The 57,671-nt window shown below is 67.7% G+C and carries 45 protein-coding genes and 5 pseudogenes (2 of these 50 only partly in view); 18 read left to right on the top strand and 32 right to left on the bottom strand.

The window, feature by feature from the left end; genetic code table 11:
- Positions 1-32, bottom strand: partial view of a hypothetical protein gene (locus CP981_RS37370; protein ID WP_244329981.1) — the beginning only. It extends 352 nt beyond the left edge of the window; only the first 32 of its 384 coding nucleotides appear in the window; its start codon is at positions 30-32; the stop codon falls past the left edge of the window.
- 555 nt (positions 33-587) lie between these two features.
- Between CP981_RS37370 and CP981_RS37365 the strand changes: the two genes are divergently transcribed.
- On the top strand, positions 588-1,010 hold the full coding sequence (locus tag CP981_RS37365; protein WP_085927657.1) for a hypothetical protein: 423 nt from the start codon (positions 588-590) through the stop codon (positions 1,008-1,010).
- Between the two features lie 22 nt (positions 1,011-1,032).
- Here CP981_RS37365 and CP981_RS37360 read toward each other — a convergent pair whose 3' ends face one another.
- Complete coding sequence (locus CP981_RS37360) at positions 1,033-1,257, bottom strand: hypothetical protein (protein WP_085927658.1); 225 nt, start codon at positions 1,255-1,257, stop codon at positions 1,033-1,035.
- A gap of 526 nt (positions 1,258-1,783) precedes the next feature.
- On the opposite strand from CP981_RS37360, the gene CP981_RS37350 reads away from it, so the two are divergent.
- Entirely contained in the window at positions 1,784-3,775 is a 1,992-nt protein-coding gene (locus CP981_RS37350) for a pentapeptide repeat-containing protein (RefSeq protein ID WP_085927659.1), read from the top strand.
- A 295-nt stretch (positions 3,776-4,070) separates the two neighbouring features.
- On the opposite strand, the gene CP981_RS37345 is transcribed toward CP981_RS37350, so the two are convergent.
- The 6 genes from CP981_RS37345 to CP981_RS37320 form a co-directional block, all read right to left on the bottom strand.
- A complete protein-coding gene (locus tag CP981_RS37345) occupies positions 4,071-4,589 on the bottom strand; it encodes a hypothetical protein (RefSeq protein WP_085927660.1) in 519 nt (172 codons plus the stop codon).
- Between the two features lie 13 nt (positions 4,590-4,602).
- Positions 4,603-5,619: a NucA/NucB deoxyribonuclease domain-containing protein gene (locus CP981_RS37340; protein ID WP_107429590.1), complete on the bottom strand. Its 1,017-nt coding sequence runs from the start codon at positions 5,617-5,619 to the stop codon at positions 4,603-4,605.
- A gap of 472 nt (positions 5,620-6,091) precedes the next feature.
- The gene (locus tag CP981_RS37335; protein WP_085927661.1) at positions 6,092-6,913 is read right to left on the bottom strand and encodes a hypothetical protein; all 822 of its coding nucleotides are present in this window, start codon (positions 6,911-6,913) and stop codon (positions 6,092-6,094) included.
- Positions 6,910-7,815, bottom strand: coding sequence for a sigma-70 family RNA polymerase sigma factor (locus CP981_RS37330; RefSeq protein ID WP_150522389.1), 906 nt, complete (start codon positions 7,813-7,815; stop codon positions 6,910-6,912). The genes CP981_RS37335 and CP981_RS37330 overlap by 4 nt, the downstream gene beginning before the upstream one ends.
- On the bottom strand, positions 7,812-8,036 hold the full coding sequence (locus CP981_RS37325; RefSeq protein WP_085927663.1) for a hypothetical protein: 225 nt from the start codon (positions 8,034-8,036) through the stop codon (positions 7,812-7,814). The genes CP981_RS37330 and CP981_RS37325 overlap by 4 nt, the downstream gene beginning before the upstream one ends.
- A 537-nt stretch (positions 8,037-8,573) precedes the next feature.
- On the bottom strand, positions 8,574-9,284 hold the full coding sequence (locus CP981_RS37320; RefSeq protein ID WP_085927664.1) for an HNH endonuclease family protein: 711 nt from the start codon (positions 9,282-9,284) through the stop codon (positions 8,574-8,576).
- Positions 9,285-9,777: 493 nt separating this feature from the next.
- Between CP981_RS37320 and CP981_RS37310 the strand changes: the two genes are divergently transcribed.
- Positions 9,778-10,011 carry a DUF6207 family protein gene (locus CP981_RS37310; protein WP_244329979.1) on the top strand — a complete coding sequence of 78 codons (234 nt, stop codon included), beginning with the start codon at positions 9,778-9,780 and terminating at the stop codon, positions 10,009-10,011.
- A 22-nt stretch (positions 10,012-10,033) separates the two neighbouring features.
- Here CP981_RS37310 and CP981_RS37305 read toward each other — a convergent pair whose 3' ends face one another.
- The gene (locus CP981_RS37305; RefSeq protein ID WP_085927666.1) at positions 10,034-10,453 is read right to left on the bottom strand and encodes a hypothetical protein; all 420 of its coding nucleotides are present in this window, start codon (positions 10,451-10,453) and stop codon (positions 10,034-10,036) included.
- A gap of 152 nt (positions 10,454-10,605) precedes the next feature.
- Here CP981_RS37305 and CP981_RS37300 point away from each other — a divergent pair, with 152 nt between their 5' ends.
- The 4 genes from CP981_RS37300 to CP981_RS37285 all read left to right on the top strand — a co-directional run bounded on the left by CP981_RS37300 (position 10,606) and on the right by CP981_RS37285 (position 23,373).
- On the top strand, positions 10,606-11,256 hold the full coding sequence (locus CP981_RS37300) for an HNH endonuclease family protein (protein ID WP_085927667.1): 651 nt from the start codon (positions 10,606-10,608) through the stop codon (positions 11,254-11,256).
- Between the two features lie 548 nt (positions 11,257-11,804).
- Positions 11,805-15,968: a LamG-like jellyroll fold domain-containing protein gene (locus CP981_RS37295; RefSeq protein ID WP_085927668.1), complete on the top strand. Its 4,164-nt coding sequence runs from the start codon at positions 11,805-11,807 to the stop codon at positions 15,966-15,968.
- A 509-nt stretch (positions 15,969-16,477) separates the two neighbouring features.
- A complete protein-coding gene (locus CP981_RS37290; RefSeq protein WP_143659035.1) occupies positions 16,478-22,972 on the top strand; it encodes a polymorphic toxin-type HINT domain-containing protein in 6,495 nt (2,164 codons plus the stop codon).
- The gene (locus tag CP981_RS37285; RefSeq protein ID WP_085927669.1) at positions 22,969-23,373 is read left to right on the top strand and encodes a hypothetical protein; all 405 of its coding nucleotides are present in this window, start codon (positions 22,969-22,971) and stop codon (positions 23,371-23,373) included. The genes CP981_RS37290 and CP981_RS37285 overlap by 4 nt, the downstream gene beginning before the upstream one ends.
- Before the next feature lie 91 nt (positions 23,374-23,464).
- On the opposite strand, the pseudogene CP981_RS39665 reads toward CP981_RS37285, so the two are convergent.
- The 6 genes and pseudogenes from CP981_RS39665 to CP981_RS37255 form a co-directional block, all read right to left on the bottom strand.
- Positions 23,465-23,774: pseudogene (locus CP981_RS39665) on the bottom strand (tyrosine-type recombinase/integrase); the annotation flags it as partial.
- A 92-nt stretch (positions 23,775-23,866) separates the two neighbouring features.
- Positions 23,867-24,097, bottom strand: a pseudogene (locus CP981_RS39090) (DNA helicase); the annotation flags it as partial.
- A 733-nt stretch (positions 24,098-24,830) separates the two neighbouring features.
- A complete protein-coding gene (locus tag CP981_RS37270) occupies positions 24,831-25,388 on the bottom strand; it encodes a WD40 repeat domain-containing protein (RefSeq protein WP_244329978.1) in 558 nt (185 codons plus the stop codon).
- Between the two features lie 325 nt (positions 25,389-25,713).
- A complete protein-coding gene (locus tag CP981_RS37265; protein WP_085927683.1) occupies positions 25,714-27,183 on the bottom strand; it encodes a UvrD-helicase domain-containing protein in 1,470 nt (489 codons plus the stop codon).
- Between the two features lie 162 nt (positions 27,184-27,345).
- Positions 27,346-28,212: a DUF6083 domain-containing protein gene (locus CP981_RS37260; protein WP_085927670.1), complete on the bottom strand. Its 867-nt coding sequence runs from the start codon at positions 28,210-28,212 to the stop codon at positions 27,346-27,348.
- Between the two features lie 158 nt (positions 28,213-28,370).
- Positions 28,371-28,634: a helix-turn-helix transcriptional regulator gene (locus tag CP981_RS37255; RefSeq protein ID WP_085927671.1), complete on the bottom strand. Its 264-nt coding sequence runs from the start codon at positions 28,632-28,634 to the stop codon at positions 28,371-28,373.
- Positions 28,635-29,273: 639 nt separating this feature from the next.
- On the opposite strand from CP981_RS37255, the gene CP981_RS37250 reads away from it, so the two are divergent.
- The 4 genes from CP981_RS37250 (at position 29,274) to CP981_RS37235 (ending at position 34,451) form a co-directional block, all read left to right on the top strand.
- Positions 29,274-29,867: a hypothetical protein gene (locus tag CP981_RS37250; protein WP_143659037.1), complete on the top strand. Its 594-nt coding sequence runs from the start codon at positions 29,274-29,276 to the stop codon at positions 29,865-29,867.
- Between the two features lie 303 nt (positions 29,868-30,170).
- Positions 30,171-30,929: a TnsA-like heteromeric transposase endonuclease subunit gene (locus tag CP981_RS37245; RefSeq protein WP_085927672.1), complete on the top strand. Its 759-nt coding sequence runs from the start codon at positions 30,171-30,173 to the stop codon at positions 30,927-30,929.
- On the top strand, positions 30,926-33,352 hold the full coding sequence (locus CP981_RS37240; RefSeq protein ID WP_085927673.1) for a DDE-type integrase/transposase/recombinase: 2,427 nt from the start codon (positions 30,926-30,928) through the stop codon (positions 33,350-33,352). The genes CP981_RS37245 and CP981_RS37240 overlap by 4 nt, the downstream gene beginning before the upstream one ends.
- 55 nt (positions 33,353-33,407) lie before the next feature.
- The gene (locus tag CP981_RS37235; RefSeq protein ID WP_085927674.1) at positions 33,408-34,451 is read left to right on the top strand and encodes an ATP-binding protein; all 1,044 of its coding nucleotides are present in this window, start codon (positions 33,408-33,410) and stop codon (positions 34,449-34,451) included.
- Here the strand turns inward: CP981_RS37235 and CP981_RS37230 are convergent.
- Complete coding sequence (locus CP981_RS37230; RefSeq protein WP_085927675.1) at positions 34,383-36,890, bottom strand: DEAD/DEAH box helicase; 2,508 nt, start codon at positions 36,888-36,890, stop codon at positions 34,383-34,385. The genes CP981_RS37235 and CP981_RS37230 overlap by 69 nt on opposite strands.
- A gap of 387 nt (positions 36,891-37,277) precedes the next feature.
- On the opposite strand from CP981_RS37230, the gene CP981_RS37225 reads away from it, so the two are divergent.
- Entirely contained in the window at positions 37,278-38,315 is a 1,038-nt protein-coding gene (locus CP981_RS37225; protein ID WP_143659041.1) for a hypothetical protein, read from the top strand.
- A gap of 13 nt (positions 38,316-38,328) precedes the next feature.
- On the opposite strand, the gene CP981_RS37220 is transcribed toward CP981_RS37225, so the two are convergent.
- A complete protein-coding gene (locus tag CP981_RS37220) occupies positions 38,329-41,079 on the bottom strand; it encodes a DEAD/DEAH box helicase (protein ID WP_085927677.1) in 2,751 nt (916 codons plus the stop codon).
- 2,131 nt (positions 41,080-43,210) lie between these two features.
- Between CP981_RS37220 and CP981_RS37215 the strand changes: the two genes are divergently transcribed.
- Positions 43,211-43,498 (top strand): hypothetical protein, encoded by a 288-nt coding sequence (locus CP981_RS37215; protein WP_143659043.1) that lies wholly within the window; start codon positions 43,211-43,213, stop codon positions 43,496-43,498.
- Between the two features lie 799 nt (positions 43,499-44,297).
- Here the strand turns inward: CP981_RS37215 and CP981_RS37210 are convergent.
- The 5 genes from CP981_RS37210 to CP981_RS37190 form a co-directional block, all read right to left on the bottom strand.
- Positions 44,298-45,149 (bottom strand): immunity 49 family protein, encoded by an 852-nt coding sequence (locus tag CP981_RS37210; protein WP_150522388.1) that lies wholly within the window; start codon positions 45,147-45,149, stop codon positions 44,298-44,300.
- Between the two features lie 254 nt (positions 45,150-45,403).
- Positions 45,404-46,357, bottom strand: a complete 954-nt coding sequence (locus tag CP981_RS37205) for a helix-turn-helix domain-containing protein (protein ID WP_158092667.1) — start codon at positions 46,355-46,357, stop codon at positions 45,404-45,406.
- A 2-nt stretch (positions 46,358-46,359) separates the two neighbouring features.
- On the bottom strand, positions 46,360-46,590 hold the full coding sequence (locus CP981_RS37200; RefSeq protein WP_143658963.1) for a hypothetical protein: 231 nt from the start codon (positions 46,588-46,590) through the stop codon (positions 46,360-46,362).
- A 644-nt stretch (positions 46,591-47,234) separates the two neighbouring features.
- Positions 47,235-47,450 carry a hypothetical protein gene (locus CP981_RS37195; protein ID WP_143658965.1) on the bottom strand — a complete coding sequence of 72 codons (216 nt, stop codon included), beginning with the start codon at positions 47,448-47,450 and terminating at the stop codon, positions 47,235-47,237.
- Between the two features lie 142 nt (positions 47,451-47,592).
- Positions 47,593-47,916 (bottom strand): HNH endonuclease family protein, encoded by a 324-nt coding sequence (locus tag CP981_RS37190; RefSeq protein ID WP_085926419.1) that lies wholly within the window; start codon positions 47,914-47,916, stop codon positions 47,593-47,595.
- Here CP981_RS37190 and CP981_RS37185 point away from each other — a divergent pair.
- On the top strand, positions 47,908-48,288 hold the full coding sequence (locus CP981_RS37185) for a class I SAM-dependent methyltransferase (protein WP_244329977.1): 381 nt from the start codon (positions 47,908-47,910) through the stop codon (positions 48,286-48,288). The genes CP981_RS37190 and CP981_RS37185 overlap by 9 nt on opposite strands.
- A 225-nt stretch (positions 48,289-48,513) precedes the next feature.
- On the opposite strand, the gene CP981_RS37180 is transcribed toward CP981_RS37185, so the two are convergent.
- Both CP981_RS37180 and CP981_RS37175 read right to left on the bottom strand, forming a co-directional pair.
- Positions 48,514-49,290 carry an esterase/lipase family protein gene (locus tag CP981_RS37180; protein ID WP_085926372.1) on the bottom strand — a complete coding sequence of 259 codons (777 nt, stop codon included), beginning with the start codon at positions 49,288-49,290 and terminating at the stop codon, positions 48,514-48,516.
- Between the two features lie 290 nt (positions 49,291-49,580).
- Positions 49,581-50,447 (bottom strand): esterase/lipase family protein, encoded by an 867-nt coding sequence (locus tag CP981_RS37175; RefSeq protein WP_244329976.1) that lies wholly within the window; start codon positions 50,445-50,447, stop codon positions 49,581-49,583.
- Positions 50,448-50,771: 324 nt separating this feature from the next.
- On the opposite strand from CP981_RS37175, the pseudogene CP981_RS39085 reads away from it, so the two are divergent.
- The 3 genes and pseudogenes from CP981_RS39085 to CP981_RS39075 form a co-directional block, all read left to right on the top strand.
- Positions 50,772-51,002, top strand: a pseudogene (locus CP981_RS39085) (hypothetical protein); the annotation flags it as partial.
- A 72-nt stretch (positions 51,003-51,074) separates the two neighbouring features.
- Positions 51,075-51,299: a hypothetical protein gene (locus tag CP981_RS39080; protein WP_244330118.1), complete on the top strand. Its 225-nt coding sequence runs from the start codon at positions 51,075-51,077 to the stop codon at positions 51,297-51,299.
- Positions 51,296-51,733: an RICIN domain-containing protein gene (locus CP981_RS39075; RefSeq protein ID WP_244329975.1), complete on the top strand. Its 438-nt coding sequence runs from the start codon at positions 51,296-51,298 to the stop codon at positions 51,731-51,733. Before CP981_RS39080 ends, CP981_RS39075 begins: the two co-directional genes overlap by 4 nt.
- 662 nt (positions 51,734-52,395) lie before the next feature.
- Here the strand turns inward: CP981_RS39075 and CP981_RS39660 are convergent.
- Both CP981_RS39660 and CP981_RS37160 read right to left on the bottom strand, forming a co-directional pair.
- Positions 52,396-52,608, bottom strand: a pseudogene (locus CP981_RS39660) (transposase); the annotation flags it as partial.
- Positions 52,609-52,644: 36 nt separating this feature from the next.
- A complete protein-coding gene (locus CP981_RS37160) occupies positions 52,645-52,839 on the bottom strand; it encodes a hypothetical protein (RefSeq protein WP_085926421.1) in 195 nt (64 codons plus the stop codon).
- Between the two features lie 231 nt (positions 52,840-53,070).
- On the opposite strand from CP981_RS37160, the gene CP981_RS37155 reads away from it, so the two are divergent.
- On the top strand, positions 53,071-53,598 hold the full coding sequence (locus tag CP981_RS37155) for a M43 family zinc metalloprotease (RefSeq protein ID WP_085926373.1): 528 nt from the start codon (positions 53,071-53,073) through the stop codon (positions 53,596-53,598).
- A gap of 309 nt (positions 53,599-53,907) precedes the next feature.
- Here the strand turns inward: CP981_RS37155 and CP981_RS39430 are convergent.
- The 6 genes and pseudogenes from CP981_RS39430 to paaA all read right to left on the bottom strand — a co-directional run.
- Positions 53,908-54,000 (bottom strand): annotated as a pseudogene (locus CP981_RS39430) (hypothetical protein); the annotation flags it as partial.
- Positions 54,001-54,210: 210 nt separating this feature from the next.
- On the bottom strand, positions 54,211-55,293 hold the full coding sequence (locus tag CP981_RS37145; RefSeq protein ID WP_085926374.1) for a 2Fe-2S iron-sulfur cluster-binding protein: 1,083 nt from the start codon (positions 55,291-55,293) through the stop codon (positions 54,211-54,213).
- Positions 55,294-55,300: 7 nt separating this feature from the next.
- Positions 55,301-55,801 carry a 1,2-phenylacetyl-CoA epoxidase subunit PaaD gene (paaD, locus tag CP981_RS37140; RefSeq protein ID WP_085926422.1) on the bottom strand — a complete coding sequence of 167 codons (501 nt, stop codon included), beginning with the start codon at positions 55,799-55,801 and terminating at the stop codon, positions 55,301-55,303.
- Positions 55,795-56,559 (bottom strand): 1,2-phenylacetyl-CoA epoxidase subunit PaaC, encoded by a 765-nt coding sequence (paaC, locus tag CP981_RS37135; protein WP_085926375.1) that lies wholly within the window; start codon positions 56,557-56,559, stop codon positions 55,795-55,797. Before paaC ends, paaD begins: the two co-directional genes overlap by 7 nt.
- Entirely contained in the window at positions 56,549-56,851 is a 303-nt protein-coding gene (paaB, locus tag CP981_RS37130) for a 1,2-phenylacetyl-CoA epoxidase subunit PaaB (protein ID WP_085926376.1), read from the bottom strand. Before paaB ends, paaC begins: the two co-directional genes overlap by 11 nt.
- A protein-coding gene (gene paaA / locus CP981_RS37125; protein ID WP_085926377.1) for a 1,2-phenylacetyl-CoA epoxidase subunit PaaA crosses the window boundary here: on the bottom strand, positions 56,848-57,671 show its 3' portion. 175 nt of this gene lie beyond the right edge of the window; 824 of the gene's 999 nt are visible here — the last part of the coding sequence; its start codon lies off the right edge, out of view; the stop codon is at positions 56,848-56,850. Before paaA ends, paaB begins: the two co-directional genes overlap by 4 nt.

Below are 57,671 nucleotides of genomic sequence, written 5' to 3'. Positions count from 1 at the left end.
GGAGGGTACTCGAAGCTCAGATGAGATTGCACCCCGCGAGACTACGTGGACCGCATCCAACGGCTACCTGCCGCGGGCCCGTCCGGCACGACGGGGCGAACGTTGCTTGATGCGGCACTAGCTCATCGCCCTTCACCTCGCGCGCTGTGAGACCTCACGCCACGCATTACTCGGGCCAGATCGAGCAAATGATCAGGCCATCCCACGGGCTTCGCGCCCTCGGAAGATCAGGCGTCGATATGGTTATGTCCGTTGTCGATAACGGGGGTTGGCCAGTGCAAACTAAGCAGCGTCGAATCAGTGGGGCGGCGGCAGCGGCTGCCTGCGGGGTCCTGGCGCTGGCGACCGGATGCAGCAGTACGCCTGCCACTGGCAAGCACGACACCGAGCCAACAGCCTCCCGGGCTGCAGATCCCGGTTCTGCGGCCTCCCCGGGGCTCTCCCCCACCGACCTCAAGCCTGTCCAGGGCCAACGGCTGCGTCGCTACCTGCTGACCACCGATGACCTAGGGCCGGGGTACACGCAGACCGAGACTCCCGACGACGATAAGAAGGCCGCCGACCCTCACCGGTACGACGACGTAGGAATGAGCGGCTGCCCCGCGCTGGAAGAGCTGAGCAAACACAGCGACGAAGTGCAGTTCGCGACGAAGACCTCCGCCGGCTTCACGTTCGGCGCGGACTCCGAGCTGGGCGAGGAGCTCCACAGCGATACGCCGTCCAAGCTGTCCGCAGGGCTACGCAGGCTCATGCACGCCCAGACGTCCTGTCCCACATACACCATGACCTCCGGCAGTACCCCACTCACTGTCACGGTGCACAAAGATTCCGCCCCCAGGCCAGGTCCCGACGCCTACGCGTACACGACCACGCTCAACGGGCCAGGAGGAACCTCCGTGCTCAAGACGGCCGCCGTCCGCCGCGGCAACGTGCTGGTGATGCTCGTGGGCGCACCCGCCCTGGTCGACGGGCACATCAAAGCCGCAGTCGCCAAACTCCCGGCCAGCTGAGTCGCCCCTCAGCCAATACGGTTCATGAGGCGCGAATCATGGCTCCGTCGGCGTCGGTGAGTTTGTGCACCGTTTCCGACGCGGGCGGGGCTGGCCAGACAAGGATGAGGTGTTCCTCGACGGGGTCGTCCTCGACCATCAGCAGATCCTGGCCTTGGTCGCGGCCGCGGGCATAGACCCTGACCCGGTAGGGGCCGGGCCCGGGAAAGTCGGGCAGGTCGAAATCATCGACATTGAACGTCGTCACACCGCGTCTGCGGCCGGGCAGGGAAAGGCTGACCTCGACGACCTCGTCCCAGGCATCGAGGTCGACCTCCTGGGGGCGGTGGCGCGGATGTCGACGCTGACGCGGACGTCGCCGGTCTCGGTGCCGGTCATCACAACGGCGAAGTGCCCAGGTGCGTCCACTACTCCTCTACACCGCCACCCAGAACTTGTCCTTGTTCATCACACGCTGGGCAACATAGAAGGAGCTGAGATAGCCGCCCTGTGCGTGCTGCTCCCCCGCCGGCGAACTTCTCGGCGCTGTGTAGCCCCCGGATTCGGCAGTGCGGCCCCGATCCGGTCATCCGGATTCGTGGGTACTTGAACACCCTTTCAACAACGGAGCATTGCTCAGGGCGACGGGCAACGCGAGCGCTTGGCCGAACTCCGGGGTGCTGCCGGGAACGGCGCCGGACCGGCGGCGGCTTCAGCGACGGGTACAGCACGGCTCGCAACCGGACCGCGTCGCGGCGGCAACTGTGCGGCCTCTGCCCTGCGTCCCTTCTCGCATGACCAGCACCGCACCCGATGGGTCTACCGCCAGCACACCTGAATGGCCCCTTTGTGGTCACAGCGCCGACCCGATCGGCTGCCGCGGCCGACGCGTCGAGCCGTATGCCGAGTGTCTCGCCCACCTCAGCGATGCCGACCGCTCCTCCTACCTCACTGGTTTGCAGCCCGGTTCCGACGTGGACCACTGTGGCACCCCATTTACGGACGAACTGCTGAGCGAACTGCTCGATGCTGTCACGGATTCCGCCACAGAAGGGCCCTGCATGGGTTCTGCTCGGTTCAGGCAAGCGCGGTTCGACGGCGATGCCCGGTTCGACAGGGTGGAGTTCCGCGGCGATGCCCGGTTCGACGGTGCGGTGGTCCACGGCAGTGCCGGGTTCTGCAGGGCAAAGATCGGCGGCACCACCATGTTCTGTGGCGCGCAGATCAGCGGCCACGCTCTGTTCGGCGGGGCGCAAATCGTCGGCAGCGCCTTGTTCCGCGAGGCGAAGATCAGCGGTGACGCAAGGTTCGAGAGGGCGAAGATCGGTGGTACCGCCCTTTTCTACCGAGCGGAGATCGGCGGCCATGCTCTGTTCGACTGGGCACTGATCAGCTACGACGCCATGTTCAGCAAGGTGAAGATCGGCGGTGACGCAGGGTTCGAGAGGGCGAAGATCGGTGGTACCGCCAGGTTCTTCCGAACGGAGATCGGCGGCAACTCCGGTTTCGGCTGGGCACAGATCGGCGGCAACGCCTTGTTTGACGAGGCGAAGATCAACGGTGACGCCGCGTTCAAGGGGGTGAAGATCGGCAGCGACGCAAGGTTCAACCGGGTGGAGATCGGCGGTGACACCGGCTTCAGCGGTGTGGAGATCGGCGGCAACGCCGAGTTCGTAGGGGTGCTGTTCGAGCGTGCTACAGCGCTGGGGCCGCTGGTCTGTGTAAAGGCGCTGGATCTGTCGGAAGCGGTGTTCGCAAATGCTGTGACCATCGAGGCAGCGGCAAAGGTCTTGCGCTGCCGCCGGACACGGTGGGCCTCGACTGCGGCACTGCGGGTGCGACACGCCTCCGTGGACTTGAGTGACGCGGTTTTGGAGTATCCGGTGAGCGTCGCTGCACATCCCCAGCCCTTCGCCTTTTACGGCAAAGAGTTGGCCGAGCCTGGCCTGAACGACTCCCGCGTGCGTGCTGTATCGGTGCGGGGTGTCGACGCAGTACATCTGGTGCTCACTGACATAGACCTCACCGCGTGCCTGTTCACCGGGGCCATCCATCTCGACCAGCTGCGTCTGGAGGGGAGGTGCACTTTGGCCGTCGCGCCGTTGGGGCTTCGTAGGCGCGGGCTGCGGCTGGTGCGCTGGACACCGCGCCGGACGCTGGCCGAAGAGCAGCACTGGCGCGCCGGTCAGAGCATCGACGCGGACCGTTGGATGCCCGCGCCGGAGCAGGTGGAGGTACTGGAACCGGCCGCGCTGTCGCCGGTATACAGGCATCTGCGCAAGGCCTTTGAGGACGGAAAGAACGAGCCTGGTGCGGCTGATTTCTACTACGGCGAGATGGAAATGCGCCGCCACGACCCTGCAATCCCTCACGGCGAGCGGGTCCTGCTTACCGCGTACTGGGCACTCTCCGGCTACGGTCTACGGGCCTCCCGTGCCCTGGGCTGGCTGCTTGCGGCCATGACCGCCACCGTGCTGGCGATGATGCTGTGGGGCCTTCCGCAGGACGAGCCAAAGCCGAAGAGCACAGGCACCCTCACCAGCAGCAGCATCACGCTGACGACCGACACCCCCGAGCCGGCCAACCCCGAGGGCCCGTATGGAGACCGCATAACGGTCAAGCGGTTCGACAAAGCCCTGCGGGTGGTCATCGACTCGGTGGTCTTCCGTTCCTCCGGCCAAGACCTGACCATCATCGGCACTTACACCGAAATGGTCTCCCGCATCGCTGAGCCAGTCCTGCTCGGCTTCGCCGGCCTCGCCATCCGCGGCCGCGTCAAGCGGTAGTTCCCAGCATGTGCTGTCCCATCGTTTGAGAGCACAAACACAGAGAGCGCACAGCGTCTTCGGTTCGCTGATGTCCAGACAGTGGGCGGCGAGCGCAGCGTTCACGATCTGCTGGTCCAGGCCGGGCTCGCGGGTCTGGCCGCGCAGGACGCAGGCGATGTGGCGGGCTTCGGCGAGCAGGTGCCGGTGGAACCATCCGCCGCCGTTCCGGCGCGGCTGCGGATGCGGCAGATGCGGGTCGGTCGTCGGTGGCGGCCGGGCAATCGGGCTCTGCACTGGACGTGGGTGTACCGATTTATGAGGCGCGAATCATGGCTCCGTAGGCGTCGGTGACTTTGTGCACCGTTTCCGACGCGGGCGGGGCTGGCCAGACAAGGATGAGGTGTTCCTCGACGGGGTCGTCCTCGACCATCAGCAGTTCCTGGCCCTGGTCGCGGCCGCGGGCATGGACTCTGACCCGGTAGGGGCCGGGCCCGGGAAAGTCGGGCAGGTCGAAATCATCGACATTGAACGTCGTCACACCTCGCCTGCGGCCGGGCAGGGAAAGGCTGACCTCGACGACCTCGTCCCAGGCGTCGAGGTCGGTCTCCTGGGGGGCAGTGGCGCGGATGTCGATGCTGACGCGGACGTCGCCGGTCTCGGTGCCGGTCATCACGACGGCGAACTGCCCCGGCACCGCGAAGTGCCCAGGTGCGTCCAAGGCGGCGACCAAGCCGTTGAAGCCGGTGTAGTCCCATGCTTCAACGTTAAAGATCTCCCCGCCGATGTAGTACTGGTTGTACGACACCGGCACGATGGCCGTCGCCTTGGACATGTCGCCTACTCCTCTACACCGCCACCCAGAACTTGTCCTTGTTCATTACACGCTGGGAAGCATAGAAGGAGCTGAGATAGCCGCCCTGTGCGTGCTGCTCTCGCGCGGGCACCCAGGCCCAGCCCCAGTCCGGCTTGCGGGTGCGCGAGGCGCCCTGGAAGGTCTTGGCGAAGGGGTACTCGTCGCAGCTGTGGCCTGCGGGCCGGCCGGGTCGGTTGCGGGGGCATGCAACGCGTCGGTTGGCTCGCTCGACCGCTGTGCTGGTCGCCCGGGTGAGGGGTGAGTTGCCTCGCTTGCCGTAGTGGTGCGGGCCGGCCTGCTGGATGCGCTTGATGTTGGTCCGGATGTGCGGCAGGTTCGCCATCGTCGTCAGGACTGGTGCGTAGCGGGGGAAGACGCATCCCGCGCCGATGCCGCTGCCGCGGATGATGTCGTCGCATCGGAAGGTCAGCGATTCCCAGCGCGAGAGTCCGGTGGTGTAGCCGGGCTTGAGGAACGTCAGGCTGTACTTGGCCCGGTCCCGGTGCTGGGTGGTGGTGGAGTCGTGGTAGTTGACCGGACCGGAGATCACGGTGCCCGCCCGCACGGCCCGCGGGCCCCTGACGTGATTCGTTGCCTGGCAGGACCCGCCACAAGAGACGTTGAATGCCGCGGTAACTGCGCTGGTGTTCCCTGCGATGCCGGTGACCTTGAACGTGTACTTCTCTGAGAAGTTGCGCGAGTTGTGCAGCTGCATGGCCTGGGTGACCGTGAACCGGATCGTGCCTTCCAGGCGTCCGTTGCGGGTGATGTTGAGCTTCCCGGGCGCCTTGATGCACGACTGGGTGCGGTTGTAGCGGTTCTCCCCCGGTGAGCACCCAGCAGCAGCCCGTGTGCTCGCCGAGCCCGCAACCGCCTGCGGCGCCTGGACAGACACCTTCAACTCACCGGGTGCCGCGCCGGCCTGTACCGCCGGAGCGGCCGAAACTAAGGTGCCCAGCGCAGCGGCACATCCCACCGCGGTGAGGACCTTCTTGTATGCGGTACGCATGTTCCCCTCCTGCGAACCGGCCGCCCAGCAGCAGGTGCGAGGAGTCTCAACGGACAGTGGTCTTTGCCGCTGTTCCTCGGTGCCGACCCCCGACGCACCGCACCGGACGGCGGACCTGCTGCTCCGCACCCGGAGGGCGGAGCAGAGTCAGAGGCCGCCCCCCAACGATGCGTGATCGTATTAAGCCTCTCCGTTACCACACAAGGGCGCTCATCGCTGGACTACACGCCCCACTACGCGCCTCCGCGCGCCCGATTCCGCTGCGGCACCGCGCCCGCCGCAGGGGCCCGCCCCAGCTCCCCGGCCCCCGCGATGCGTGCACCCGCCGGGCGTTGCCGGCATGGGGGCGCCGTCCGGGGGTTGCCGGCAGGCTGCGGCGGAGCCTGGCATTTCGGCTCCAAGGGCGTGGAGTCCGCAGCGGCTGCTGCGGACTCCACGCCCGGGACACCTTGTTCGTCGCGCGCGATGGAGATCAGCGCGTCGCTGTCTCGCCCATCTGCCAGTTGCATCCTTCCGTGCATCGGGCACGAGCGGCTTCGCGCCGCGCGCGGGTCGACGATTTCGCACGAGCGGGTAGGCGGCTTGGGACGTCGGGTCGGTTGGCAGCCGCAGTGAGCAACGTGCGGATTTTGCGGGCGAAGTTGGGCCCCGGCATGGGCATCTCCATGTCGGGCTCGCGGAGGTAGCCGACCGCCACGGCGGTGGGCATGTAATCCATGAGTTCGTTGACCGCGGCGGAGCGGGGGCGGCTGGTGTGCTTGGAGAGGTGGCGCAGGACGCGCAGGATCGTGGTGGTGGAGGCGCTGATGATAGGTGCGCTGGCGATGCGGTCGCCGGTGTCGGTGTCGGTCTGCGGTGGGGGTTGGACGTCGTCGGTCTGGTGATGCCACCACCGGGCTGTGTCGTCCTCACCGAGGGAGAGGTGGTGGAGGTAGAGGCAGTAGGCCGCTGCGGCCTGGCCGGCGCCGGCAGCGTACTGCCACCAGAAGCGGGCGCCACCGTCGGTGTTGGTCAGCTGAAGGACGCAGGCGAGGATCAGGGCGCTGCGGGGTTCGGGCACCTGGTCGGTGACGAAGCCGATGATGGCGGTGGCCGGGGTGTGCCTGACAAGGGTTTCGCAGAGTGCACGCAGGTCTTCGGCCGCAGCGTTTGGGATGGCGTCTGTCGTGGCCGATGCGACGTCGAAGCGAGTGTCCGGGTCGTTGCCGGGGTCGGAGCGCGGGACGATGTCGCGTGGGACGACGCGGTCAGGTACCAGCAGCGCCCGGGAAAGGATCTCTTGTAGAGGTGTCACGGGGTGGGTCCTCCGGTCTCGGGCGGTAGGTAGATGGCGCGCTCCAGGTAGCGGACGGCGTGACGTTCGTCGGAGAGTACGGCGGCCAGCGGGACGCCGAGGAGGGCAGAGACGCGAGCGGGCGGGAGTCCGCACAGGTGACGCAGCACCATGACGTCGAGCTGGGCGTCGGGCAGTTTGCTGATTGCCTTGAACAGCTCCAGGCTCTCTGCCACTTGGGCCATGCGGTCGGTATCGGAGGTGCGGCTTCGCAGGGCGACGGTGTCGAACGCCGCGGGCCCGAGCTCGGGTCGGCCGTCCATGTGCGGTGTCTTGGACATGACGGTGGCGCGCAGGATGTTCCAGGCGTAGCGGCGGATGTCGGGGCTGGCGAGTGCTTCGTTCCAGTACAGCCAGAGGATGTCGAAGGTGTCGGCCACCGCGGCGTCGCGCGGGTCGTCGAAGAGGAAGACCTGGGCGTAGCGGAGGTAGTCCATCTCCACCATCTGTCGAAGGGCGCCGTGCTCCAGGGGCGGCTTGAGGTTGGCGGTGGCCAGGGTGGCTTTCTCGGTGGAGCGGTCGATCCACTCGCGGGTCTTTTGGGCGTCGAGTGCTGCCTGGCGCCAGAGGCGGTACAGGGGCCATGTGGGCATGTTCAGCTCGGTGGACAGTCGGTGGATGACTTCCCACCGGGGGTACAGTGCCACGCCGCGCAGTAGCTCAGAGAGTTTGGACTTGGCCAGCAGGACCCTGCCGCTGAGGTGGCTGAGGGTCCGTCCGCTGGCGAAATAGCTCTCACGCATCGGCTCCAGCCAGGCTCGATGCGAGCTGCCCACGCAGTCCGCGATCGGGCCGAGCTTGCGGCCAGGGCGGGCCTGTGCCGGGCCGGGAGCCGGCACAGGTGACTCGAAGGGCGTCGTCACGGGGCGGCGTCCTCCTTGCCGGATACCCCCACCGTGCCCTGCTCTGAAGTTGACGCGTTCCGCGAGCGGGTTGCGCGAACGATCTGCTGGACCGTCAGCGCCAGGGCCGGGGCGAGCCAGGCGACGACGGACGCGTGGCCCATTGCCGTCATCACCACGCTCCACGCGAACACCACCATGGTGACCAGCACCACCGTGGTCAGTATCTTTTTGCGGTCCATCCCACTCCTTGAGGTCGGCCGCGGCCATCCGGAGAGCCGCGCGTCGATGCGCTCTCAACAGGCGGGTGCCGAACCGCCGTTGAAAGGGACCTCAGCATTCACGACACCCGCCAGTAACACCACGTGATCAAGGAATCACGGAACATTGCGGGGCGTGGAGTGTTCAGCGAGCGCCCTCAGATGACCGTTCCGACGCATGAATTCGGCAGCCTGACAGCGCTCCGGGTGGAAGTTCCCGATTTTCCTTGCAATCCCCCCGGCTACCCCCGTCAATGGATGCAGGACACCTTGGTGTCGGCCTTCCATCCGGAAGAGGCACGCCCCGTGCCGAGTACAAAGGGGCGAGTCTGGCCGTTCCCGCCTGGCCGCTGTTGGAGGCCAGGCGGGAACGGGCGCGTCCCGCAGGACGCGATGACCGTAGCTCAGGGCACTGACAACGCCCTGGGGACGCCCGATCGCGGCGGGCGGCCTAGCCTTTCCCGCACGGCCTGAGGGATAGAGATGTCCTCGCTTGGGGTGCCGGGGAGTCGCAGCGCTCTACGGTGCCGGCGTGAACGTCACCGTCGCGTCTTTGCACCCTGCGGCGACTGTGCGCAGGGCTTTGAGCTCGGCGTGGTCGGCGGTCAGCTTCCAGCGGAGCTTTGCGGAGATCCAGTCGGTCGCGTAGGTACAGGTGGCATCCTTCGCCGGCGGCATCCACTCGGCCGGATCCTTGTCGCCCTTGGTCCGGTTAGGTCCCAGGCTGACTGCGACGAGACTGCGCTCGGCGCCCAGGTCGTTGGCGTACTGCTCCCGGCGCTTCGTGCTCCACTTCGAGGCGCCGGAGTCCCACGCTTCAGCGAGGGGGACGACGTGGTCGATGTCGAGCTTGCGGGCGTCGGTGACGGTCTTGTCGTCGTAGTAGGAGCGCCACGTGCCGCCGGTAAGGCGGCAGTTCTTGCCCTCGCGGGGCTTCTTGACCGCCTCGGCGAGGAGGACTTCCTTACGGGTGTCGCAGCCGTCGTGGTCCGCGTCAATCCAGAGGTGGAACTTCTCGCGCTCATAGCCAGTGCGAGACTCGGCTGCCACCTTCAGCTGTCCCACGGCCTGGGCCAGCGGCAGGCCGCCGCCGTTCTTGCCCTGGGACGAGCTCGACGCCGGTGTCGACGGCGCCTTCGATTCCTGATGCGAGGTGCCAGGGGTACAAGCTGCCGTGGCGAAGAGCAGCACGGGGCAAGCCAAGACGGCCAGTCGGCGCGCGGAATACATGCAGCCCCCAGGTCGGGTGAGTGGTGTCAGCCCTGAGGATCTACCCACCATGGCAGGGCACGTCAACCATCGAACCCGCGTCGCGGAGCGCGCCTGCACGGCTGGCCGCGCTCCTGCGGCCTTGCGCAGCGCGGATCCACATCCGGGTGAAGTGCGCGGTGGCATCGAACCCTTTGGCCGGCGGCAGGCGTCTGACAGACCACGAAGATCCCTCAAGAGCACCTGCGCGAGTCGGGCCTGGGCTCAGCGGCGTCACCGCTGCCGACGAGGAAACCGCTCACCGGGTGGCGGCTGCGCTCGGCGGGCTGTGGCTCTCCAGTGGCCCGCCCGCCCCGTGGCACGCCCCCGGCCAGCCTCTACCCATCGCGCCGAGCAACCGAGGAACCGAAGTCTTCGCACCGCGGAGCGCGGCCACATAGGATCGTCTGTCCACGTCCGGGTGACTTCCACGGTCGCGCCGAACCCCCGGGTAGTCGGGGGCGTCTGTCTGGCCATGGAGATCTCTGAAGAGCACCTGCGTGAGCCGGGCCTGGTCGTCATCGACATCACCGCGGCCGATGAAGCAACCGCCACCCAGGCCGCGACGGCGCTCGGCGGGCTGTGGCTCTCCAGTGGGCCCTCCGCCCCCTGGCGCACCCCTGGCCAGGCCGGCGTCACCGTCCGCGCCTTCGCCGACCTGCGTCGCGAACCCCTGACCGGCGGCAGTTTCGACCCCGGCACCTGCTGAACCCCCTGCCGACAACGGCCCGTCAGGGGCGGGCAGCTACCGCTTCGACTCCGGCTTCCCGCAGCTTGCGGGCGAGGGCTTCCACTTCGGGCAGCGTTCCTGAGTAGGCCCCTGCCAGCACCTGGCCTGCGACAGCTTTGGCCTCGGTCAGGCCAAGGCTGAGTTCAGCGCGCAGCACCCGCATGACGGTGACGCGCTCCACGGGCGGATTCGGCAGGCGCAACGTGGCCGGCCCGTGGTCGGCGAGTAGCCGGTCCCGCAGCCGGGCGGGGAGGTCCTGGCCGCAGTCGGCCGTTGCCTGCCCGCAGGCCGAGCACACGGACTCCACGTCCCACCGCAGCGATCCACCGATCAGGCCGTGCACGCCCCAGCACTCCAGCTGTGCCCCGCAGTCCACGCACGGAGCGCTGTACCTGACGGACTCGACGACCAGCTCTTCCATACCCACCCCTCGACCACCCTGAGGTTATGTGATCAGTGGGAGCGCGCGGCGGCATGGGTTGTGCTGGTGCTGCGGTATGACTTGCCACTCCCCCGAGTGAGCCCCACCGCGATACCGGGCGACGGCTTGCGCCGCGGCGCTATCAACGGATCATGGACAAGACGACTGCTCGCGCCTTCGCGGCCGCGGCCCTCGCCCTGCTGCCCCTCACCACAGCCACCCCCGCACAGGCTGCCGAGACGCTCAGCCTCCACGCCGGCATCGAAGCACTCCCCCAGGCCGCCGAAGTGCGCGACGGATATGAGCGCACCAAGTTCAAGCACTGGATCGACGAGGACAAGGACGGCTGCCACACCCGGGCCGAAGTCCTCCTGGCCGAGGCCGTCACCGAGCCCACGGTCGGCGCGGGCTGCAAGATCACCGGCGGCACCTGGCGCTCCTACTACGACGAGACCACCGTGGCCGGGCCGTCGGGCCTGGACATCGACCACATGGTGCCGCTGGCCGAAGCCTGGGACAGCGGTGCCTCGCAGTGGACCGCCGCGCGGCGCCAGGCCTACGCCAACGACCTCGGCGCCGAACGCTCCCTGGTCGCCGTCACTGCGAAGACCAACCGGTCCAAGGCCGACCAGGACCCGGCCGAATGGATGCCGCCAGCGGCCACGGCCCGGTGTACGTATCTGGCCGACTGGGTGGGCACCAAGCTCCGGTGGGCCCTGACCGTCGACCGGCGCGAACGCGACACACTGCGCCAACTCGCAGCCGGCTGCGAGAGCACCGACGTCGAGTACGAGCAGGCATAGCACCAACCGCGGCCCGCAGCTTCCGCCGGGACGCAGCGGTGCGCCGCAGGCACGGGCCTGCGGCGCACCGCCACAGGCCGTTGCTGTCGCCCTGACCACGACCGCCTGTACGTCGCCAGCCGGGCACGACGCATCAGCCGCTCGGCTCGCGGAATTGAACCGCCCGCTGTACACCTTTGTGACGTTGGGTTGCTGGCGCGTTCCCACTCCGATTGCGGCTTGAATCCGCACAACCCCACAGCATGGTGATAGGCATCACTTAGCTCCTTAAGGCGGAATGTCGGTTCCACTCCATAGATCACGATTCATGAAGGTATCCAGGCGAACACTCTTGCCTATACGTTCCCGCCCACAACTTCTTCATGAAATCTTCATTTTTTGGGCGGGGGATGACGGGGATGCCTGTCACGGTGCGTCGAAGACGCTTTCAACGGGTGTTATCGGCGGGGATGAGCGGGCTGCTGACAGCAGGCCTGCTGCCCGCGATGCTTGGCTCATCCGCCTGGGCTGCGCCTCGTCCGTCTAAAGGCGCCGCGACCACCGCCAACGTGCACGAGCCGGACGATCAAGCCCCCACCGAAGACGCCGCCCTGGAGCAGGCCAAGCGCAGTGGGCACGAGGTCGAAGTTGCCTCTCTGCGCGGCGAGTCGGCCGATGTCGTGGCCACTGCGGAGGGCAAGCTCCAGGCCCGGCAGTACCTGCGTCCGATCCGCACCAGGGTCTCGGGGCAGTGGAAGGACATCGACACTGACCTGGCCGAGCAGAGCAACGGGACGGTAACGCCGAAGGCCACAGCCGTGGGTCTGGCATTCTCGGGCGGCGGTGACAAGCCGCTGGTGACGATGCGCAAGGCAGGGCGCGCACTGGCACTGTCCTGGCCGGGGACGCTGCCCACTCCGGTGCTCGACGGCGCGGAGGCCACGTATCGCGACGTACTGCCCGGTGTGGACCTGCGGATGGGAGCACAAGCAGACGGTTTCACTCAGCTGCTGATCGTCAAGACCGCCCAGGCCGCGCACAGTTCGGAGCTGGGGCAGCTTCGACTGAAGCTGGCGGCGGACGGCATCGACGTCAAAGAGACCGCTGCCGGCGGTCTGAATGCGGCTGACCAAGGTGCCGGCTCGCCGGTGTTCGAGGCGCCGACGCCGCTGATGTGGGATTCCAGCACGGGCCCCGGTTCCGACGCTTCCCAGAAGGGACTCAAGTTCCGGAAGGCTGCGGGGAGGACGTCCCGTGGCGCCGGGGCCTCGGATGGCGCCCAAGGCGATGAACCGTCGGCCGGTGAGTCGGGCAAGCTCGCGCCAGTGGGGGTGGACGTCCCGGCCGGCCAGGACCAGGTCGTCCTCAAGCCCGACGCCGACGTCCTGAAGGGCAAGGACACCGTCTACCCGGTCTTCATCGACCCGCAGTGGTCCACCCCTCGAGCAACCTCATGGACGATGGCATCGAAGTACTGGGCGTCCTCCCCGCAGTGGAAGTTCAACGGCGACCATGACGCGGGGATGGGGTACTGCGACTGGAACCACTGTCAGCCCGATGACACCAAGCGGCTCTTCTACCAGATTCCGACATCGGCGTTTGCTGGAAAGTCGGTGCTGTCGGCCGAGTTCGTCGTCCGCAACACCTGGTCCGCCTCCTGCAAGAAGAGAGAGGTGGAACTGTGGCGGACCCGACCGATCTCGTCCTCGACGACCTGGAACTCCCAGAACGAGTCGGGGTTCTGGCAGAAGCAGCTGGCCTCGGAAACCTTCGCCTACGGCTACCAGGGCTGCTCGGCCAAGGACGCTGAGTTCGGTGTCAGATCCGCCGTGCAGGAGGCGGCGGACAACAAGTGGCCGACGCTGACGTTCGGATTGAAGGCCGCCAGCGAGATCGACGGTGAGGCCTGGAAGCGGTTCTCGGACAAGGCCTATCTGCGGGTGACCTACAACCGGCCACCGCCGCAGGTCAAGCCGTCGCAGCTGACGATGAAGTACGGCGGCACCTGCAAGAAGTCCGGCGCTGCCGCTCGGATCCGCACCCGGGGAGACATCTACGCCAACGATGTCACCGATCCCGACCGGGACAAGGTCCAGGTCCAGTTCCAGGCGAGCTGGGATGCCGGGGACGGCAAGGGCAGCATCGCGCGATGGAAGCCGGGTCTGACGACGGCGAAGCGCTCCGGCTCCTCCTTCTCCATCAGCCTGCCCGCCTCGATTCCGGCGAAGAAGACGGTGAGCTGGGCGGTGCGGACCTACGACGGCGCGCAGTACTCCCCGTGGTCGTTCACCGGTTCCGCCGAGGCGTGCTACTTCGTCCTCGACACCCAGGTGCCCGCGGCCCCCACGATCAGCTCAGGGGAGTTTCCCCCCTCCGACCCCGAGAATCCGGAGGATCCCTGGTACGACGGGGTGGGCCAGTACGGCACCTTCACTGTCGCTGACACCCACCGTGACGTGAACCGCTACCAGTACGGCGTCAACGGCGACCCGTCCGACAAGAACACGGTCACGACCAGTGCTGGCGCGGCGCGGAACATCCCGGTCCAACCGGAGAAGCCCGGACTGAACTTCGTGACCGTCCAGGCCTTGGACGTAGCAGGCAACAACAGTGAGATCCGCACCTACCGGTTCCGGGTCAAGGCCGGCCAGCCCGAGCGCGCCACCTGGCAGTTCGACGAGCCGACCGGCGCCACCGAGGCGAAGGGTTCCACCCCGGCACGGACCGCCGACCTGCACGGAGGCGCCATACCCGGTGCACAAGGAGTGGCTGGCACCACCGCCTTGTCCTTCAATGGCACCGACGGGTACGCGGCCACTGACATCCCCGTCGTCGACACCTCCCGCGGCTTCTCCATCTCGGCCTGGGTGCGCCCCAGTCAGATCCCCGACCATCCGGCGATCGTCGCCACCCAGCCGGGCAACAACCGGCCGGGCTTCGAGCTGTACTACTCCTCCGACCTCAAGCGGTGGGTGTTCAACCAGTACACGTCCGACAGCCCCGACGCCGGGATCGCCCGCGCGATGGCCGCCCAGCCCGGCGGTGTCACCGCCAACGAGTGGACCCACCTGGTGGGCGTCTACGACAGCACCGCCAAGGTGCTCCAGCTGTACGTCAACGGCAAGCTGGCTGGTCAGACGCCGTACACCACCGCGTGGAACGCCCGCCGCGGGCTTCAGCTGGGGGCCGGTTCCTACGACGGTAAGCCCGGCTCCTTCTTCCCCGGATCCCTCGACGAGGTGCAAATCTTCGACAAGCCCGTCTCGGCCGGCGAGGTCACCCAGCTGTACAACAAGGAGCGCATCCACGGCCCCGGGCGGCCTGCCCGCGCACTCTTCCCGCTCGATGAACCGGCCGACGCCAAGCAGGTCACCGGCCACGGCGACGTCATGCCCGCCGCCCTCCATGGCGGCGCCGAGCCCGGCAAGGCAGGGGTCGCGGGCAACGCCCTGACGCTGGACGGCAAGGACGACCACGCCTCGGTGGACGCGGCGCACTTCAACACCGAACGGTCCTACGCGGTCACCGCCTGGGCCCGGGTCACCGACGCCACCCGCAACCAGACCATCGTCGCGCAGGACGGCGGCTTCCTCAGCTCCTTCTACCTCTCGTACGAGGCCTCCGGCGGCCTGTGGAGCGCCCGGCTGGCCACCAAGGACGCCACCGACGGCAACGTCACCCAACAGCGCATCGCCTCGAAGCGGAAGGCGGCCATCGACAAGTGGGCGCACCTGGCCGCCGTGCACGACACGATCGACAACACCGTGAGCCTGTACGTCAACGGCATCCTGCAGGGCAGCACCTCCGCGCCACAGGCCTGGTACGGCGACGGTGCCCTGCAGATCGGCCGGGCCCTGTACCGCGGTTCGTACACGGACTACCTCACTGGTCAGATCGATGACGTCCGTGTCTTCGACCGCCCGGTCTCCGAGGGCGAGATCCACCAGCTCGTACAGCGCCGTCCGGTCCTGACCGGCCGGTGGCAGTTCGACCAGGCGGCCACGCCCGGGGCCAACTCCGTCGCGCAGGGGCCGACCATGACGCTGGGCGGCGGGGCGAAGCAGGTGCCCGGAGCCGGTTTCCTGGGAGACGGAGGGCTGGTGCTGGATGGCGCCCAGAACTATGCCTCCAGCTCGATTCCCCTCGACACGAGTGAGAGTTTCACCGTGACCGCATGGGCACAGGCGGCATCGGCCCCCACCCGTCCGGCGTCGCTAGTGAGCGCTGAGGCAACGAATGCCAGCAGCTTTGCCATGGGGTTCGTACCGAACCCTAAGAAGACAGGTGATGGAGTGTGGCAGGCGGTCACCGCCCGGACTGACACGAGCGATACCGACTACGACTGGGCAGGCAGCGCGCGCCCCATGAGCAGCGTGGCGGACTGGAACCACATCGCGATCGTGTACGACGGCTTCGCCAGGCTCCTGCGTATTTACGTCAACGGTGAACTCGGTGAGGCGGCCTGCCTGGACGCGGACGGCGACGGCCGGGCCGACGATGAGCAGTGCACCGAGGTGGTGCCGTGGGCCGAAGACGTGATCTCCATCGGGGCCCTGACGTCTCTGCAGATCGGCCGGGCGAAGGGGCGCGGCGCCTTCCGGGACTACTGGCCTGGCGCGATCGACGACGTCTGGGCCTTCCAGGGCGCGCTCACCGATGAACAGATCGGCCGCCTGGCTGGTGAGTGGTACGAGCTGCCCAGCGAGGTACCGAACGTGCCCGACGCGGGCTGATCACCTGGCGGGCGGTTCGGACCGCCCGCCACACACCAGTGCACTTTCTTCCGGAGTCAAACACCACGGTGCCGAGGGCTCCGATCGGTGAGCAACAAGGGGTGGGGACAGAAGTGAACGGCATACGTGGTCTCATCAGACGTGCTCGGCTCCGGCGCAGAGTCGCTATGGGCGTCTCTGTGGTGCTGGTTGGATCCCTGTTGCAGGCTCTCCCGGTGGCTCAAGCGGTAGCGGCACCTGGAGCATCGAGCCGCCCCGACGTCGGAAAACCCGTTCCGGGAATCGATGGCATGCGGGTCAAACCGCGGAAGCTGGCCAAGGGGCCACGCGTCCCCCAAGCACACCCCAAGAGCGATTGGCCCGCGGCCGGTTCCGCAATCCTCCATCCTGCCGAAGGAAGCGCGGCTTCGTCGGCTTCTGGTGCGGGCGGGGATCTGCCTCTCACACTGGCGCCCGCCCAGAGTGTCAAGGCATCGTCCGCTGCGAGGCGCTCCGCGACCCCCCGCGCGGTGACCGCTCGAGTCCTCGGCCAAAAGCAGACCCGCCGGGCCGGCGTCGACGGCATGCTGTTCACGCTCCAGCCGGAAACCGCAGCCACGCCGAAGGGCGCTGTGTCGCCGGCGCCCGTGCGAGTGACCGTCGACTACGCGGCGTTCGCCGGGACCTACGGCGGCGGCTACGCCTCCCGTCTGCGTCTGGTCGAACTCCCCGCGTGTGCGGCGACCACTCCGGAGAAGGACGGTTGCCGCACCGATCGGCCTCTTCCCGCCAGGAACAACGCCGAAAAGCACACCCTGACAGCGGCCTCTGTGCCGCTGCGGGCGAGCGGTCCCACCGTGCTGGCGGTCGTCGGTGACGACAAGAGCGTGAAGGGTGACTACAAGGCGACCAGCCTCTCCCCCTCCGCCACGTGGAACACCAACCTCAACACCGGTGACTTCACGTGGTCCTACGACATGCCGGTCCCGGAGGTCCCCGGAGGTCTCAAGCCGAGCGTGGGTCTGTCGTACTCCTCCGGCTCCATCGACGGCCGCACCGGCAACAGCAACAACCAGGGGTCCTGGGCCGGTGACGGCTTCGAGCTGTGGCCGGGCTACATCGAGCGCCGCTACAAGCCCTGCTCCGACGACGGGGAGAAGCACGCCGACGGCAGCAAGCCCGCTGACCTGTGCTGGGGCTACGACAACGCCTTCATCTCCTTCAACGGCAAGGCCGGCGAACTGGTCCCGGCCGGCAAGGACGAGTGGAAGCTCCAGAACGACGACGGCACCAGGATCAAGCGACTGACCTCGTCGGCTCGCGACAACGATGACAACGACAACGAGTACTGGGAGCTGACCGAACCCTCCGGTACCCGCTTCTACTTCGGCTACCACAAGCTACCCGGCTGGGCAGCCGGCAAGAACACCACGAACTCGGCCTGGACCGTGCCCGTCTTCGGCAACGACAGCGGCGAGGACTGCCACAAGGACGCCTTCAAGGACTCCTGGTGCCAGCAGGCGTGGCGCTGGAACCTCGACTACGTCGTCGACCCGCACGGCAACGCGATCTCGTACTACTACGACAAGGAGACCAACTCCTACGGCCGCGACCTGGACAAGGACGACGACACCCCCTACACCCGGGGCGGCTACCTCAAGCGCATCGAATACGGCCGGTCCTCCGGTGACCTGTACGCGGGCAAGCCGCTGGCGCAGGTGTCCTTCGCCAACTCCGAGCGCTGCCTGCCGCAGAGCGGGGTCACCTGCGCGGCCGACACCATCGACGCCAAGAGCTTCTACTGGTACGACACCCCCTGGGACTTGAACTGCAAGGCCGGCACCGCCTGTGACCAGGGGCGTCTCTCCCCCACCTTCTGGACGCGCAAGCGGCTGACGGGGGTGACCACCGAAATCCTCAAGGACGGTGTCCTCACCCCGGTCGACTCCTGGGCGCTGGCTCACCGCTGGGGCAAGGCCGACGTCGACTACCAGCTGGAACTGGAGTCCGTCCAGCACACCGGCCGGACCGATGCCACCCCGATCACCCTGCCGAAGACCACCTTCGCCTACACCCAGCTCGCCAACCGCCTCGACAAAACCGGCGACGGCTACGCCCCCTACGTCAAGGACCGCCTGTCGACCATCGACGACGAATACGGCGGCCAGACCGACGTCAACTACTCCAAGCCCGCCTGCGCGTTCAACGACCTGCCCACCCCGGAGTCCAACACCAGCCGCTGTTTCCCCCAGTTCATCGGCGGCAGCTCCAGCGACGACATGGACAGGGAGTGGTTCAACAAGTACGTCGTCGAGTCCGTGACGACCACCGACCGCACCGGGGGCGCGCCGGACCAGGTCACCCGCTACGACTACCTCGATGATGCGGCCTGGCACTATGACGACGATGACGGGCTGACCAAGGAGAAGTTCAAGACCTGGTCGCAGTGGCGCGGCTACGGCCACGTCCGTGTCCGGACCGGCGGCCAGGGCACGGGTGCGGACGCCATGAAGACGCAGGAGGACAGCTACTTCCTGCGCGGCATGGACGGCGACCGCAAGACCGCGAGCGGCGGCAGCAAGGACGTCAGCGTCTCGCTGGGCGCTGGGGAGGGCGAGCCTCTCACCGACGACGCCTCCGCTGCCGGATTCGCCTACAAGACGGCTACCTTCTCGCGGCCGGACGGGAAGGTCCTGGCCAAGACCGTCAGCCGGCCCTGGCACCACCAGACGGCCAAGAAGACCCGCGACTGGGGGACGGTCACCGCCAACTTCTCCGGCACGGCCAGCACCCGCGCCTGGACCTCCCTCGACGACGGCGCCGGTGCGAAGTGGCGAACGACCACCACCGCCTCTGCCTTCGACACTGTTGCCGGCCGCGTCAAAGAGGTCAGCGACCGCGGCGACGACTCCACCGCCGACGACGACCGGTGCACCCGCACCACCTACGCCACCAACACCGACAAGAACATCCTCACCCTGCCCGCCCGGGTCGAGACCGTCTCCACCGAATGCGGCACCAGCCCGGACCGGTCCAAGGACGTCATCTCCGACGTCCGTACCGCCTACGACGGCGGCAACTACGGCGCCGCGCCCACCAAGGGCGATGCCACCGCCGCCGCCACACTGAAGAAGCACGACGGCACCACGGCCACCTACCTGGAGACCGGTACCACCTACGACAACTACGGACGCCCGGAGAAGGCCACCGATCTCACGGCGAACGTGGTCGCCATCGGTGACAGCGCGCCGACCCGCACCGCCCGCGCCGACGGCCGCACCACCACCACGGTCTACTCCCCGGCCACCGGCTTCCCGGCCAAGACCGTCGTCACCACACCGCCCGCCGTCGCCAAGGACAGCACCACCGCGCAGACCACCACGACCGAACTCGACCCGCTGCGCGGCCAGCCCCTCGCCACCGTCGACACCAACAGCAAACGCACCACGCTGAAGTACGACGCGCTGGGCCGCTCGGTGAAGGTATGGCTGCCCGACCGCGGCTCCATGCCCACCTACCAGTTCGCCTACTTTGTCGAAGAGGGCAAGCCGACTGCCGTCGCCCAGTACACCCTCAACCCCACCGCCCAGTCGCAGACGGTCTCCTACACCCTGTACGACGGCTACCTGCGCGCACGCCAGACCCAGGCTCCCGGCCCTGACGGCGGGCGGCTGATCAACGACACGTTCTACGACGAACGCGGCCTGGCCGCGAAGGCCTTCGCCCCGTACTACGTGTCCGGGAAGCCTGAACGTGCGCTCTTCAAGCCCGCCGATGCCCTGAGCGTCGAGACCCAGACCTGGAAGACCTACGACGGGCTGGGCCGGGAAACCGAGAGCCGGGACGTCGCCGGAAACGGCGAGGGCGGCAAGGTCCTGGCGGTCACCAAGACACGCCACGGCGGCGACCGAACCACCATCGTCCCGCCAGAAGGCGGCACCGCCACCACCACGGTTACCGACGCCCGCGGCCAGACCACCCAGCTCCTGCAGCACCACACCCGATCCGCCGACGCCCCAGCTGACACCACCCGCTACTCCTACACCCCGGCAGGCAAACTCGAAGGCGTCACCGACCCCGCCGGAAACAAGTGGGCCTACCAGTACGACCAGTTCGGCAACCAGGTCTTGTCCAAAGACCCCGACAAGGGCACAACCAAGGCGGCGTTCGACGACCGCAGCCAGCAGATCTCCAGCGAGGACGCCAACGGAGCCGTGCTGGCCACCGTCTACGACGGCCTCGGACGCAAGACCGAGCTGCACGACAAGACACCCGACGGCCCGCTGCGCGCCAAGTGGGTCTACGACACCGTCACCGAGGCCAAGGGACAGCTCGCCGAATCCACCCGCTACCTCGACGGCAAGCCCTACACCACCAAGGTCACCCAGTACGACACCCTCTACCGGCCGCAGCGCACCGAGACCGTCATCCCCGACTCCGAGGGCGCACTGGCCGGCACCTACCACGCCGGCACCTCGTACTACGAAAACGGCCTGCCGAAAGCGCGCAGCTTCTCCCGCATGGGGAACCTTGCCGGCAAGGGGTGGAACTACAGCTACGCCAACGACACCCTGCGGATGACCACCGTCTACGGCGCAGACATCCGCTCCGACGCCACATACACACTCGCGGGCCAGCCCCTCACCTACAAGATCGTCGGAAGCGGCGGCAAGCCCACCCAGGTGACCAACAGCTACGAATTCGGCACCCGGCGCCTGTCGAATTCCCGTGTCGACCGTCAGGACGTCCCCGGCGTCGACCAGTCCGCCACCTACGGCTACGACCCGGCTGGCAACGTCACCTCACTGTCCGACGTCTCCCGCACCGGCACCGACACCCAGTGCTTCACCCACGACTACCTGCGCCGGCTCACCGAAGCCTGGACCCAGGACGAGAAGACCTGCGCCGACAAGCCCGCCGGCAGCCTGATCGCCGGCCCGACCCCCTACTGGCAGTCATACGGCTACGACACCGCCGGCAACCGCACCAACCTCACCCAGCACGACCCCACCAGCGACGTGGCCAAGGACACCAAGACCGCCTACCGCTACCCCAAGCCCGGCACACCCCAGCCCCACACCCTCACCTCCATCGACACCACCGGCCCCACCGGCACCAGCACCTCCACCTACGGCTACGACAACACCGGCAACACCACCACCCGCACCCTGGCCGGCGACAAACAAACCCTCACCTGGGACATCGAAGGTCACCTCACCAAGGTCACCGAACCAGCCGGCGACAAGGGCACCAAAACCACCGGCTACGTCTACGACGCCAACGGCAACCGCCTGATCACCCACACCGATGACCGGACCACGCTCACCCTCGGTGACCACACCGAACTCACCCTCGACAAAGGCACCGACAAACCCAAAGCCACCCGCTACATCCCCCTCGGCAGCGGCAACCAGGCCGTCCTGGCCGACGACGGCACCTACACCCTCACCCTCGCCGACCGCCTCGGCACCGGCCAACTCGCCATCAACGCCGCCGACCAGACCCTCACCCAACGCCGCCAACTCCCCTTCGGCAGCCCCCGCGGCACCAAACCCACCAACTGGCCCGGCACCAAGGGCTACGTCGGCGGCACCGACGACACGGCGGACACCGGCCTCACCCACCTCGGCGCCCGCGAATACGACCCGGAAACCGGACGCTTCCTCTCCGTCGACCCGGTCATGAACCTGACGGACTCACAGTCCCTCAACGGCTACGCCTACGCCGGCAGCACACCGATGACGGATTCCGACCCCACGGGCCTCATGAGACCCGCCGAATCAGGCGCGAAGGGCTGCGACCCCGTCCTGTGCCCATGGATGAACTGGGGCTCGAAGCAGGACCGACAGCGCTTCCTGAACGGACTGGCGGCCATCAACCCGGCGAGATGGGGCGGCTACCGCAGCCATCCCAAAGCAGCGGTCCTCCCCGGACTCTGGGTCGATTCCACCTGGGAGCGCTCCGACGAGTTCACCAACGCCATCTACGCCGAGGCAACCAGCCGCCAACTGTTCTACCAGGGCATGTTCGACATCGACCCCAGGGAAGGAAGCACACAGGTCACCCTCACCAACCTCAAATTCGGGGTGTGCTCCGAGCTGGAAGGACACTGCCAGGAAAGCTTCGCCCAGCTCCTGTTCTCCTCCATGGCCAACGGCGCCATGACCTTCCTTGGCAGCCGCGACGGCGGGGGCGTACGAGCCGGCGGTGGCAGGCGAGGTGACACCTCCCCCTGCCCCCACAGCTTCCTGCCCGGCACCGAAGTAGCCCTCGCCGACGGCAAAAAGAAAAACATCGAAGACATCACCACCGGCGACACGGTCGTAGCCACCGATCCCGAAACCGGCAAGACAACGACCCGCCCCGTCGTCAGCACCATCGTCACCAAGGACGACAAGCACTTCACCGACCTCACCATCACAACGCCCGCCGGCGAAGCAAGCATCATCGCCACCGACACACACCCCTTCTGGTCCGTCGACAAGAAAAAGTGGATCAACGCCGGCGACCTCCGCCCCGGCACCCAACTCCGCACCCCGCAGGGCACCACCGCCAAGATCACCGCGGTCCGCCACTTCCACAAGCAGCAGCAGACACACGACCTGACCATCGCTGGCACCCACACGTACTATGTGCTGGCGGGTGACACCCCGGTACTTGTTCACAATTCAGGTGGCCCCTGTTCGCTCTACCGAAGCGACACACGTGGCCCGGACGAGATATTCGGGTCGGGATTTGATCCGCGAGGTGACAACATGGACCTCTTGGAGCATGCATCCGGATACTCAACAGACTCTGGGTATGTCTCCACCACCACTTCGGAGTCTGTGGCAATCAAGCGAGGCGGGAACGTCTATGAGATTCGCGGCGTTAATGGAGTCGACGTGAACAAGGAATTTCCAGGAAATCCATTTGCACATGAACGAGAGATTGCAATACCAGGGCGGGTCGACACGAGTTGCATCGTTGCATGCAGGCTCCGAGATGGGACTAGGGTTCGGAACCCCAACTATGGAGGGGGATGATTGTGGAGGAGTTGACCCGGACGGCAAAAAGGGTAGATGGGGAGAAGGTGGATGTGTTGCTCCGAATTTCCACACCGCCTTCGACTCTTCGGATTAGGTTAATCGATGAAGAGTTTGAGCACGTCTACGAAGAGGTCGATCTGCTGGAATGCCTCAAGTCGGCCCGCCGCGACCTTGAAGGTATGGGTCTGCTTCTGTGTTGCCAGGGTGCAAGATTGAATGTCTTCCCGTCGGGGATGACTAGGCAGATGTCGGAAGGTCGACTGGCCTACTCATTGCAAGCGGGAAGAGTGCCCTCCGACGACGACCTCGTGGACATCTTCGCGCCAGCAGACTGCTCCGAGGTCGCGACACTAGAAGACCAACTAGCGGCGGTGCGAGAACTGTTTCGCATGAAATGAAGTCGGCTTCGCCTCGGGCGAATCTGATGGCCCCACCGGATTATTCCGGTGGGGCCATCAGGGTGGTTTGACGGCAGCGCTGACGGCAGCTTCAGGGGACGACGGCTGCGGCGGATGGGTCTTCAAGGACGTCCGCCGGCGAGGGTGTCGATGGCCTGGCGTTGGAAGCGGAGTCGGATGTGGGCGTAGCGGTCACGGTGATGCCGATGTGGGCTTGGCCGAGGAGTTCTGATCACGACCAGTTCGACGCCCTGTTCCAGCAGGAGGGAGGTGGTTGAGTGCCGAAGCCGTGGAAGCGAATGTGGCGGAGGCTGGCCTTGCGTGGTGAAGGCGCGGGTGAGGTTGGGCCGGTCGATCGGTCTGCCCTGCGCAGTGGTGAACACGTGCCCGTTGTTATGCCATTCGGTGGCTGCGCCATCTCGAAAGCGAACCCAAAATAAAGGGTGTCACAATCGCGTCTGTGTAGCAGGTCAAAGGTCCTTCAGGGATCGAGTTAGGGTGGGTTGGCCGGAGGCGTGCCGTCAGGGTGATGGTCGATCCAGGAGAGGCCGCCGAGGTCGAGGCGAATCCTGGTTCAGGTGACGGCGACGTTGGCGAGACAGGCTTCTGCGTCATCGATCGGGGCGGGAATAGGTCGTCCGGAGTTGTCCTGCTGACTGCTATCACGGGGCGGTAGGAAGTCACCTGCGATCCTCACCCTGAGCCATTCATGCCCCTTGGCCTTCATCACGAGTCACCGGAGCCTCCTGTCGACGTACTTAACCCGCAGCCTCCTACGGCCGCACCACTGACTTCCCACCCCAGACGATCGATTTCGTGGAGCTGATGCTGCGGCCCTGCTGCCTCCAGCCGCCCGAAAAGCCCGAGCCAGCCACGGCACAACCCCTTGGAAGGTTCCGAGGCGTGTGAAGCACAGGCGATGCACGTACGCTGGTCTGTCATTCCCGGAGCCAGACCAGCAGACAGCGACAGAGCAATGGTCTTCCGGCTGCGGCATCCCGGGCGGTCGGTTTACTCTTCCTCGCTTCCTGAGCAAGTCGGAATTCGTTGGCCTTGCGGAGGAGTTCCTGATGGCGGAACGGGGGGGTCTGAGCGTGCATGTCGCTGATGCTGCGGCCTTCCCCAAGGTGAAGGTCAAACAGCGAGCTTGCGCACTCTCACATGCTCGGGCTGCGCCGCTTCCCGTGATTCTGCATCGGCTGGACGTGAGGGCCAGGAGGCTTGTTGTGCTTCGCATTCTCGCTACGTTCTGAGGTACGGCAGCGGGAGTTCTGGTGGCTCACGCACTGCATTCCGGCGAGCCAGCGTTGTTCTGGTCGTTTGCGCAGGGCGGGCTGCCAGCGAGCCTCGTTGGTCCATGCTCTCGGGGCATCTGAACGCCGTCGATGCACCAGCGGCTGAGCCGCGCCACTCTGGCACTTACACCATGGCTCGCGGTGGCTGCAGCCATCACTGCTTCAGTGGGCTGGTGTGGCGGGGCACACTGGGGCGGTTGCTTGGCCTCGTAGGTAAGCAGACCGTTCTTCATCGGTGAAATCCCGGTGGAGTACCCGGCAGATATGCTTAATGGCTTCGACCTCGTTAGGAACGGCCGGGTTCCACAGCCGCATAGTTCCGTCGCCGCTTCCGGTGGCGAGGATCTTGCCGTCAGGGCTGAACGCTATGGAGTCCGCCACGCTGGAGATTGCGAGGCGGCTTCGGAGTGGGAGTGCGGCGGCTCTGTAGAGGCTGGCAGCGGCTTCAGCGGTAGGACTGGTGTGGTGTGCATGAACCGCGAGGAGTGAGGCCAGGTCGGGGTCGGACTTCAGCAGGGCGTCCGATTGGGCGGCCAGTTGTCGGGACTGGGCTCGGTGCTGCGCGGTGATGGCAGTGTGTTGTGCAGTGACGGCGGTCTGCCGTTGCCAGAAGGCCACTCCTGTCGCGATCAGAGCGAGAACAAGCATGCTGGCCAGGACTGTATTGATACGTCGGGTGCGGCGGGCCTCGGCCTGATGATGCTGCTGGCTGGCGGTCAAAAAGTTGGCATTGTCGGCGGGCAGGGAGCGTTGGTGGGCCCAGTCCAGGCCTTCGGCGAGGACGGTACCGGCCAGGAGGTCCCCGGCGTGGCCGGTACCGGCGTGACGCTCCTGTTGCTGTTCAGCGCGGTGCAGCCAGGCTTGGAAGCGGTGGTTCTGAGCGACCCAGTCGCGCAGATCGCTCCAGTCGCGAGGGCGTCATGGATGAGCTCCGCAATCGGCTCGCCAGGGCCGGCATCGGGCTGCGGCGCAGTACCGGTGGTGATGATGCGGTGGCCTGTCACAGGTGCCCCTTGGGGTTACCGAGGGTGCGGGCCGGCTTGCCTCAGTGGCCCGGGAGGCTTCCGTCGGGGTGCTGTTCGACCCAAGCGAGGCCTCCGATGTCGAGTCGGGTCCGGGTTCGGGTCACAGCGACGTAGGCGAGACGGGCTTCGCCGTCATCGATCGGGCCGGGAATGGGGCGGCCGGAGTCGTCCTGCTCGTCGCTGTCGCGTGGTGGGGGGAAGTCGCCGGCGATCCGCACGTTGGGCCATTCGCGACCTTTGGCTTTGTGCGCGGTCGAGACGGTCACGTGCGCCTGGCCTTCATGGGTGAGCTGGTTGACGGCGGCGAGGATGGCGTCCGTGCCGTGCTTGTCAACGAGGTCGACTAACGGCTGCAGGTCGCGCCCTGCCGGGTCGTACGAGGCGTAGTCCTGCAAGTCGCCCCATGAGGTGAACAGCACGAGTTCGGGGTGGCTGGTTCGGCGGCCTTCCTTCAGGTCGCGAGCAGCCAGGGCCAGGGCGCGCAGGCTCTCGCCTCCTCCGACGAGGGCTACGCGGCGTCCCGTAGCGAGGAGTTGGACGACTTCGGTGATGGCACCGACGTTCGTGCGGCACAAGACGGCGTCCGGGCAGGAGACCAAGCCGAGTTCGGTGGGGATCGCTTCGCTGCCTTGCAGGCGGATAGGTGCGCTGGCGATGGCGAGCCAGCGGTTGGCTTCGCGTGCGAGGAGGGGCCCGAAGCGAAAGGACTTCGACAGGGCCAGGGAGGTGCCGTCGAAGGCGGTCATGACGTCTTTGGCTCCGCGCCACTGGTAGATGGCCTGGGCGGAGTCGCCGACCATGACCAGTTGGGCGTGGCTGCGCTGGTTGTTGAACATCTGCTCGACGACGGGGTTGGTGTCCTGGGCCTCGTCCAGGAGCAGGAAGTCGGCGTCGATCTTCGGGTTCGTGAGTGACCAGATCTTGAGGTAGTGGTCGTGGTCGAAGCGGACCTTGCCCTCGTCCGGGTGTTGGAGGTCGGCCCAGGCTTTGCGGGCGAAGGGCGCGATCAGTTGGGCGAGTTGTTGGTGCAGCGGTGCTTCTTCGAGTCCTCTGAGGCGGGGGACGTGATGGTAGGTGATGGCAGGGTCGGCGGAGTGGCAGAAGCGGGTGACGGTGCGCAGGGTGGCGTAGGAGAGGGTTTTGGGTGAGAGGTCACGTTCGCCGATGCGGACGGGCTTCGTGATGCCCAGATCATGTCCGGTTTGCCAGGCTGGGCGACGTGGGGCGTTGAGGCGTCGGGTGTAACGGTGTCCGATGGCGGCGAAAGCCAGGGCGTGGGCAGTCTTGCAGGTGACGGTGTTGGGGAAGCGGGTGGCGGCGTCGCGGGCGATGGCCCGGTTGTAGGCGATGTAGCGGCCGCGGCGTTTGGTGCCATGGGCGAGCAGGGCGAGGGTGGTGGTTTTGCCGGTGCCTGCGCCGGCTTGGAGGGCGAGGTGGTCGCCGGCGTGGAAGTGGTCGGCGGCGGCGGTTTGTTCGTCGGTGGGGTTCAGCACCTGGGTTCCATCTGGACAGTCGGGGTGGGTGTCAGCTTGGGGCGCTGTTGATCCGGTGAAGCATCGAGTCACGGACGCGCATGACGGGCGTGCCGGGAGACTGCGTGGTCCGGTTGCAGGGGGTGGGACTGGAGTGTGGCGGGGCTGAGCTGGCGAGTATCACTTGGTGCGTCCGTGGTGCCGGATGGCGGTGGGTAGGCGGGGGTGCATGTGCGAGTGGTGAATCAGCGGGTCGAAGACCTCCCACTCGGCGAGTGCGAGGTCGGCGACCTGTGAGGCGGCCGCGTGGAGGGGGCAGCGTTGAGCGCGCCAGCGCAGCTGCTCTGTGTAGGGCAGTTGGCCCAGGTCGTAGACGGCCATTTTGGGTGCGGGAAGGGTGAGTTGGCCGTGGCGTGGCGTGGTGGACATGAGTGTCCAGGTTCCCGTTGGTGCATCCGGGGTGAGGACGGGGTGGGTGCAGCGGTGGCGTAGGCGGGTCTGTGCGACGCAGCGGATGTCGTCGAGGGGGCGCGGGGCGAGGTAGCGGCAGTACAGGAGTTGCACCACGGGTCGGGCGGGCTGGCACTGTGTGGGGAGTGGGGCTGGTGCGGGTTCGGTGGGGTGTGGGGTGAAGGCGCCGGTGTCGAGCAGGCGTCGGGTGCGCAGTGCGAGGTGGCGGCGCAGTTCGGCGAGCTGTTCGGTGAGTGGCGCGGTGGCGGGGTGTGCGGGGCAGAGGGTGGTGTGGGGGACGCGGCACCAGGGTGTGCCGTCGTGGGCGGGGTGGGCGATTCCGGAGCTGACGTGCCAGCGGTATCGGGCGGGAACGGCGGCCGCGGTCATCTCGTGCGGGTGGAGGCTGATGGGGTGCTGGTTGGTGCGGGTGTACCAGTCGATGCGGTTGCCGCAGTCGCGGCAGCGTGCCGGTTGAGCCGCGCACAGCAGACGGCTGGGGCTGTCCGTAGCGACGCGTAGGGCACGTGGACGGTGGTGCGGGCGGGTGGGGCTGCCGTCCCATCGGCGGGCCGGCAAGGCTGTGGTGGAGCGCATGGCCGTGAAAGTGACAGTCGGCGCGCCGGGCTCGCGGTGCCCATGCCGTCCGCATCCCACGGATGGCTCACTCGTGGCGTGAGTTCATTCGATTCGCGTCTGTGCGTTCGTGGTCGGGGCCCGGATCGGGTGGTCTGCCCAGGGGTGGAGCGAGGAAGCTATTCGGTGGCTTCGGCTGGCGGTGTGTGGCCGTCGCAGAGGGTGCCGAAGAGGTGCTCGATGGAGATGTCGAGGGCGTGTGCGAGGGCGTGCCAGGTCTTGAGGGTGCCGATGGTGCGGCCTTGTTCGATCTCGATGAGGGTGCGTCTGGCCAGGCCACTGCGGTGCGCGAGTTCGTCGTAGGTCCATCCGCGCTCGCCCCGCAGCCGTCCCAGCTCCAGACGCAGGGCGGTGAGGTTGGGGTCGGGCGGGAAGATCGTCACCTTCTTATCCGAAGGTGCAGACCCCTGCCCTGTCAGTGCAGACCTCTGCCCTATTTCTGCTGGTGGCGGCCGTGCGGGTCAGGGCAGAGGTCTGCACTACCGTTCCGCCCGCCCCCCCCATCACAACCCTCGAGGGCCACCTTCCCCGACGCGGACGAGACAGAAAGGCTTGCGGTCATGAGGCTGTGCGCGACCGGACGAACAGTGCGGCGCACCTGGACAGTCGAGCTGCGCCCGCAGCGCGGCGGCCCTGTGATGGCCTGTCCGGACTGTCCTATGGCGAGCAGGCGCTTGCCGCTGGGAACGGCGGCAGTACGGCCCGCCGTGGTGGGGCATCTGGCCGCCCACGCCCGAAGCGACGCACTGCCGGCACATCTGCGCACCTGCCAGTGCCACGCACGGGGCTGCCATTGGCATCCGCGCCACCGCGGCTGCTCAGGCCCCATCCTGCTGGTGCTCACCTGCGAACGCGGCGGGCGCCTGTGGCGGCTGACGGACGCCTGCACCGCCTGCGCACGCGCCACCGCACACAGCGCCATCGTCCCCGAAGCCGCATTCACGGCAACCGTCCTTCCCCCTCCCCCGCGACGCCGCAGGAAACGGGGGAGGGGGCCAGGGACGGCAGTCAGGATCCGGGAGATGCTCAGCTACCTCGCGGCCGCACTTCCTGCCGAGGCCGACGCCGCCGCCCGGCTGCTTGCCCTGCAAGGCGCGCTGCGGGCAACGGCCTCAGGACGGCTCCACCTGCCAGCAGGCCTCCTGCGAAGCCTGCGCTTGAACCAACGGCCATCTCCGTGGCAGGGATTGGAGCAAGTTGGCTGGCTCATCCGCCTGCCTGCAGGGATCACAGGTGTGCCCCGCGGGGTCACAGCACAGCTGCTTGACGCCGCTGTCCTGACACAGGCGCCAGGGCGGCAAGACCGTGCCCACGCCGCAGACAAGGCTCTTCGCCTGACCTCCTGCCGGGCACTTCGCAACCTGCCGACCTCAGATCGGCTGACCGCACTCGCTCTGGTCACTCACCTCTCCCCCGGCAGCGTGCAGGGCGCCATCGAAGCGGACAGGATCGGGCGTGTGTGTGCTGTGCCTCCTGACATCCTTGCCGCCACGCTCGACCGCCTGGTCACCGCCCGGGTAACGGACTGGTGGTCGTACGACCAAGGGGCGGAAGACATCACCTGGGCTCTCGGACCGGCGTTGGTCGAGCAGCATGCGAACGTGTTCGCCGAATAAGGCCCTCGGCTGTGCTCGTCGATCCAACGCGACTTGGCCTGGATGCGTGCCGAGCACCCAACCCGATCACCTGCGCCGTTTACACCACCAAAACGGACAGAGCACTCGCTTTTCAAGGCAAGGGCGTTTGCCTGCCCGTCCGCTGGGCTGACCTCGCACCGGGGACAGCCGCGGCGGCCCGCAACAGTCTGTCTGGATCGCACTGTTCGCCGCTCCGGCGGCGGCGGGCGTTGTGCTATTGGTCTGGCAGTCCATTGTCGGCGGCTCGCCGCGGCAGTACGACCGTGATGCCAGGGAGACGTCATGGCAAGGGAGTTGCAGGTCCTCCACTTCGACGCCAACGAGGTGCGCCGTACCCTGCCACCGGACCGGTTGGCAGGGGTGGCGCTGTCGGAGCGGGGCGAGGTGTGGAAGCCGTCGCGGCATCCCTCCCGGCGCAGCATCGTTACCTGGTGGTGGTCGGAGACCAACAGGCGGCTGGTGGGCTGCCGTTCGCTGGAGCGGCTGTCGACGGCGATGCTGCTGGATTTCCATCCCGGGGTGGTCGATTTCGGCGCTTGGTCCGCGCAGTTGGTCTGGCGGGAGCGGGGCCGCGAGCGGCGGCTGGTGCCGGACTTCTTCGTGCGCACCGTTTCCGGGGCGACGGTGGTGGTGGTCGCCCGACCCTCGAAGGGGCCGGGCGAGCGGTTCGAGCGGGAGATGTCCGTGTGGCGCGAGGCGTGTGGGCAGGCGGGCTGGCAGCTGGCGTCACCGCAGCTGCCGGACAGGACGGCGCTGGCGAATCTGCGGTGGGTGTCGCGGCGGCGACATCCGCGTTTCGGTGACGCGGAGGTGGAGGCTGCGCTGGCTCGCGCGTTCGCCGAGCCGCGGCCGCTGGCGGAGGGCGTCGAGGACTGCGGGGTGTCGCGCCTGCTGGCCCTTCCCCGCCTTTACCACATGATGTGGAAGCGGCGCCTGGGCTTGGACTGGGCCGTGCCCCTGGGGCCCGAATCGTTGGTGGGGCCGATGAGCGCGGGCGAGCCGGAGGCGATGCGCCGCCCGTTCGCGGCGGAGCAGCCGTGAGCGGGCCGGAGCCAGCCGCTGCGGCGGACCGGGCGTCACTGCAGGTGCGCGGCGCACCGCGCGGGGTGCTGGCGCGCGGGGACGAGGTGCGGTGGCGGGGCGGCCGGTACCTAGTGGCCGGGCTGGACGGGATGATGGTGCTGCTGGACCCGTTGGAGAGCGGCGGGGTGCCGGCCGCAGTGCTCCTGTCGGTGCTGGCAGCGTCGGACGACTTCGCTGTCCTCGACGCGGCCGGGCATCCCCTGATCCAGTCGGAAATGCCCGACTTCGCAGAGCTGGAGGGTATCCCGGTCGCTGCGGCGGAGGCGGCGCGGCAGTGGCAGCGGGCGGTGGTCGAGGTCGACACCGGGCTGCCTCTCGGGGCACCGTCGGGGGCGCGGCCGCGGCCGGCTTTCGACCCTGCGTCGACGACGTTCATCGAGCGGTACCAGGCCAAGGCTGCCGAGATGAACGCGGTCCTGGGCAGGCGGGTGTCCTGGCAAACGGTCCAGGCTAAGCGGCTGGCCTACTGCAGGCGGCGCAGCGTGGTCGATCTTGTGGATGGGCGCAGCACCAAGCGACGGCGGCTGTACGGGGCGACCGACCCGCTCGTAGTGGAGCAGCTTCTGGTGCTGGTGGAGCGCCAGCGCCGGCGGGCGGACGCGCCGTCGGATGCGCGGAAGCTGTTCAAGTCGCTGCGGCGGGTGGTGCGTGCCGCGCACGGGGAGGGAGTGAAGGTTCCGGAGGAGCCGACGCTGTACAAGCTGTTGGGGCGGCTGGGCATCAACCCCAAGGACTGGGACTCTCCCCCGGGTGCGCGTGCGGCGGGGGCACGGATGGGGCTGCCGTTCTCGGTGACGAAGGCGACGATGCCGGGTGAGCTGATCCAGATCGACTCGACCGACCTAGATGTGTGGGTGCTGGGCGACGATGGCCAGCCTGCCCGGGTTGAGCTGACAGCCGCGATCTGTGTGGCGACCCGCAGCATCATCGCTGCCGTGGTACGGCCCAAGCAGCCGAGCCGGCGAGGCAAGCGGCGGAAGGCCGGCCGAGGCGGCCTGGTGTCGGCGCCGCGCGCCAAGGGGCGGGCGACGAAGGCAGTGGACGCCTGCGAACTGCTGGCACAGGCCCTGGTCCCGGCGCCGATGCGGCCCGGGTACGACGCGGCCGTCCACGCCAGCGTCTCCGACCTGCCGTATGAGGAACTGGTCGCTGTCGAACCCCGGTTCGCGCACGCCGCGGCCCGGCCAGTGATCATCCCCGACTTGGTCGTCATCGATCACGGCACAGTGTTCGCCGGACGGACGTTCTTCGACGCCTGCGAGTACCTGGGCATTTCGGTGCGGCCGGCCCGCAAGCGCACCGGCCAGGACAAAGGGATCGTGGAGCGCAGCTTCAGGACGGTCAAGTCGAAGTTCAGCCAGCGCGTAAACAGCTACACGGGCCGTGACCCGGTGCGGGTGCGACGGACCGTGAACGGCGAGCGGTTGTGGACGCTGGCCGAGCTCGACGCTCTGCTCCAGCAGTGGATCGCCCTGGAGTGGCAGAACACGCCTCACCAGGAGCTCGCCGATCCCTACGACGCCTATCTGCCCCATCTGACGCCGAACCAGATGTACGCGGCGTGCGTGGCGGTCGAAGGCTACCTGCCGATCCCGCTGACCCGCGAGGATTATCTTCGGCTACTGCCGACGGCGTGGGTCGGGGTGAGCGAGCAGGGCATCCGTCTGCACAACCGCACTTACGACCACCCCTCCCGCGATCCTCAGGAAGGGCTGAACCCCTTCCGGCTCACACGCTCGGATCTGCGAGGCAAGAGGAAAGGCCGGTGGGAGGTCCGGTACACCCCCAACGACCTGTCCCGGGTGTGGCTGCGCGATCACAACACCAACGGGTGGGTGGATGCCACATGGGTCCATAGTCATGTGGTCGGGGCGCCGTTCACGCAGTTCCTGTGGGACATTGCGGTCTCCCAGCATCTGGAGCGCGGCGGGCGCACCGAGGACGAGGAGGCGATCGCCCATGCTCTTGCCGAGTTGTTGGAGCGGGCCGAACGGGGGCCTGACGAGGCACGGCGGGTACTGGTGCCGGACGGGTATACGCCTCTGCCCGAGCCGGCCCCGCAGCGGGAGTTCGATCCGTACGCGGAGCGCGACCCCATCGACTGGTCGAAAGTCCCCCCGTCCGTCCCAGACCTGGATGTCGATCCCCTCAGCTTGGGCGATACCGGCCTGTACGGCGCACCGGAAGGCGACGAGGGGCCGGGTATCGACTGGGAGCAGGGTGCGATGGCGCCAGATCCCGCGCTAGATGCCTGGGCACATGCCGGCAGGGCGCGGGCGGAAGACGGCGTCGACGAGAGCCTCAAAGAGCGCTACCGGCAGATCTTCGCCCAGTTCGATCAGGCGCAGGCGGACGCTGGCACCGACGGCGACGTCTTGTGAGGGAGCGCGGTGCGGATGAGGCACCGGCACATTTGGAGAGGGGAACACCGTGGAAATGGAGCTGACGGTCGAGGAGGAACGGCTGCTGCGCGACACGCGTGCGCCTGAGCCGTTGCTGCTGGCCCCGCCTGCGCCGTCGTGGCCGGAGAACTGCCATGCGTGGAGGGCGCTCGCTCAGTCGTCTTTGCATGCTCCGAAGCTGGAGGACAGTGCCCCGGAGGGGACGAAGGTCGGCAGTCTGGACCCGCGGTTGTTGTTCCACGGACATCTGCGCACGGTCAACACTCCCGCGATCGCTAAGGCGAAGCTGCTGGTGGCCGAGCAGATCCTGGCCAACCAGCAGCGCCGGCACGGCAAGGCCGGGATCATCCTGGACGGGCCGCGCGGAACGGGGAAGAGTACGGTGCTGCAGGCGATCGGGGTGCACTGGGAGCGGCGGCTGTCGGATCTGTACGGGCCGGACGAGAACCGCATCCCGGTCATCACCCTGAACGTGCCCCCGCCGACGCGCGGCAGCATGCGCAACTGGGCTGGCGCGTTCGCTCGGTTCCTGGGCCAGGAGCGGGAGAGCGGAGACCTCACCGAGTCGGTAATTCGGACCATGCGCAATGCGAGGACGCGGCTGGTCCTCATAGACGGAATCGAGCGGCTGCGTACGGCCGCGGACGCGGAGTTGGCCTTCCAGTACCTGGATGTGATCAGCGAGGAGACCGGGGCAACGTTCGTCTACTGCGGACGCGGCGCCCAGTTCATTGTCGACCCCCTCACCCGGGACAACGACACCAAGCTGGATCCCACAGAGCAGTTGCGGGGCGACCACATGGTGCTGCGGACCAGTCGGATGGGATTCAGTGGCGAGGAGTCGATCGCCTTCGCGCGGGTCATCGACCTGTTCGATGCGGAGCTGGTGCTGTACCGGCACCAGCCGCACGACCTAAGGAAGGTGGCCGAGTACCTGCATACGCGTAGCCGCGGCTACATGCGGTCGCTGTCCCAGTTGATCTGCCAGGCGGCGCAGATCGCGATCCGCTCAGGCGAGGAGCAAATCACGCTGGAGGTGCTGGAGAAAGTGTCGCTCGGCCGTGTGGTGCATCTGTGATCCGCAAGCCCGGTCCGGGACGGGAGCCAGGGGCTGTTCGGCGTTTTCAAGCGCGGCCGGGCGTCTCGCGCATGGCCTGGTGTCGTCATGCGGGCGCGGCGGGTCGGGGTGTTTGCGGGTATTGAGGGTGGGGTCCCAGATCATGCGCAGCGCTTCGAGGGCGCGGCGCTGTTTCGGGGTGAGGAGTTCGGGGTGCCTGCGGCGCTTGTGGATCCACTCCCCCAGTGCGAAGGCGGGGGCGTCCTCGCGGGCGGCTGGGGTGGGTTCCATGTGGCGGCGGGGTACGTCGAGGTGGCCTTCGCGGTTGAGGAACGTGGCGGCGTGTCCGAGGGCCGCGTAGAAGGCGTGGCGTTGGGGGTCGTAGGCGCGGTCGGAGTGCATGCGGCCAGGCAGGGGCGGGATGCCCAGGTCGATCAGCAGTTCCTGCTGGCGTGGCTGGAGCTGGAAGAAGGTCAGCCGCTGGGTGAGGACCCAGTTCACGATGGCGCGGTGCTCGCCGGTGGGGCTGGTGGATGGCACGGCGGGGTTCCAGCCGGTGGTGGCGACGAGGGTGCGGGCGCGGATGTAGCGGCGATGCCAGTTCGTCCGGGGCGGGTTCCAGTCGGGGTCGATCGCGTCGAGCGCCTGGCGGTGCTCGTGGGGAAGGCTGCCGGTCTTGGCTTTGTGGCGCTGGGCGGCCAGCCAGGAGCCGAGCGGATGGCCGCCGATCTTTTCCTTGACGGGAACGTAGAGGTGTCCGTGAACGGCCGCCCAGGCGCGGGCGTGTTCGAGCATGGACTGGAATGTGCGGGCTGGCGTCGCCCACAGCATGCCCAGGGCGTCCAGGGCCTGTTTGTGCTCGGTGGGCAGGCGGCTCAGGAGGTGTCGCAGGCGGAGGTTGGTCAGGCACTCGCCCAGGGCGAAGCCGTCGGGGTCGGTGTAGTCGGCGGGAACGTTGAGGTGTCCGAAGGCGGTTCGGTAGCGGTGGGCGGAGGCGTGGGATTCCTCCCAGGTGCCGATGGCCGGCACGGTGATCTCCAGGCCGAGGGCATGCGCGAGTTGCGCGGCCCGTTCGGGGCGGGCGTAGTAGGTGGCCCGGGCGGGGGCGCTGCCGCTGCTACTGCGGGCGGGCAGGGCGATGCGGTCCATGAAGGAGTTGTCGTGGGCGCGCAGGGCCTGCAGGAGGGTGAGCAGGTTCTCGAAAGCGGAGCCCTTCAGCAGGGTGGTGGTGCTCAGGCCGTGTCGGAGGTAGACCGGGATGACCAGGGTGGTCTTTTTGCCCGCCCCGGGTGGCTGGCGCAGGCCGCGGCCGATGGCCTGGATGGCATCGATGATGCTGGAGCGGGGGGCGGCGAAGACGACGGAGTCGACGTCGGGCATGTCGACTCCCTCATTGAGGACCCGCACGTTGGACAGCACCGCGCACGCGCGGTCGGGGTCGGGGTCGGCGAAATCCTCCAGCAGGTCTCTGCGCCAGTCACCGGGATGTTCGCCGTGGATGACCTGAGACCACAGGCCGTCGATGCGCAGTTGCTCACCGGCTTCCTGCGCGGTGGTCGGCAGAGATTCGGCGAACGCTTCCGCGAGGGCGATGCGGTTGTGGAAGACCAGGACGCGGCGCAGCCCGTGTTCGGCGATCGCACGCAGGACGGCGACCTGGACCGCGGCGTTGCGCAGGCCGTCGTGGTGGGCGGTGTTGGCGGGCCGGCGGGCGGCGAGGATGTGGTGCAGGTCGGCGTCGTCGACGATGGGCATGACGACTTGGTAGTCGGCGAGGATGCCCCGTTCGATGGCTTCGGCCATGCCCAGTTCGAACACGGTCGGGCCGAAGATCTCGCGGTGGTCCATGGTGGCGAGAGGGACGCGCTCCATGAGCGGGAGAAGTTCGTCTCGGGCCGGGGCGCCCCAGACCCGGGGCGTGGCAGTCATGTAGAGGCGGATCTTGGCGGGGACGGCGGCGTCGTCGTGGATGGTGCCCCAGCCATCGCCGAACGCGGAGCAGGTGCGGTGGGCCTCGTCGATGATCACGAGGTCCCAGGGCGGCAGCCCGTACAGGTCGTGGGCGTCGCGGGTGTGGTGGAGGGAGTCGTAGGTGGAGAACACGGTGACCGGGCCAGTCGTGCGGGCGGCCTGGGCGATGGCCCGCGGGCCGCGCGGGCCGCGACACAACACCGCCTCCGCGGGGGCCAGGCCGCTCTCGGTCTGGCTGAGGGAGCAGACGGCGAGCGCCAGCCCCTTTCTGCCTGCCTCACGCCAGCGCCGAACGGTCTGGGTCACCAGGGCCTTGGTCGGCATCAGCACCAGCACGGTGCCCTGCGGTGCCAGGCGCTGCGCGGCCTGCTGGGCGACCAGCGTCTTGCCGGTGCCGCACGCCGAGACGACCGTCATGCGTTTCTCATTGGCTGCCGCTGCAGCCTGAATCGCGGCCAGAGCCGCGACTTGGTGCTCCCGCAGTTCCATGGCGCCTCCGTTCCCTTCTCGGGGCGGCGCCCCTGCCTCGGATCGCGCGGGAATGTACTGGCCGGGCCCGCTCGGCCGGACGGGCCACCGAGGAATTTCGGCCAAAGACACCGCCCGCGCCGACGGGAGCGGGCCAGCCTCGCGCAGATGAGCGAGCACCGGACGTATATGGGTTTGCTCGTCTCCCGGCGTGAGAAGCGGATGTCCGGCCAGGGGAAGGCATCGCCCCGCTGCGGGACGATTGGTGAGAGGGGCGCGTGGATGGTTCGTAGGGGAAGCGCGGCGGCCGGCCGGCCGCCGCGGAAAAAGCCATGGAGGCCGGCTCAGCGGCTGGGGTTGTCGGTGCGGTTGATCGGTGGGGAGTCGACCGGCTCCTACACCCGGCGCTTGGCGGACGCCAACGGCATCCCCGAGCAGGAGTTTTGGCCCATGTTGGGCACGCCGTTACGCAAGGCCGGTGTCCCGGGCGATCCACGCTACGGCGACGGCTATCTCAATGCGGCTGCGCTGGACCGGCTCGCTGTGATGACGGGCCGCTCGGTCGGCGAGCTGCAGGCCGCGCTGCCGAATCTGCGCGCGAACCGGCTGCTGACCGCGGCGGACGGACCGGCGTGGGACTGGCCTTGGGACACTCCCGGTTGCTTCCTGGTGCGGGTGTGCGAGCTGTGCGCCCGCATCAAGAGTACGGGGTTGAATTCCTATCTGGCCGCCGATGCCACCTGGCAGGTCTGCGCCAGGCACGGGCGTTGGCTGGACAACCGGCGCGAGCCCGGAACCGCGGCCATCCGGCTCTCGGCCGTGCCCGAGGTTGCCAATGCTCACCGTCTGAGGGTGTTGCTGGAGCGTCGGCTGGGCGCGGGCGGGCGGGCAATGTTCGCTGACGCCTACGCCATCGCCTCGTGCTGGTGGAACATCCCCGTGCTCAACGCGCCTGTGTGGCACACCCGCAGGCGGGCGTTGGGGCGCGCGGGGCGGGACGAACTGCGGGTCGCACCGCTGGTGTTCTACCCGGAGGCGGTGCGCCTCGCGTACCGGCTGGCTGCGCGGGAGCGGCGGCGGCTACGTCGCACCCTCACCGAGGGCGCGGACCGGGCCTGGCTGGAGAAGGTGGCGGCGCTGCTGAAGGAGTGGGGCATCCCCGTGACGGACGGCCTGGCCGCGGTCGAGGAGTGGATGGTGCGGCATGCCCCGGTGCGTCCAGCGCCTCCGGGCCGGACCGGGCTTGAGAAGACGATGACCGAGACGAAGCGGCCAGCCCGCGGCCGCTACCGGCGTCTGTCCTTGCACGCCCCGCACACCGACCCGGCGATGGATGCGGACTCGACGTTCCCGGAACGCTCGTGTCTGCCCTGGCGGCTGGGCGACCTGATGACTACTCAGTTGCAGCCAGCGCCACGCGGCTGGTACCTCGGCGGCCGCGCCTGACGCCCCGGGTCGTTCACTGCAATTTTTCGGCGAAGCCGTAGTAGCTGATCACGTTGCGCAAGTGCTCGTGGGTCACGCCGTAGAGTTGGACGGCCCAGCTGCGGGCGGTCTCCTCGTCGGGGACTCCGCCGATCGAGAAGTGGACGGGCCCGGTGCTCCCCCAAGCCGCCTTGCCCGCGCGGACTGCCCGCTCGATCAAGACCTGCATGCTAAGGGCCGCTTCGGGCTGCACGACGACCAGTTTGGTGGTGGAGGTGTCGACCCGGGCGCTCCACCCATCGGCACGCTGCAGGACAAAGGCGGTCGGCGTGTTGCCCCGGCGGGCCTTCCTGTAGGCGGCGGCCATCGCGTGCGGGCGGCCGGTGAGGTCTGCGACGGTGTCCTGCTGGCCGGCTCCTGCTCGCGTCCGACTCCGACGTGCTTGTGGGGGACGGGATTCACCGGGGGCCTGGCCGAACTCGGCTGCGCGGCGGGCAAGTTCCCGAATCGCGTTCAGAGCGCGGCGTTCGCCGGAGGCCAAAGACGCGAGGTGCTCATGGAACCAGGCTCCCAGCGGGAAAGAGCTGGCGGGACCACTCGCACTTCTCTTCCACACGGCCTGGTGGCCCGCGGGGATGTCCAGGTGACCTTGCTCGGCCAGGAAACGGGCTGCGTGCGACAGCCCCAAGCCGAAATCACCCCCGGTGCCGGTGCCCCTGGCAGACGGCGGCAGCAGGATCCCGGTGTGGGGTTGCGCTCCGATCTGCAGTAGCAGGTCCTGCTGCTCGGGCGTCAGGCGGAAGAACGTGGCTTCCTGCGTCCTCATCCAGCCGACGACAGCACGGTCGTGTTGGGAAGGTTCGTCCCCGGCCAGGCTCCATGTCTGGCCCCGGCCGCGGTAGCAGGCCTTGGCCAAGGCGTAGTAGGACTGCCACGCGGGCGGCCAGGGCGGATTCCACCACTGGTCGATCCGGTCCAGGGCGCTCTGCACCTCGACGTCCAGGCTCCCAGCGCTGGCGCGGGTCCGGCAGGTGCCCAACCATTTACCCAAGGCGTACCCGCCGACGACGGTGCTGGGGCGGACGGCGAGGTGGCCGTGGGTACGGGCGAACAGGCGAGCGTGGTCGAGCATGGCCTGGGTGGTGGTGGGCAACGTCCAGCACATGTCCAGGCGTTCCAGTGCGGTACGGCGCTCGGCAGTCAGGGCCCCCAGCAAGTGGTGAAGCCGCTGGGCGGCAGTCCACTGGCCCAGGCCGAAGCCGTCCTCGTCGGTGTAGTCGAAGGGGACGTTCAAGTGGCTGAAGGAGCGATGGTAATCGGTGGCAGAGCGCAGCCCCTCGGCCCAGGTGCCGGCGGCGGGAATGAGTACCTTCAGGCCCAGGACACGGGCGAGTTGAGCGGCGCGTTCAGGTTCGCTGTAGAGCAGGTCGCGGGTAATCAGAGTGTTGGGACGGGTCGGCGGGGGCAGGGTGACGCGATCCATGAACGACTCATCATGTGAGCGCAGAGCCTGCAGAATCGCGATCAGGGCGGCGAAGTCGGAACTTTCGAGGATGTTGGAGCCGTCGCCAGTCTCGGGCAGATAGACGGGAATCAACAAGGTGGTGCGCTTGCCCGCCCCCGGCATCTGGCGCAGGCCACGGGAGACTCCCTGGACGGCGTCGATGGTGCTGTAACGGGGGGCGGCGAAGACGACAGCGTCCAGGTCGGGCAAGTCGACGCCCTCGTTGAGCATGCGCGCGTTCGACAGGACCGCGACGTCCTGCCCGGGGTCGTCGAAAGCCGCGAGCAGGGACTGAGTCACGGTGTCGTCCTGCTCGCCGTAGACGGCATGCGACCACAGATGGTCGCGGCGCAGTGGATCGTGGACCTTGGCGGCGGTCTGCGGCAGGGTACGGGCGAACCCGGTCGCGGCTTCAACACGGTTGTGGAAGGCCAGGATCCGGCGCAACTTGTGTTCGTGGATGGCACGCACGACGGCGACCTGCACGGCGGCGTTGCGCAGGCCGTCGTGGTGCGCGGTGCCAGCGGGATGGGGATCGTTGAGGATGCTGAGCAGATCCCGGTCCTGGTCGTCCACGACAACGACCAAGACCTGGTAATCGGCAACGATGCCGCGTTCGATGGCGTCAGCCAAGCCTAGGCGGTAGACGATGGGGCCGAACACCTCTTCGTGCTCCATCGTGGCCAGAGGCGTACGGTCCTCGGCATCGAGCAGGCCGGCGTCGGCGCGAGCGGCCCAAACCCTCGGCGTGGCGGTCATGTAAAGACGAGTGGCAGCAGGTAACAGGGTGTCGTCGTGAACGGTGCCCCAGCCCTCGCCGAACGCGGCGCAGGTGCGGTGGGCCTCGTCGGCGATCAGTAGATCCCAGGCGCCCAGGCCACTGGAATGGGCGGCCGCCAGGTGGTGCAGGGAGGCATAGGTCGCCACCACCGCCGCCGGGCCGGGCGACCCGGCCACCTGAGCCGCGATGGCGGCCGGGTCGCTGGTCATGGTGAGCTCCCGGGACGACAGGCCGCTGTCGTCCTGAGACAGGGAGCACACGCCGATCAGCAGGCCGCGATACCCGGCTTCACGCCACTTGCGGGCGGTCTGCACCACCAGCGCTTTGGTCGGCACCAGCACCAGCGTCGCTCCCCGGCTGGCGAGTTCGGCGGAGACGCGCTGGGCGATGAGGGTCTTGCCGCTGCCGCTGGCGGCCACGACGGTCATCCGTCGCCGGCCCTGTCGGACTGCTGCCAGGATCGCGGCCAGGGCTTCTTGCTGGTGGGGACGTAATTGCATCTCGCTCCTTTACACGGGCTTACCGTGCTGTGCGGGGCTTGGGACGCCGTGAGAACCGTCCGCCGGCAGATGGAAAAGACAGCACCAAGCCACGGAGCGGCCCCCGCCGCCCCGATCCCAAGTCCATCACGTGCGCAAGATCGAACTACTGGGTTTCGACCCCCTCAAGGCGATCGGACCGTGACCTGAGCACCGGTGACGGTCCCTTGCCCGAGGCATCCGGTCCCGGCAGGTGTGCAACGGGTCGTCAGCGGGCGCTCCGCCGGCCCTCGCGCGGGCAGCTCATCCGCACGATGGGCGAGATTGAGCCACGTTATGAAGGGAATTTTCGGCTCACGATCGATCTGCGGGGATCAGAGCCGCAAAGGATCAAGAAACCCGCAGGTCAGGTGCCTATAGCTCAGCTTCTAGAAAAGTTGGAGCGCTGGAACGTCGCATGCCAGGAACGGTGTGGGGCGCGGTGGCCGATGGCGGCCCCTCGTGGCATCGGTGCCTTCTTCAGCGCCCTAATGTCCATGTCGAGACGACGGAGGCCGCCATGCAGGGCGGCCTCCGATGACGTCCAGACCCCCATCGGTGCGTTCGACAAGGAAAGGACTCCACTCATGGAACCACAGACCTGGCGCTGCATCAGAGTCAGGTGGAGGCGGCCCAACGCGTCCGACCTCACGGTGGCAGGGGCCCTGTACTACCTGCTCTACCTGCAGCCGGAGGTGCCCCTGCTCATCGATGCCGTCGTGTCGATGTTGTCGCTCCGTTGCATCCGGGTCGACCGGGCTGACTGAAATGTGACCGGCCGACCGGCCCCCTGCCGAGCACCGGCAGGGGCCGGTCGGCCGTTCTCGGTGCGGCCGGTCACGAACTGGCGGTCTGAGCCCGGAGGCCGGTCGGGGTGCGATCAGCCGGAATCGGCGGTGCGACGGGATCATGGCGCAGACCATCGCGAAGCGAACGAGCACCTGGGGCCTGGTGAACATCCCCGTGACCGTCCACGCCGCGACCTCCCCACATTCCGTCCCGCTCCACCAGGTCCACACGCGGTGCGGCGGCGGCCGTATCCGGCTGCGGCGCGTCTGCGAACGGGAGGGGGGAGGTCCCTTACGAGGAGGTGGCCCGCGGCTAGGAGGCTTCTCTAGGGGAGCGAGCTGTCGCGATGCCAATCTTCTCGCGTTGATGCAGCTCAGCGCTGATGCCTCTGAATATGCGCAGCGCAACAGGTGTGGTGCTATCGCTGATTCGGGTGGTGTTGGTCGGCTCGCACGTCAACCGAATGCCGCCTGGCCCGACAGTAGGCCGGCTCGCTGGTGTATGCGCGCTTTTGTTGACTCCGCCCGAATGGCAGTCGCGTTACCCCGTATGGCCTCAGGCGCAAGGCGACATCCGAGTTAGTCACATAGCGTAGCAGTTGGTGACCTTATGCGACTTCCAGGAGGTCAGCATGCGAACTAATTCGCTGCGCCGCACCAAACCACGAATACGACCGACCTGCCGAGTGGCCCTCGTGGTGGCCACAAGCCTGGCGACGGGATCCCTAGTCCTCTCGTCCGGCCTCTCCGCTCAGGCTCAGACACCCGAACCCACGCCATCCGACGAGCACACCACTGCGTCACCGACACCGAGCCCGTCGACGCCTACGCCGACTCACACAACTCGGTCGCCGTCCGCGCCCAGTCCTTTGTCGCCAGCGCCTGAACATCCGCCCGTGTCACCAAGTCCGCCGACACCGCCTCCGAGCGTTGCGCCGCAACGCCCCACGGCTCCGACCCAACCGACCAGCCCTCAGCCGACGACATGTACGGCCCCACACACGATCGTGGATGGGGACTGGCTGTCAAAGCTCGCTCTCAAGTTCTTGGGGAACGCGAACAGATGGCCTGAGATCTACGACGCGAATCGCTCAGTGATCGAAAGTGCCGCGCGCGAGCATCCCGGCCCCCCGGTATTCGGGACGAGCGACCACGGCCACTGGATCTTCCCGGGCACGATCCTCAGTATCCCTGGAGTCACGTGCGCGGTGCCGACAAAGCCGACCGGCCCAGCCACCCTGGAGACGAAAACCTGCAAGAGAGGGCTGACCGGGTCCCTGTTCAACACTCCCTGCCCTCCTGTCGAACGTAAGGTAGGCGGACTGGTGACGGACCCGAAGGCGCGGGATGTCATCACGAGTTGCCTTCTCTCGGTGCTCAAAGTCAAGGCGATCGAGCCTGTCATCCGCCTCGCGCGTGTGCCCAGCTACACGAATCTGCCCCGGAAGCTTTTCGTGGCGTGGGCGAATAAGCCTGGACCCGCTGGCGTGATCACTTACCAGGTCATTGTGGATGTGCTGCCCTACGGTGGCTGCGTCTCTTGGCTGATTCCGCCTGACCTCGGATTCCCCGTGCCCGGATTGCCCAATAGCAATGAACTCGGGGGCGGCTGAGTTCCGGACGCCAAGTCCTCTGCTCGCTCACCGAATGGTGAGCGACCAGCACCGGCACGCAATGGAGAAGCTGGTCAAGGACGCGAAAATCACGGGCGGCGCGATCGCGTAGTTCGCGCCGCCTCAGCCTGCCGTAAGCCTGCTCGCTTGCAGGAGACTGTGTGGGCTGCTGCTCCGGCCGGCCACGGGATGCGGTGAGATCACTGCGCCTGATTCGCTTGGCGGTGGCGAGGAACGCCCCCAGGCTCTCTCCGCTCTGCTTCCACCGGTTTTGGCAGCCGGAGCACAGACGGCAGCTCGCCTCGAATTTGTAGGACATCTTGTCGCAGCCGATCACCTGGCACACGGCGCCGCCGAGCTGCGGATGCGCCAGTGGGAAGGTCAGCAGCCGCACGGCCGGATCCCAGCGCATCAGCTCCAAGAACTCTGCATCCAACGCTTCTTGCAGCATCGTCACCGACCACGAAACGTCCGGGGCGGCTGCGTATTCGTGCCGCCCTCAATCGACGCGCTTCCAAGAGCATTATCGATCTAGTTACAGCATTCTCCCTCTACCTCAAGCACAGCAGGTCAACTGACCTACATCGCACAGCAGACAAGCTCACATGTGCATACCATCCCAGGTCAACAGTAGGACCAAGATTTCCTACATGAACTCTCAACACTGCACGTCACAGCCATTCGCATGTCGCAACTAGAGAGAGGATCGACAATCGCGACGACGTCGCCCGGGTGGAAGGCAGCGCGTCGTCGACGTGGCCTGCAGGAGATCGTCGGGCAAGGCGGAACTGGTGGGGTGTTATGTGAGAAATTCGCCGACCCATTCGGCGTCGAGCAGGCCCTCGGGCAGGTACTCGGACTCAACCGTGATGGTGAAACCCGCGTCACGGGCGAGGCAGGTGACCGCTGTGAGGCCCAGGGAGATGAAGCCTTCCGGGTTGACCTCGCGGTCGTCACGGGTCCAGTGGTCCTTGTGCCATTCCAGCGCCTTGACGAGTTCGGCGTTGAACTTCTCCTCGTCGCCGCGGACCAGCTGCGTCAGCAGGTTCATCGGCGGATACATGAGGCGAAGGATGCCTCCCGCTTCGGTGTGCCGGATGGCATCGGGATCGGTGCCTTCCACGGCGGCCACCAACTTGTCGCCGAGTTGGGGCTGCTGCAGCCAGTAGGCCTGCAGAGCCTCGACCCAGTGATAGAGGTATTCGTCAAATACCGCGCCGGAGTTACGCAGGAGTGATACCGGGACCTGGCACAGCTCGTTCAGGCGCCCCTTCTCCCGGCACACACAGGCCAGCCAGAAGGCCGTGAGCCAGTTGCCGGCGTCCACCCAGGACTGAGCTCCGGCCGGGATGGTGCGGCGCTTGTGATCGATGAGGCATTCCACGCTCTCGGTGTTCGCCCGCGCCGAGGCGAAGAGCGCGGAGCCCACCTGCATCGCCGTGACACATGACTTCCACGTCTCAAGCTTCGCGGCCGTCGGGTCATCGGCGCAGCGCACATTGAGCACCTGGACCGCAGAGGCCAAGGTCGTGGTGAACCATTCCGAATTCCTCGAAAGGCTGTCAATTTCCGTCTGCAGGTCCGGGGTCAGTACCTCCAGCAGGAGGCCGACGTTCCTCGTGGGGAACTCATGCCGAGGAATTTTGATCATTCAGCTGCTCCTTCTCCTTTTCTGTCCTGATGTCGAACTGGTACATCTCGCACCCCCCGTGCTTCTCGCCGTCCGGCATCCCCGTGCTTCGCGCTCTCATAGGCTGAGCTACCTGCCCATGGACAACCGCGGCGAGCCGGAGCCCCGACCGCTGCGGCTGCCGACTGGCACCTGCCCCCGGATCTCGCCCGGCCGCCGGCGCCCGGCCAGCCCGGGCCTACCGGAGGGGAGCCTGGCGGAGCTCCCCTCCGACATCAGCCTCCTGAGCTGCTCCCCGTGGAGCTGGCGGCTGCGCGTCTGTTTCCCGCAGGGGCAGCGTTGCCGGCTCGGCGTTGCCGGTCCGGAGGCGCGGTCGTGCGGGACCGCTTCCCCATCCGTTTCTTCGTTGGCGGCATCAGCCGCCTAATGTTCCGGGCGGCCTCGAGTTCACGCGCCGTTAGCGTCTGGGCGAGCTGGTTTGCCCGGGCCATGACCTCGTTGGCGGTGTTCCAGTGCCAGACTTCTTGGCCGTCAGGGAGCCGGTCACGGTCGGCGTAGAGGACCTCGATGATTCCGTCCGGTCTCAGCCTGGTCTGGAGGGCGGGCTGGCGCCGCATCGGGTGACTGCCCAGCCGCAGCTCCTCAACCCGGTCCCATGCCTGTCCCCACTCGTCGAGGGCCACGCCGTCGCGTACCCCGCAGGCCCGGGCGAACGCGACGACGAACTGACGCGTGGGCCGCCCGGTTGGCCGCCTCGTCTTTGTGCTGATCAGTCGGCCAACAGTGGCATGGGTCAGGACCCCGCCGCTGATGTCCTCCAGCTCCTGGTAGGGCCGGCAGCCGTCCTTGCGGTAGAGGTCCACCAGGGCCGCGCGGAGTTCGGCGGAATTGCGCACGTACCTGATGTGCGGCGTGGGCTCCTCGGCGCCTTGGTTGAGGCTTTCGTGGTAGCGGGCGCGCTTCCACAGGCGTTCGGCCTCTGCCGGATCGGCGCCACAGGCGGTGGCGTATGCCAGGACAACCCGGCGCTTGGGCATGACGTGGCCGGAAGCGGCCCGCGCCAGGGTGGCCGCGCTGCACCGGGCGTTGGCAGGACGAGCCGGGTGCCGGGTGCGGTCGGCAAGCTGGGCATAGCTCAGGCGCGCCCGGGTGCGGTGGTCGCGTAACCACCGCACCAGGACCTTAAGTGCTTTGTCGCACTGGGCGATGGGCGCTTCTCGTCGTCCCACGGTCAACCCCGCTGCGCGTCGGCGCGGTGCGTCGCGGGCAGTCGGCGGGCGAGCCGGAGACCGGTGTCGATGGCCTCGGCCAGCAGCACGAAGACGGACAGGCTCGGGAGGCCCGCAAGCGCCAGCAGGGTGGCCAGGACCAGAACGATCACGATGATCGTTGCCTCGGGGGTGGTGAGCGGTGGCTCACCGGACTCCACACAGGCAGCTCCGGGTAGGGGCAGGTGGGACACGGGTTCTCCCTTGTCTGGGTGCGGCTCCATTGCCGTGCACACGAGAGCGGTTGCCGTCGCCCTTCGAGTGGCACGCATCTGATGTTGGCGCACAACCGGGCCGCTGATGACCCGATCGGGTGTCCACTGGGCCTTTTGTCTCACGCTCATCCCGCTCTACGCCTTGCAGTACCGCTGCATCTCTGTGGCCTTTACCGCAGGTCAGGGCCCATATGCGCCAACCGTTATGTCATTCCTCGCTCAATTGCGGTTGAGCACATCGAGATCGGGGCGCGATTCTGGTCGAGTCCGAGGGTTCCCCCTGGGACAGGTTCATCCCGTCGGTCTGCGGCTCCAACTGCGACTCGGGACACTGCGGGAGGCCGCGTTGCCGCGAGGGCCCCCGCGCCGGTGGCGGCACTCGCATGCCTCCGGCATCCGGCTGCGGCCGGTGATGACGTCGCCGGACCGCAGCCGTCCCTGAGGGGACACGGTCAGCGCCGACGGGCGCTCCTCGGTTGGGCTGGCATCAGGTGAGGCCGGTGGAGGCGTTGTCGTCCCATCCGTCGTCGATCTGTCGCTAGGCGACGCGTCCGATCGAGGTGAGCCGCCAGAGTTGCCATATGGGCCCGGCTGTCATGCGAGTCGGTGCGTGACGCGGTTCGTCAGTCCGTCGTGCGAGTGTTCCGGCGGTTGATGCCGAACCAGGTCGCGGCCGTTGCTGCTGTGGTGACCACGGCAAAGGTGCTGAGGTTGCCTCCGGAGAGAATCTGCTCGCCGTAGAGGCTGGCCCGGACAGGTACGGAGACGGCGAAGGAGAGAGCCCCGCAGCCCAGGCCGGCTAAGACCGCTTTCGTCACGGTGGCTGATCGACCGGTCACGTCAGTTCCTTCCGTGCAGTGGTGGTTCACCTGCGGCAGTCATAGGGCCGGTCCGGTAGACCGGTGAGGATGCCCAGCGCCTGATCTTTCCTACTGCTGGAGTGGAGATGTCCAGGCCTGGGACAGCAAGGATCACGGCGCTCTACGGTGCCGGTGTGAACGTCACTGTCGCGTCTTTGCAGTTCGCGGCGATCATGTGCAGGGCTTTGATCTCGGCGTGGTCGGCGGTCAGCTTCCAGCGGAGCTTTGTGGAGATCCAGTCAGTGGCGTAGGTACAGGTGGCGTCGTTGGCCGGCGGCATCCACTCAGCCGGATCCTTATCGCCTTTCTTGCGGTTGGGTCCCAGGCTGACCGCGACCAGGCTGCGCTCGGCGCCCAGATCGTTGGCGTACTGCTCCCGGCGCTTCGTGCTCCACTTCGCGGCACCGGAGTCCCAGGCTTCGGCGAGGGGGACGACGTGGTCGATGTCGAGCTGGGCTGCGGCACAGGCGAACTCGCCGTTTTCCTCACCGAACTCGGCTACACCGTCGATGCGGCCGACTTCGCCGAGGGTGCCCTGCCCCGTGCCCAGAAGGAGCGCGGGGGCGCCGAGCGGGTGCGGTGGCTGTGCCTAGGCATCGAGCACGACGATCCGGCAGAGCTGAGCGACGACGGCTACGACCTGATCACCCTGCGCCTGGTGTTCCCCTTCCTGCACGACCGTACCCGGGTCCTGCACAGCCTCGCTGCGCGCTTGCGGGCGGGCGGCGCGCTGGTGGTGATCACTCCCGTGGTGGCGACCACGCCGGAGGAGCGGCGGCAGACGCGCACATGGCCGCACTGCTGCCGCTGGCCGTGAAGGCAGAAAAGGCTCTGTCCTGCCCGATTCGTGCCGGGCAGGACGGGCCTCTTCCTGAGTTCCCGCTGACTGAGCGGTGAGGCGGGCCAACAGCGGGCGCACCGTGTGCCCAGGCGTTGATGTGGTTATGAGTGGGGATCTTGCTGAAGGGGAGTGGCTCCTACGTAACACGACCCGGCACGCGTGCCGGCGGGGCTATGCCTTCGTCCTGGCGACAACGGTGACCTACCACTTGGTTGCCCAGTACAGGGCGTTGCTGGTGGCGTGTACGGGGGCTGCCCCGTTTGCCAGCGTGGTCCAACGACTGCTCCCGTAGTTGCGGTAGTACAGGCGTTTTGTCCCCTTGGCCAGGACGCGCAGTGCACTGTGCCCGATGCCCTCCGATTTGCGGTACCGCACCAAGTGCTGGGCTCCGTCGATGGTAGGTGTGGCGCTGTTGCGTGACACCGTTGTGTCGGCGTTGGAACCGATGAACGTCCAGTCGGTCTTCGTGGGTTGCGGGACCTGCGTGGAGTGCAGCCAGGTCATGAACTGCGAGCCGGGCAGCATCTGTCGGCATTGCAGGTCCGCTCCGAAGATCGAGTCGCAGTCTTTACCCGTCCCATAGTGCGGGGTTCCCAGGGTGACTGCGTCCTCGACGTAGAGAAACGGCGGCCAGCTCTCCGCGGGGTCGTGGTAAGTGACTCCCAGTACGGCGGCCCGGACGATCAAGCCGCCCATCGAATGGCCGACCAGGTCGACGCTTTCGCCTTTGCTGGAGTGGTTGCGGTAGACGTCCCAGGCCAGTCGGCGGCCGAGCTCTTTCAGGCTTAGGTCGCGGTCGCCGTCCTCCGGCGCGAGGTTGATGTTGCAGAGGGTATCTGCTGTGTAGAAGCCGACCTGGACGAATTGTTCCTTCTTCCAGCCCCAGTCCTGCATCGCCTCGATAAGGCGTCCCCACCGTGACTCGCAGTTCACCCCCTGCGAGATGACAATGGGGTTGTAGCCCTTGACGAGGTACACCGTCTCGTTCGTACTATTGGTGCGAGGCGGGGACGGGGGCGGGGAGTCTGCGGCTGCGCCTGGAGCGTTGAGCCCTATCAGCGCGGCGAAGCACATCGCCGCTATGGTTAGAGCGCGTCGTCGTCTTGCCATTGCGTCCCCCTGGTTGTGGTGATGGAGCGTTGTCACGGCAGGGTGGTGGCGCGTAGCTCACCACCGCTGCCGCGCGGGCCTGTTCAGTGCGGCTCAGGCCCCGTCGTTTGTCGGGATGCGCACGTCGATGGATGCTGATGGTCACTTGGGGAGGCGGGTTACCAGTTCTTCTCCCAGTACAGGGCGTGCATGGCAGCCCGGATCGGCGCGGCACCGTTCTGAGTCTCCAGCGGTGGCGTGGGCCAATTCCTGTAGTTCATCGCGTATGTGCCAGCAGTGATATCCGTGAGGGCCCCGTGGCTCCATCCGTTGCTGCCGGGGTACCAGACGCTGTGGGACGCAGACATGCGCAGAGCGGAGTCGTCCACGACGTCGTCGTCAGCGGCACCGATCAGCGTCCAGTCCGTGCCCTGCGTCCCTTGGGGGCTCTGAGCGGCCCAGTCGAGGAACGAGGACTCGTGCCTCATGTCCTGGCACTGACGGGTGCCATATGCCAGGGAGCAGCCGATCCCAGCAAGGGTGCTCAGTCCATCGTGCGGGGTGCCCAGTGTCACGACGTCCTCGACGTAGAGCTTGGTCGGCCATCCGGGCAACTTCTGCTGCACCCCCGTCAGGGCCGCCCGCACGATCAGGCCGCCCATGGAGTGACCGACGATGTCCACCGACTTGCCCTTGGAGGTGTACCGCCGGTAGATGTCCTTCGCCAGTGCCCGGCCCAGCGTACGCAGCGAGGCATCGGTCCCGCGCCTCGCGATGGTCACGCTGCAGCCCCTGTCCCTGGTGTAGAAGCCCACGGTGTGGAGCTTCCCCTGCCAGCCCCATTGCGTGAATGCGGTGGTCGCCGGCTTCCAGTACGTCTTGCAGTTGGCCCCGGGCGGGCTGCCCTTGGAGTAGCCCTTGACGAAGTACACCGCCTCGGTGTTGCTGTCGTCGCGAGCGGCCGCCGCCTGCGCCGGGACCGTCGCAGTTCCCAGGGCTAACGCGGCGATCGCGGCCGCGAGGAACGCGCTCCATCGTCTGATCACAGTTTCCCCGTTTCTTTATCTCGATGGCGTCTGGCGCGCCCGCCGGACGCGCCAGCGAGGACACTGCGCATACGCATACCTCATCCTTTTCGCTCGACCGATGGACTCTCGCCTGTCCACGGGCTGGTGCCGGACATGCTGCAAAGCCCGTGAATGAACGCCAGACTTCGAGTGACAACAACCGAAGTCGCTCGATGCCGAGGATTGCCGCACAATCATCGGGCTGACAAGGAGAAGCTCCGTTCGCACCTGTTCGGAACTACGCTCATCGCGTTCCGAACGCCCCCGAACAAGGCCGGTTTAGCCGTTGCCCAGTGATGATCTGTGGGGTCATCCTGCGGCAATGAGCCAGAAGGGGGACGGCCTTGCCAAGCCGCTGGAGGATCCGCCACAACCCACGCAGGCCAAACCCCTGCCGAGTTCACCGCGGCACTGCGCATACTGCGCATCTGGTCCGGCCTGACGTACCGCCAACTCGAGGACAAGGCCACCGCACACAGCGACACGCTCCCGGCCAGCACCATCGAAACCACTCTCGGGCGTGTCACCCTGCCCCGAGAACGGTTTATCGACGCCCTCACCCGAGCGTGCGGCCTCAGCGACGAAGAAGCGCAGAAGTGGCTTGAGATGCGTCGTCGAATCGCCACCACCGAGCCCGCAGCACCCGGCGACGGTCGTGATGACAAGCCCGACGGACCACTCACCGAGGCGCCGGCCCCCGCCCACGTCCCGTGGTGGCGCCGGACTGTTGGTCTGCTCGGCGCTGTCGGGATCGGCGTCGCGGGCACGCTCGGCGCCAGCAGCCTGTTCTCCAACCAGCCCACGCACACCCCCTGCCCGCAATGCCCGTGACCGGACTGCGCATGCTGGCGGTAGGCAGCTGGGCGCACATCCATCCAGCTCGCACACCTGAGCTGTGCCTCACCGAAGGCAAGGACCGAACCGGCCGATGCCAAACCGCGATCGCCGCACAACAAAACTGCGAGAAGGCCATCCAGCCGCGCGTGTTCCTCGAACCGCTGGGCAAAAACATCGTCCAGATCCAGTGGCATCACCCGAAGTACGGCATCGGCTGCCTCACCGTCCTGGCGAACGGGCCGGAGCGCAACCTCCTCGAACGCTACGGCCCACCTGACACCGCCCATTTCCGCATCCGCCCGGTTATCGCAAACCAATGCCTGAGCCTGAGTGACCAAGACACCATAGAGGGAGCGGAAATCGTCCAAGGCCGCTGCTCCGGCGCCGCCGACCAAAACTTCCTGATCAAACTGACCCCGCCTCCGTAAGCCGCTGCTCCCGGCGCTGCAGGCGACCATCCATACGTGCGCGGCGTCAGCACACCGCCGGCGCGCAGCTCCTGAAGCCGGCGCTCCGCCGCCCCCGCCCCCGCCCCCGCCCCCGCCCCCGCCGAGGAGCTTCACCTCCTGCGCTGGATGGCAGTCGGAACTGCGGCTCCATTCTGCGGCGGCCCCGTCTTCGGCGCCGACAGCATCCTCGGCCACCGGCTGACCCGCACCGCGCGGATTACCGCCGCCCGGAACTGAGCCACTGAAACCAGACATGTCGCCAACCGCTGACAATCTCCTGTCGTCCGACAGCGATCGCATGACCGGCGTCGCCACACCCGTTCAGGCTGATACTTCGGACTCCGCCGGGGGGGGGCCGGACGCCGCTGAGTGCCTCCGCCCGGACACGAAGATGTGGTGCCAGATCGGGGTACCAGCCACGGGCTACGGCCTGGAGCATCTCTGCCAGGTCCGCCAACTCCCCGACGCCCGATCGGCCTTGGACTTGATCTCTTCGCCGGCGCCCATAATGGACGCTCGGATGGGTGCCACCGGGCCGCCATCTCGCGGTGACATGACGTCATGCCGTAGGTGCCCATCTGCTGATCCTGGACGTCGATCGCGCGCAACCACTCGTCGGGGTCCGTGAGCACTCGCTCCCAGGTGCCTTCCAGGGCCGACATCCGCAGCCGGTTGTAGACACCTCTCCAGTTGCCGCATTTCTCCGGTAGGTGCATCCACTGTGTTCCGGTCTGGAACTTGAAGGCGATCGCGTCGATCACCTCCCGGTGATCACGCCAGCGTCCAACCCGCTTCGGCGTCCGGTTCGGAAGCAGCGGCTCAGTTCGCGCCCACTGCGCATCTGTTAACGGCACACCCGGACCAACGACCGACTGATCCAAACGAAACTGCTAGTCGCGGCCACTGGTGGTCCCCGAGCTCCGTCGCCGGTTCCTCTTCTCGGCGCGACGCACCAGCTCGCTCACGGCGAGCGTCACGCTCGCCACACCGCGGACCCAACGGGGCCCGCCGCGCCCCGCCCACAGCACACATACGCACCCGCCGATGGCGACCACCAAGACGCCGAGCAGCACCAGATTGACCATGATCTCCACCCCTGTATTCGTTCGTACGGTCCTGCCGATTGTCTCAAGCCCAAGGAAGGACACCGGGACGTGCCAGAAACCACTGGTCGACGGAAACCTCCTGGCAATCAAGGGAGTCGGGATGCGCCGATCCCCCACCCGACTCGCAGCGTCCTCACCGCCCTTGCCCGCGCGCACCTGGAGGTATGAGCTGTCCGAGATTGATGCGGCCACTGCTCCTGCCCACCGAGGCTGCGGCACGATGCCGGTGCACCATCTGCTGATGGCCGAAGACCCGGCAACGCCGCGAACCGGAACCGCTACCTCAACCTCTGGGTATGTCCGCGCATCTTCGGCCCCAACGACCCCAACGAGATACTCGGCTATGCCCAGTTCCCGGGTGGTCCCGCGGAGACGGACGGGGTGGTCATCGGCCACCGGTTCTTCGGTACGACCGGCACCGCCTCCGCTCCCTTCAACGGTGGGCGCACGACTACCCACGAGGTGGGGCACTGGCTCAACCTGCTGCACATCTGGGGCGACGACGACAACGGCTGCAACGGCAGCGACCTCGTCGAAGACACCCCGAACTCCGGCGGTCCCAACTTTCAGACCCCGACCTTCCCTCGGCTGTCTTGCAGCAACGGGCCGGACGGCGACATGTTCGTCAACTACATGGACTACACCGACGACAAGTCCATGTTCATGTTCACCCGGGGCCAGGTAGCCCGCATGGACGCCACCCTCGACAGCGCCCGGTCGACCTTCAACGGCGCCTGACGGGAGGGAGGGCTTCGCCCAGAGCCACCAACGGGTTGTGTCGGGGACCGGAGTAGATCCGCCGCCAGGTGTCCTCGACGTCGGGGTCGGGTTCGTACGGCGTGGCCGCAGGGTGTTCCAGGACGTGTGCGGGGACGGGGAGGCCCTGGCGGTGCAGGTGGCCCAACGCCTCGTCGTAGAGCGACGGTCGGGCCAGGGACTCGCACAGCTCCGCGTGGACCGCCGGGGGCCGCGGTGCGGGCGGGTCATCGCCTCGGACTTGTCGCCGAGCAGGAACTCCAGGTGCCGGTACATCACCGACTGGAATCCGGATGCCCGCCCGAACACGGCCCGGAAGCCCTTGAACTGGAGAGGCGTCAGTTCTGCTATCGGTGTCCATGAGTCATGGACCAGGAACGGCATCTCCTCGGGTGCAGCGGTCAGGGGCTGTTGCAGAGAGGACAGCACGGAGGCGTGGATGTAGTCCTCGTAGGGGGACGGTCCCTCGAACGGCAGGAGGGTGTCGTCTTCCGGCAGGGTGGTGGGTTCGGGAGTGCGGTTCGGCATGGGAATTCCCCCTCGTTCGGGTACGTCACGGGGAACGCGGGGCGCGGGTAGGAGTGCGGACGCGGTTCAGACGTCGAAGTCGAGAGCGACCTCGTCCGAGGCGGGCTGCGCACGGCAGGCCAGGGTGTAGCCCGCCGCCAGCTCCGCCGCACCGAGCGCGTACTGGCGGCCCAGGGTGACCCGGCCCGTGGTCACCCTGGCGCGGCAGGAACCGCACAGACCGTCGCGGCAGGAGTACGGGGTCTCGGGCCGGGCCCGCAGTACCGCATCGAGCAGCACACGGTCCTCGGCCGCCATGGCGGTCACAGTCGTCCGACCGCCGAGCCGCGCGGTGATCCGGCCGGACCGGGCCCGGTCCGGGGGCACGGCCCGGTCGTGGGCTTGCTCGCCCGTGGTGAACAGCTCAAGGCGCACCCGGTCCGGCTCGTTGCACCACTCGGTGAGCGTGCGACGGGCCGAGTCGACCAACGCCCAGGGCCCGCACAGGTAAAAGTACGCCTCCCCACCTGGCTCGGCACCCAGGAGCGCCAGCAGCCTGGGCAGCCGGTCGGCGTCAAGGTGCCCGGAGAGCAGTGCGGACTCCCGCGTCTCCCGGGAGAGCACATGCAGCGCGAAGAACCGTTCGGTGTACGCGTCCTTGAGGTCGGCCAGTTCGTCCGCGAGCAGCACCGAGCCGGAGTCCCGGTTGGCACAGATCAGGGAGACCCGGCAGGCCGCGTCCTCCCGAAGGGCTTCCGCCGCCATGGTGAGCAGCGGAGTGATTCCGCTCCCGCCCGCGATCAGCACATGGTGCGCTCCCGGCCGCTCCGCCAGCCGGAACTCGCCTGTGGGTGGTCCGAGTTCGAGAATGTCCCCCACGGTCAGCGCGGTTGTGGCGTACTCCGCGAAGCCGCCGGGCCCCAGGCGCTTGACCACCAGGCGCAGACCGGAACGCCACCGGGGCGGCAGGCACACCGAGTAACTGCGTCGCAGTTCCCGCCCGTTGAGCACCTGGCGGACGGTCACATGCTGTCCCGCCCGGAGAGCGAAGGTATCGGCGAGCGGGGGCGGGACGTGCAGAGTGATGGCTACCGTGTCGTCGGTCAGGTGGGTCACGTCGGCCACCGGCAGGCGGTACCAGCCCGCCGCCCGGCGCTTCACATCCGTCATGCCGGCCTCACACCGCCTTGAAGTGGGCGAAGCTCTCCCGGCATGCCGTGCACACCAGCACGGACTGGCACCGGGTGGCTCCGAAGGGGCTCTGCGGCCGTGTCGCGTGGGAACCGCAGGACGGGCACGGCACCCCCAGCCCCAGACGGACCGGAAGCGGCGCCCCGGACTCGCCCGGTGGGGCGATGCCGTGCTCGGCGAGCTTGCGCCGGCCTTCGGCACCGATCCAGTCCGTGGTCCAGGCCGGCGAGAGCACCTGCCGCACCCGTCCTTCGGGGTGGCCGCACTCGGCCAGCACGTCCCGGATGCCCGCCACGATGACCGGCATGGCCGGACAGCCCAGGAACGTCGGCGTCACGATGACCTCCACCGCGCCGTCCGCGGCCGTCTCCACCGCGCGGATGACCCCTAGATCGGCAAGGGTGATCATGGGCAGCTCGGGATCGGGCACGGCGCCCACCCGCGCGAGGATCTCCTCGGTGCCCGGCACCGGAGCCGCGCTCACCAGGTACCCCCGGGGTACTGGTGGTACACCGACCGGAACTCGGCCAGCAACGGACCGAGTGCCTCGGTGTGCAGCCCGGACCGGCCGCCGGTCGCCCGCCAGGACGGGGTCGGCACGTCCAGCCCTGCCTCGGCCAGGACGGCCGCCACGTCCGTCTCCCACGGCTCCCGCAGCCGCGCCGGACTGACGCACGTCCCGTTGGCCGCCAGTCGTTGCGTCAGCTCGTCCGGCTCGAACAGCTCGGCTGCGTACGGCCAGACGAGCGCGACACCTGCCTGCATGCGCCGGCGGCTCTCCGCCGTGCCGCGGCCCAGCAGCACCGCCCACCGGGCGGCGTGCAGGCGGTGGTACTCGACCTCCTTGGCGGCTCGTCCGGCGAAGCCCGCCAGCTCCGTGTCGTGGGAGCGCGTCAGGTCCGTGTAGAGCAGTCCGGCGTACACCGCGTACACCAGTTGCCGAGCGATGGTCATCCCGAAGTCACCATTGGGCAGTTCCAGCAGGAGCGCGTTGCGGAACGTCCGCTCGGATCTGCGGTAGGCGAGGTCGTCGTCGCTGCGCCCGCTGCCGTCGAGCCGGCCGCTGCGGGCAAGGAGGACTCGGGCGTGGCCGAGCAGGTCCAGGGCGATGTTGGACAGCGCGAGGTCCTCCTCGATGGTTGGCGCGTGCGTCACCCAGGCACACAGCCGCTGGCACAGGACCAGCGCGTCGTCCCCCAGCCGCAGCGCGTACTCCGCGCCATCCGGGTCGAGGTCAACCGGCATGGTTCTCCCCCTCGTTGAGCGGCACGTAGTACTCGGGGTATCGGTACGGCTTGCCGGACGCGCCCGCGAAGAGCGGGTCCTTCTCGTCCGGCGAGGAGGCGCGCACCGCGTCGGAGCGCACCACCCAGAGGGACACCGGCTCGCCCCTGCGGGTGTAGAGGTCCCGGGCGTTGGCCAGTGCCATGTCGGCGTCGGCGCCGTGCACCGAGCCGACGTGCTGGTGGGCCAGGCCGCGCCGCGGCCGGAGGAACACCTCCCACGGGGTCCGCACGTGTGCGGGCCGCTCGCTCATGGCGTCTCCTCCCTTGCGCGGTGTGCCGCGGAGTACGCCGCATAGGCGTCGACGGCCTCGCGCACCCATGCACCGTTCTCGTGCGCCGCCACTCGATGGGCCAGCCGTTGCCGGGCACAGGCCGAATCGTCGGCGAGCTCGTCCCGGAACTGCTGCCAGTCGACCGCGCTGAAGTCGTAGTGGCCGCGTTCCTCGTTCCAGCGGATCGCCGGGTCGGGCAGGGTCACACCGAGCCGCTCGGCCTGCGGCACGCAGTTGTCGACGAAGCGCTGCCGCAGCTCGTCGTTGGTGTGCTGCTTGATGCCCCAGGCCATCGAGCGCCGGCTGACGGCCGCGCCCATGGCGGCGGTGCGCGCATCCGCCCCGCCCGCCGCGGTGTCGGGCGGGCCGAACATCAGCGCCACCGCCGGCAGCCACCAGCGGTTGACCGCGTCCTGGGCCATCTCCTTCTGCTCCGGTGTCCCTTGGCACAGCGACCACAACACGTCGTAGCCCTGCCGGACGTGGAACGCCTCCTCCTGGCACACCCGTCGCATGGCCCGCGCGTACGGGCCGTACGAGGTATGGCACAGCGGGGCCTGGTTGACCACCGCCGCGCCGTCCGTCAGCCATGCGATGGCTCCGGTGTCGGCCCAGGTCAGGGCGGGATGGTTGAAGGTGGCCGCGTAGCGCTGGTGACCGCGGTGCAGGGCGTCCAGCAGGTTGGCCCGGTCGGCGCCCAGCGTCTCGGCGGCCGCGTAGAGGTACAGCCCGTGGCCGGCCTCGTCCTGCACCTTCGCCAGGAGGCTCGCCTTGCGGTGCAGCGAGGGCGCGCGGGTGA

Source organism: Streptomyces platensis (genome assembly GCF_008704855.1).
GTDB classification, from domain to species: Bacteria; Actinomycetota; Actinomycetes; order Streptomycetales; family Streptomycetaceae; genus Streptomyces; species Streptomyces platensis.
The sequence above is the reverse complement of the archived record's forward strand: the minus strand, read 5'-3'. Positions and strand labels throughout refer to the sequence as shown.

Bases quoted from the DNA above. Each gene is read 5' to 3' on its own strand.
- CP981_RS37365 (WP_085927657.1), top strand. From the start codon at position 588: ATGAGCGGCTGCCCCGCGCTGGAAGAGCTGAGCAAACACAGCGACGAA.
- CP981_RS37320 (WP_085927664.1), bottom strand. From the start codon at position 9,284: ATGTATTCCGCGCGCCGACTGGCCGTCTTGGCTTGCCCCGTGCTGCTC.
- CP981_RS37325 (WP_085927663.1), bottom strand. From the start codon at position 8,036: ATGGACCGCAAAAAGATACTGACCACGGTGGTGCTGGTCACCATGGTG.
- CP981_RS37340 (WP_107429590.1), bottom strand. From the start codon at position 5,619: ATGCGTACCGCATACAAGAAGGTCCTCACCGCGGTGGGATGTGCCGCT.
- CP981_RS37350 (WP_085927659.1), top strand. From the start codon at position 1,784: ATGACCAGCACCGCACCCGATGGGTCTACCGCCAGCACACCTGAATGG.
- paaB (WP_085926376.1), bottom strand. From the start codon at position 56,851: ATGAGCGAGCGGCCCGCACACGTGCGGACCCCGTGGGAGGTGTTCCTC.
- CP981_RS37305 (WP_085927666.1), bottom strand. From the start codon at position 10,453: ATGGAAGAGCTGGTCGTCGAGTCCGTCAGGTACAGCGCTCCGTGCGTG.
- CP981_RS37210 (WP_150522388.1), bottom strand. From the start codon at position 45,149: ATGATCAAAATTCCTCGGCATGAGTTCCCCACGAGGAACGTCGGCCTC.
- CP981_RS37310 (WP_244329979.1), top strand. From the start codon at position 9,778: ATGGAGATCTCTGAAGAGCACCTGCGTGAGCCGGGCCTGGTCGTCATC.
- CP981_RS37145 (WP_085926374.1), bottom strand. From the start codon at position 55,293: ATGACGGATGTGAAGCGCCGGGCGGCGGGCTGGTACCGCCTGCCGGTG.
- CP981_RS37235 (WP_085927674.1), top strand. From the start codon at position 33,408: ATGGAGCTGACGGTCGAGGAGGAACGGCTGCTGCGCGACACGCGTGCG.
- CP981_RS37345 (WP_085927660.1), bottom strand. From the start codon at position 4,589: ATGTCCAAGGCGACGGCCATCGTGCCGGTGTCGTACAACCAGTACTAC.
- CP981_RS37250 (WP_143659037.1), top strand. From the start codon at position 29,274: ATGCTCAGCTACCTCGCGGCCGCACTTCCTGCCGAGGCCGACGCCGCC.
- CP981_RS37245 (WP_085927672.1), top strand. From the start codon at position 30,171: ATGGCAAGGGAGTTGCAGGTCCTCCACTTCGACGCCAACGAGGTGCGC.
- CP981_RS37230 (WP_085927675.1), bottom strand. From the start codon at position 36,890: ATGGAACTGCGGGAGCACCAAGTCGCGGCTCTGGCCGCGATTCAGGCT.
- CP981_RS37220 (WP_085927677.1), bottom strand. From the start codon at position 41,079: ATGCAATTACGTCCCCACCAGCAAGAAGCCCTGGCCGCGATCCTGGCA.
- CP981_RS37285 (WP_085927669.1), top strand. From the start codon at position 22,969: ATGATTGTGGAGGAGTTGACCCGGACGGCAAAAAGGGTAGATGGGGAG.
- CP981_RS37300 (WP_085927667.1), top strand. From the start codon at position 10,606: ATGGACAAGACGACTGCTCGCGCCTTCGCGGCCGCGGCCCTCGCCCTG.
- CP981_RS39080 (WP_244330118.1), top strand. From the start codon at position 51,075: ATGCGTCGTCGAATCGCCACCACCGAGCCCGCAGCACCCGGCGACGGT.
- CP981_RS37260 (WP_085927670.1), bottom strand. From the start codon at position 28,212: ATGCGCTCCACCACAGCCTTGCCGGCCCGCCGATGGGACGGCAGCCCC.
- CP981_RS37160 (WP_085926421.1), bottom strand. From the start codon at position 52,839: ATGGTCAATCTGGTGCTGCTCGGCGTCTTGGTGGTCGCCATCGGCGGG.
- paaC (WP_085926375.1), bottom strand. From the start codon at position 56,559: ATGCCGGTTGACCTCGACCCGGATGGCGCGGAGTACGCGCTGCGGCTG.